At 41.0% G+C, this 57,671-nt stretch carries 58 protein-coding genes and 1 pseudogene (2 of these 59 cut by a window edge); 30 read left to right on the plus strand and 29 right to left on the minus strand.

Annotated features, from left to right (window positions below):
- From isdE to H7J92_RS13560, 6 genes are all read left to right on the plus strand, one after another.
- Window positions 1–555 carry the 3' portion of a heme ABC transporter substrate-binding protein IsdE gene (gene isdE / locus H7J92_RS13535; RefSeq protein ID WP_078818769.1) on the plus strand. 333 nt of this gene lie to the left of the window's left edge, so the window shows 555 of its 888 coding nt (coding positions 334–888); the start codon falls outside the window, past its left edge; its stop codon occupies window positions 553–555.
- 32 nt (window positions 556–587) lie between these two features.
- Window positions 588–1,553 carry a FecCD family ABC transporter permease gene (locus H7J92_RS13540; protein ID WP_009499296.1) on the plus strand — a complete coding sequence of 322 codons (966 nt, stop codon included), beginning with the start codon at window positions 588–590 and terminating at the stop codon, window positions 1,551–1,553.
- 6 nt (window positions 1,554–1,559) lie between these two features.
- The gene (locus tag H7J92_RS13545; protein WP_221837436.1) at window positions 1,560–2,330 is read left to right on the plus strand and encodes an ABC transporter ATP-binding protein; all 771 of its coding nucleotides are present in this window, start codon (window positions 1,560–1,562) and stop codon (window positions 2,328–2,330) included.
- A gap of 11 nt (window positions 2,331–2,341) precedes the next feature.
- Complete coding sequence (gene srtB, locus H7J92_RS13550; protein ID WP_009499294.1) at window positions 2,342–3,118, plus strand: class B sortase; 777 nt, start codon at window positions 2,342–2,344, stop codon at window positions 3,116–3,118.
- Between the two features lie 123 nt (window positions 3,119–3,241).
- Entirely contained in the window at window positions 3,242–3,859 is a 618-nt protein-coding gene (locus H7J92_RS13555; RefSeq protein ID WP_009499293.1) for an NUDIX hydrolase, read from the plus strand.
- 112 nt (window positions 3,860–3,971) lie between these two features.
- Window positions 3,972–4,697, plus strand: a complete 726-nt coding sequence (locus tag H7J92_RS13560) for a 3-ketoacyl-ACP reductase (RefSeq protein WP_221837438.1) — start codon at window positions 3,972–3,974, stop codon at window positions 4,695–4,697.
- A gap of 105 nt (window positions 4,698–4,802) precedes the next feature.
- Here the strand turns inward: H7J92_RS13560 and H7J92_RS13565 are convergent, their stop codons facing one another.
- Complete coding sequence (locus H7J92_RS13565; protein WP_009499291.1) at window positions 4,803–5,285, minus strand: DUF2798 domain-containing protein; 483 nt, start codon at window positions 5,283–5,285, stop codon at window positions 4,803–4,805.
- A 131-nt stretch (window positions 5,286–5,416) separates the two neighbouring features.
- Between H7J92_RS13565 and H7J92_RS13570 the strand changes: the two genes are divergently transcribed.
- From H7J92_RS13570 to H7J92_RS13600, 7 genes are all read left to right on the plus strand, one after another.
- Window positions 5,417–6,607, plus strand: a complete 1,191-nt coding sequence (locus tag H7J92_RS13570; protein WP_009499290.1) for a DUF4317 domain-containing protein — start codon at window positions 5,417–5,419, stop codon at window positions 6,605–6,607.
- A gap of 111 nt (window positions 6,608–6,718) precedes the next feature.
- Window positions 6,719–7,261: an RNA polymerase sigma factor gene (locus tag H7J92_RS13575; RefSeq protein ID WP_221837440.1), complete on the plus strand. Its 543-nt coding sequence runs from the start codon at window positions 6,719–6,721 to the stop codon at window positions 7,259–7,261.
- Window positions 7,254–8,516 (plus strand): DUF4179 domain-containing protein, encoded by a 1,263-nt coding sequence (locus tag H7J92_RS13580; RefSeq protein ID WP_221837443.1) that lies wholly within the window; start codon window positions 7,254–7,256, stop codon window positions 8,514–8,516. The genes H7J92_RS13575 and H7J92_RS13580 overlap by 8 nt, the downstream gene beginning before the upstream one ends.
- A gap of 258 nt (window positions 8,517–8,774) precedes the next feature.
- Complete coding sequence (locus tag H7J92_RS13585; protein WP_009499287.1) at window positions 8,775–10,274, plus strand: malate:quinone oxidoreductase; 1,500 nt, start codon at window positions 8,775–8,777, stop codon at window positions 10,272–10,274.
- A 207-nt stretch (window positions 10,275–10,481) separates the two neighbouring features.
- Window positions 10,482–11,507 carry a LytTR family transcriptional regulator DNA-binding domain-containing protein gene (locus tag H7J92_RS13590; protein WP_221837446.1) on the plus strand — a complete coding sequence of 342 codons (1,026 nt, stop codon included), beginning with the start codon at window positions 10,482–10,484 and terminating at the stop codon, window positions 11,505–11,507.
- A gap of 250 nt (window positions 11,508–11,757) precedes the next feature.
- A complete protein-coding gene (locus tag H7J92_RS13595; protein ID WP_221837449.1) occupies window positions 11,758–12,606 on the plus strand; it encodes an ABC transporter ATP-binding protein in 849 nt (282 codons plus the stop codon).
- The gene (locus tag H7J92_RS13600; protein ID WP_221837452.1) at window positions 12,603–13,310 is read left to right on the plus strand and encodes an ABC transporter permease; all 708 of its coding nucleotides are present in this window, start codon (window positions 12,603–12,605) and stop codon (window positions 13,308–13,310) included. Before H7J92_RS13595 ends, H7J92_RS13600 begins: the two co-directional genes overlap by 4 nt.
- Window positions 13,311–13,361: 51 nt before the next feature.
- On the opposite strand, the gene H7J92_RS13605 is transcribed toward H7J92_RS13600, so the two are convergent.
- Window positions 13,362–13,898, minus strand: a complete 537-nt coding sequence (locus H7J92_RS13605) for an ECF transporter S component (protein WP_078818735.1) — start codon at window positions 13,896–13,898, stop codon at window positions 13,362–13,364.
- 188 nt (window positions 13,899–14,086) lie between these two features.
- Here H7J92_RS13605 and H7J92_RS13610 point away from each other — a divergent pair, with 188 nt between their 5' ends.
- Window positions 14,087–14,806: a sulfite exporter TauE/SafE family protein gene (locus tag H7J92_RS13610; protein ID WP_221837455.1), complete on the plus strand. Its 720-nt coding sequence runs from the start codon at window positions 14,087–14,089 to the stop codon at window positions 14,804–14,806.
- Window positions 14,807–14,889: 83 nt separating this feature from the next.
- Here the strand turns inward: H7J92_RS13610 and H7J92_RS13615 are convergent, their stop codons facing one another.
- Window positions 14,890–15,252, minus strand: a complete 363-nt coding sequence (locus H7J92_RS13615; protein ID WP_009499280.1) for a DUF779 domain-containing protein — start codon at window positions 15,250–15,252, stop codon at window positions 14,890–14,892.
- 21 nt (window positions 15,253–15,273) lie between these two features.
- Window positions 15,274–16,794 carry an acetaldehyde dehydrogenase ExaC gene (exaC, locus tag H7J92_RS13620; RefSeq protein ID WP_009499279.1) on the minus strand — a complete coding sequence of 507 codons (1,521 nt, stop codon included), beginning with the start codon at window positions 16,792–16,794 and terminating at the stop codon, window positions 15,274–15,276.
- Window positions 16,795–17,523: 729 nt separating this feature from the next.
- Here exaC and H7J92_RS13625 point away from each other — a divergent pair.
- Entirely contained in the window at window positions 17,524–18,378 is an 855-nt protein-coding gene (locus H7J92_RS13625) for a YitT family protein (RefSeq protein ID WP_078818734.1), read from the plus strand.
- A 313-nt stretch (window positions 18,379–18,691) separates the two neighbouring features.
- Window positions 18,692–20,146 carry a protein adenylyltransferase SelO gene (locus tag H7J92_RS13630; RefSeq protein WP_425516863.1) on the plus strand — a complete coding sequence of 485 codons (1,455 nt, stop codon included), beginning with the start codon at window positions 18,692–18,694 and terminating at the stop codon, window positions 20,144–20,146.
- A gap of 151 nt (window positions 20,147–20,297) precedes the next feature.
- Here the strand turns inward: H7J92_RS13630 and H7J92_RS13635 are convergent, their stop codons facing one another.
- The 9 genes from H7J92_RS13635 to abc-f form a co-directional block, all read right to left on the minus strand.
- The gene (locus H7J92_RS13635) at window positions 20,298–21,596 is read right to left on the minus strand and encodes a hypothetical protein (protein WP_078818732.1); all 1,299 of its coding nucleotides are present in this window, start codon (window positions 21,594–21,596) and stop codon (window positions 20,298–20,300) included.
- 150 nt (window positions 21,597–21,746) lie between these two features.
- Window positions 21,747–23,285 (minus strand): AbgT family transporter, encoded by a 1,539-nt coding sequence (locus tag H7J92_RS13640; RefSeq protein ID WP_078818731.1) that lies wholly within the window; start codon window positions 23,283–23,285, stop codon window positions 21,747–21,749.
- Window positions 23,286–23,296: 11 nt separating this feature from the next.
- Window positions 23,297–24,481 (minus strand): M20 metallopeptidase family protein, encoded by a 1,185-nt coding sequence (locus H7J92_RS13645; RefSeq protein ID WP_221837457.1) that lies wholly within the window; start codon window positions 24,479–24,481, stop codon window positions 23,297–23,299.
- A gap of 222 nt (window positions 24,482–24,703) precedes the next feature.
- Window positions 24,704–25,642: an ABC transporter permease gene (locus H7J92_RS13650; protein ID WP_221837459.1), complete on the minus strand. Its 939-nt coding sequence runs from the start codon at window positions 25,640–25,642 to the stop codon at window positions 24,704–24,706.
- A complete protein-coding gene (locus H7J92_RS13655; RefSeq protein WP_078818728.1) occupies window positions 25,620–26,543 on the minus strand; it encodes an ABC transporter ATP-binding protein in 924 nt (307 codons plus the stop codon). The genes H7J92_RS13650 and H7J92_RS13655 overlap by 23 nt, the downstream gene beginning before the upstream one ends.
- Before the next feature lie 107 nt (window positions 26,544–26,650).
- Window positions 26,651–27,322, minus strand: a complete 672-nt coding sequence (locus tag H7J92_RS13660) for an ABC-2 transporter permease (protein WP_221837462.1) — start codon at window positions 27,320–27,322, stop codon at window positions 26,651–26,653.
- A complete protein-coding gene (locus H7J92_RS13665; protein WP_221837464.1) occupies window positions 27,319–28,179 on the minus strand; it encodes an ABC transporter ATP-binding protein in 861 nt (286 codons plus the stop codon). The genes H7J92_RS13660 and H7J92_RS13665 overlap by 4 nt, the downstream gene beginning before the upstream one ends.
- A gap of 5 nt (window positions 28,180–28,184) precedes the next feature.
- Complete coding sequence (locus tag H7J92_RS13670; protein ID WP_221837467.1) at window positions 28,185–28,556, minus strand: GntR family transcriptional regulator; 372 nt, start codon at window positions 28,554–28,556, stop codon at window positions 28,185–28,187.
- A 220-nt stretch (window positions 28,557–28,776) separates the two neighbouring features.
- Complete coding sequence (abc-f, locus tag H7J92_RS13675; RefSeq protein ID WP_221837470.1) at window positions 28,777–30,327, minus strand: ribosomal protection-like ABC-F family protein; 1,551 nt, start codon at window positions 30,325–30,327, stop codon at window positions 28,777–28,779.
- Between the two features lie 348 nt (window positions 30,328–30,675).
- Here abc-f and H7J92_RS13680 point away from each other — a divergent pair, with 348 nt between their 5' ends.
- A complete protein-coding gene (locus H7J92_RS13680) occupies window positions 30,676–30,903 on the plus strand; it encodes a hypothetical protein (RefSeq protein WP_009499264.1) in 228 nt (75 codons plus the stop codon).
- Between the two features lie 15 nt (window positions 30,904–30,918).
- On the opposite strand, the gene H7J92_RS13685 is transcribed toward H7J92_RS13680, so the two are convergent.
- Together H7J92_RS13685 and H7J92_RS13690 are read right to left on the minus strand one after the other, a co-directional pair.
- A complete protein-coding gene (locus tag H7J92_RS13685; RefSeq protein WP_171805953.1) occupies window positions 30,919–31,074 on the minus strand; it encodes a hypothetical protein in 156 nt (51 codons plus the stop codon).
- Between the two features lie 75 nt (window positions 31,075–31,149).
- A complete protein-coding gene (locus tag H7J92_RS13690; protein ID WP_221837473.1) occupies window positions 31,150–32,058 on the minus strand; it encodes a patatin-like phospholipase family protein in 909 nt (302 codons plus the stop codon).
- Between the two features lie 183 nt (window positions 32,059–32,241).
- On the opposite strand from H7J92_RS13690, the gene H7J92_RS13695 reads away from it, so the two are divergent.
- Together H7J92_RS13695 and H7J92_RS13700 are read left to right on the plus strand one after the other, a co-directional pair.
- Window positions 32,242–32,577: a DUF378 domain-containing protein gene (locus tag H7J92_RS13695; RefSeq protein ID WP_246602965.1), complete on the plus strand. Its 336-nt coding sequence runs from the start codon at window positions 32,242–32,244 to the stop codon at window positions 32,575–32,577.
- A 227-nt stretch (window positions 32,578–32,804) separates the two neighbouring features.
- Window positions 32,805–34,799 carry a methyl-accepting chemotaxis protein gene (locus H7J92_RS13700; RefSeq protein WP_009499260.1) on the plus strand — a complete coding sequence of 665 codons (1,995 nt, stop codon included), beginning with the start codon at window positions 32,805–32,807 and terminating at the stop codon, window positions 34,797–34,799.
- A 99-nt stretch (window positions 34,800–34,898) separates the two neighbouring features.
- Here the strand turns inward: H7J92_RS13700 and H7J92_RS13705 are convergent, their stop codons facing one another.
- From H7J92_RS13705 to H7J92_RS13725, 5 genes are read right to left on the minus strand one after another with little or no spacing between them, the layout of a single operon-like run.
- Complete coding sequence (locus H7J92_RS13705; protein ID WP_009499259.1) at window positions 34,899–35,660, minus strand: purine nucleoside phosphorylase YfiH/LACC1 family protein; 762 nt, start codon at window positions 35,658–35,660, stop codon at window positions 34,899–34,901.
- A 39-nt stretch (window positions 35,661–35,699) separates the two neighbouring features.
- Window positions 35,700–36,812, minus strand: a complete 1,113-nt coding sequence (menC, locus tag H7J92_RS13710; RefSeq protein ID WP_078818723.1) for an o-succinylbenzoate synthase — start codon at window positions 36,810–36,812, stop codon at window positions 35,700–35,702.
- Entirely contained in the window at window positions 36,802–37,620 is an 819-nt protein-coding gene (locus H7J92_RS13715; protein WP_009499257.1) for a GNAT family N-acetyltransferase, read from the minus strand. Before H7J92_RS13715 ends, menC begins: the two co-directional genes overlap by 11 nt.
- On the minus strand, window positions 37,617–38,765 hold the full coding sequence (locus H7J92_RS13720; RefSeq protein ID WP_040759995.1) for an amidohydrolase: 1,149 nt from the start codon (window positions 38,763–38,765) through the stop codon (window positions 37,617–37,619). The genes H7J92_RS13715 and H7J92_RS13720 overlap by 4 nt, the downstream gene beginning before the upstream one ends.
- A gap of 16 nt (window positions 38,766–38,781) precedes the next feature.
- Window positions 38,782–39,630 (minus strand): MurR/RpiR family transcriptional regulator, encoded by an 849-nt coding sequence (locus tag H7J92_RS13725; RefSeq protein ID WP_009499255.1) that lies wholly within the window; start codon window positions 39,628–39,630, stop codon window positions 38,782–38,784.
- A 166-nt stretch (window positions 39,631–39,796) separates the two neighbouring features.
- On the opposite strand from H7J92_RS13725, the gene H7J92_RS13730 reads away from it, so the two are divergent.
- From H7J92_RS13730 to H7J92_RS13745, 4 genes are all read left to right on the plus strand, one after another.
- Window positions 39,797–41,419, plus strand: coding sequence for an ABC transporter substrate-binding protein (locus tag H7J92_RS13730; protein ID WP_221837479.1), 1,623 nt, complete (start codon window positions 39,797–39,799; stop codon window positions 41,417–41,419).
- Between the two features lie 344 nt (window positions 41,420–41,763).
- A complete protein-coding gene (locus H7J92_RS13735; RefSeq protein WP_040759993.1) occupies window positions 41,764–43,245 on the plus strand; it encodes a BCCT family transporter in 1,482 nt (493 codons plus the stop codon).
- Between the two features lie 106 nt (window positions 43,246–43,351).
- Entirely contained in the window at window positions 43,352–43,816 is a 465-nt protein-coding gene (locus H7J92_RS13740; protein WP_040759991.1) for a RidA family protein, read from the plus strand.
- A gap of 168 nt (window positions 43,817–43,984) precedes the next feature.
- Window positions 43,985–45,541 carry an ABC-F family ATP-binding cassette domain-containing protein gene (locus H7J92_RS13745; RefSeq protein WP_221837481.1) on the plus strand — a complete coding sequence of 519 codons (1,557 nt, stop codon included), beginning with the start codon at window positions 43,985–43,987 and terminating at the stop codon, window positions 45,539–45,541.
- Window positions 45,542–45,735: 194 nt separating this feature from the next.
- Here the strand turns inward: H7J92_RS13745 and H7J92_RS13750 are convergent, their stop codons facing one another.
- The 4 genes from H7J92_RS13750 to H7J92_RS13765 form a co-directional block, all read right to left on the minus strand.
- Window positions 45,736–46,743, minus strand: coding sequence for a FecCD family ABC transporter permease (locus H7J92_RS13750; protein WP_221837484.1), 1,008 nt, complete (start codon window positions 46,741–46,743; stop codon window positions 45,736–45,738).
- Window positions 46,740–47,747, minus strand: a complete 1,008-nt coding sequence (locus H7J92_RS13755; RefSeq protein ID WP_078818768.1) for a FecCD family ABC transporter permease — start codon at window positions 47,745–47,747, stop codon at window positions 46,740–46,742. The genes H7J92_RS13750 and H7J92_RS13755 overlap by 4 nt, the downstream gene beginning before the upstream one ends.
- 74 nt (window positions 47,748–47,821) lie before the next feature.
- On the minus strand, window positions 47,822–48,754 hold the full coding sequence (locus H7J92_RS13760) for an iron-hydroxamate ABC transporter substrate-binding protein (RefSeq protein WP_221837486.1): 933 nt from the start codon (window positions 48,752–48,754) through the stop codon (window positions 47,822–47,824).
- Entirely contained in the window at window positions 48,751–49,551 is an 801-nt protein-coding gene (locus H7J92_RS13765; RefSeq protein WP_221837489.1) for an ABC transporter ATP-binding protein, read from the minus strand. Before H7J92_RS13765 ends, H7J92_RS13760 begins: the two co-directional genes overlap by 4 nt.
- A gap of 121 nt (window positions 49,552–49,672) precedes the next feature.
- Between H7J92_RS13765 and H7J92_RS13770 the strand changes: the two genes are divergently transcribed.
- On the plus strand, window positions 49,673–50,719 hold the full coding sequence (locus H7J92_RS13770) for an NAD(P)/FAD-dependent oxidoreductase (protein ID WP_009499246.1): 1,047 nt from the start codon (window positions 49,673–49,675) through the stop codon (window positions 50,717–50,719).
- Here H7J92_RS13770 and H7J92_RS13775 read toward each other — a convergent pair.
- The 4 genes from H7J92_RS13775 to H7J92_RS13790 all read right to left on the minus strand — a co-directional run bounded on the left by H7J92_RS13775 (window position 50,679) and on the right by H7J92_RS13790 (window position 53,164).
- The gene (locus H7J92_RS13775) at window positions 50,679–51,476 is read right to left on the minus strand and encodes an alpha/beta fold hydrolase (protein ID WP_221837492.1); all 798 of its coding nucleotides are present in this window, start codon (window positions 51,474–51,476) and stop codon (window positions 50,679–50,681) included. The two genes, H7J92_RS13770 and H7J92_RS13775, sit on opposite strands and share 41 nt — an antisense overlap.
- A 20-nt stretch (window positions 51,477–51,496) precedes the next feature.
- Entirely contained in the window at window positions 51,497–52,162 is a 666-nt protein-coding gene (locus H7J92_RS13780; RefSeq protein WP_221837496.1) for an MOSC domain-containing protein, read from the minus strand.
- Between the two features lie 137 nt (window positions 52,163–52,299).
- Window positions 52,300–52,761, minus strand: a complete 462-nt coding sequence (locus tag H7J92_RS13785; RefSeq protein WP_040759989.1) for a spore coat protein — start codon at window positions 52,759–52,761, stop codon at window positions 52,300–52,302.
- Between the two features lie 70 nt (window positions 52,762–52,831).
- Window positions 52,832–53,164, minus strand: coding sequence for a hypothetical protein (locus H7J92_RS13790; protein WP_040759988.1), 333 nt, complete (start codon window positions 53,162–53,164; stop codon window positions 52,832–52,834).
- Window positions 53,165–53,332: 168 nt separating this feature from the next.
- Here H7J92_RS13790 and H7J92_RS13795 point away from each other — a divergent pair.
- A pseudogene (locus H7J92_RS13795) lies at window positions 53,333–54,508 on the plus strand (lactate 2-monooxygenase).
- Window positions 54,509–54,664: 156 nt separating this feature from the next.
- Window positions 54,665–55,021: a hypothetical protein gene (locus H7J92_RS13800; protein WP_040759987.1), complete on the plus strand. Its 357-nt coding sequence runs from the start codon at window positions 54,665–54,667 to the stop codon at window positions 55,019–55,021.
- Between the two features lie 64 nt (window positions 55,022–55,085).
- On the opposite strand, the gene H7J92_RS13805 is transcribed toward H7J92_RS13800, so the two are convergent.
- Window positions 55,086–55,418, minus strand: a complete 333-nt coding sequence (locus H7J92_RS13805; protein ID WP_040759986.1) for a DUF5658 family protein — start codon at window positions 55,416–55,418, stop codon at window positions 55,086–55,088.
- Window positions 55,419–55,643: 225 nt separating this feature from the next.
- Here H7J92_RS13805 and H7J92_RS13810 point away from each other — a divergent pair, with 225 nt between their 5' ends.
- The 4 genes in view from H7J92_RS13810 to H7J92_RS13825 are tightly spaced (each overlapping or abutting the next) and all read left to right on the plus strand, a layout consistent with a single transcriptional unit that may run on beyond the window.
- The gene (locus H7J92_RS13810; protein ID WP_040760228.1) at window positions 55,644–56,006 is read left to right on the plus strand and encodes a GntR family transcriptional regulator; all 363 of its coding nucleotides are present in this window, start codon (window positions 55,644–55,646) and stop codon (window positions 56,004–56,006) included.
- Complete coding sequence (locus H7J92_RS13815) at window positions 56,006–56,914, plus strand: ATP-binding cassette domain-containing protein (RefSeq protein WP_040759985.1); 909 nt, start codon at window positions 56,006–56,008, stop codon at window positions 56,912–56,914. The genes H7J92_RS13810 and H7J92_RS13815 overlap by 1 nt, the downstream gene beginning before the upstream one ends.
- Window positions 56,886–57,632, plus strand: coding sequence for a hypothetical protein (locus tag H7J92_RS13820; protein WP_040759984.1), 747 nt, complete (start codon window positions 56,886–56,888; stop codon window positions 57,630–57,632). Before H7J92_RS13815 ends, H7J92_RS13820 begins: the two co-directional genes overlap by 29 nt.
- On the plus strand, window positions 57,629–57,671 hold the start of the coding sequence (locus tag H7J92_RS13825) for a hypothetical protein (protein ID WP_078818716.1). The gene runs 668 nt beyond the window's last position; 43 of the gene's 711 nt are visible here — the first part of the coding sequence; its start codon is at window positions 57,629–57,631; its stop codon lies beyond the right edge, outside the window. The genes H7J92_RS13820 and H7J92_RS13825 overlap by 4 nt, the downstream gene beginning before the upstream one ends.

The following is a 57,671-nucleotide window of genomic DNA, read 5'->3' on the forward strand; positions in this document are numbered from 1 at the left end:
GATGGTTTTGAGCAATTGAACATACCGGCACATTTTTTAAACTTCCAAAGTGTCGATTCTATGATACAGGAAATTCAGACACTCGGTGAACGCTATGAACGGACAGAAAAAGCCGATAAGCTGGTTGCCGATTTGCAGAAAAGTATTGATGCAGTAGAAACGGTTGCAGCGAATAGAAAAGGACCAAGTGTGCTAATTTTACTTGGGATTCCAGGAAGTTATTTAGTGGCTACTGAAAATTCTTATGCAGGGGACTTGGTAAAACGCGCGGGCGGCACCAACGTAATGGAAGGCCAAGATCCAGAATACTTATCATCTAATACAGAATATCTTCATAACAGCAATCCTGATATCATATTGCGCCTATCACATGGAATGCCAGAAGAAGTCGTGGAAATGTTCAATGAGGAATTTCAAACAAATGATGTTTGGAAACATTTTGATGCAGTGAAGAACGATAGAGTATACGATCTTGAAGAAGAGCTTTTTGGAACGACAGCCTCATTGAAAGCACCTGAGGCGTTAAAGGAATTAATGAAGATTTTCTATCGTTAATTGATGAATTCAAGTGAAAAGGGAAGACCACCATGACAAAAAGAATTGTAAGTTATGCGGTAGTAGCTGTGTTACTCATCGTGACCATTGTTTACTCAGCTACTACCGGCAGCATTAAGATGGGTTTTTTTGAATTTTTAGGAGCATTATTTGAACCGGGTAACAGTCAGATGGAAGCAATTCGAGATTTGCGTTTTCCACGAATGATTGTTGCGCTATTTGCAGGTGCGGCTCTTTCCGTTTCCGGTGTTTTATTACAATCCGTTATGCGCAATCCCTTGGCGGACGCAGGTATTATCGGGATATCTTCCGGCGCGGCGTTTGTTCAGCTATTCATTATTTCATTCTTCCCGGCGCTCTTTTTCATGACGCCTTTATTTGCGTTCATGGGAGGGGCATTCGCTTGTTTTCTCGTCTTTGCCTTGTCATGGAGATCAGGTTTGAGCCCGCTTAAGTTGATTCTGGTTGGAATTGCGATCAATGCTATGTTTACAGGGTTAACGGAAGCGTTCATTAGCTTTGGGGGGTCGCTAAATGTATCAGCCTCGAGTGTTATTGGCTCGAATCTAACAATGCGTACATGGAGTGATGTATCGACGATTGCAACGTACGGTACAATTGGATTGATTTTATCATTTGTGCTCTATAGTTGGTGCAACTTACTGGTGTTGCAAGATAAAACAGCGAAAAGCATTGGGTTTCATGTAACGCGTGCCCGACTGATCATTGCGGCGGTGGCAGTGTTACTAGCGGCAATTTCGGTTGTGGTAGCTGGTGTGATTTCGTTTGTAGGGTTACTCGTACCGCATATAGCACGTCGTTTGGTTGGCTACGATCATAAAGTATTGATTCCATTTACAGCCCTTTTAGGTGCACTTATTATATTATTGGCTGATACCATCGGCAGAACGATTGTATCACCACTAGAAATACCTGCTTCTACGATTATGGCGATTATCGGCGGACCGTTCTTAATATTCTTACTGCGAAAAGAGTGACCAGCTATGGAAATGAAGAGTATCATCGTATCGCATGATAATAAAACAAATCATTTGGATGGTGTGACGACAACGATTCCAAAAGGTGAAATTACAACAATCATTGGGCCGAATGGTTGTGGAAAATCAACGTTATTAAGCGTCTTATCCAGAAATAACATGCCGAAATCCGGTTCCGCTTCATTAGAAAATCGCGATTTGGTCATGTATAAGCCAAAAGAATTTGCAAAGAAACTTGCAATTGTTTACCAGCAAAACGATGTGCCGAAAGACTTGACAATTGAAAAACTTGTTAGCTTTGGTCGGCTGCCTCACAAGACAATGCTACAGCGTAATCAGGAAGAGGATCATCAAGCAATTGATTGGGCATTATCTGTTACGAATCTAGTCGAAAAACGACATAATGACTTAGAGGCGTTGTCAGGAGGAGAGCGTCAACGAGTGTGGATTGCGATGGCATTAGCACAGCAATCTGAAATCCTTTGCTTGGATGAACCGACCACCTATTTAGATATTTATTATCAAATCGAATTATTGGAACTCGTGAAATCGTTAAATGAAGAGTATGGGTTGACGATCGTGATGGTATTACATGATATTAACCAGGCAATCCGCTATAGTGATCAGATTATCATGATGAAGGATGGACAAATTATTGCAGAAGGCCCTCCGAGGGAAGTAATCACTAAGGATGTCATAAAAAAAGTGTATGGTGTCAATGCAATTTTTAAGGAAGATGACGAGATTGGCCTCTATATGATGTCACTTGGTATTTAGGGGGTCTCCGAATGAGAAAACGTATTTCTAAATTGATGCCGTTCGTCTATTTGGCCGTGTTCCTTTACTCAGGTTACTTACTAGCGCAGTATCTTTATACATACGTTGAAGCCTCTAGTTCTTTGAAGGAAACGCAATTGATCTATGAGACGGCGTTGGAAAATAGTGTAGAAGCTGTGGAGACGGAGAGTTCATCTAAAGAGGATATTTTATCTCGCTATACAATGCGTCCGCAATTTGAAGAGTTACATGCGGTGAACGAACAGATTGTCGGATGGCTTTCAGTAGAAGGAACAAAACTGAACAATCCTATATTGCAGTCGGAAGATAATGACTTTTATCTGAATCGCAATTTTAAAGGCGAATATAGCCGTGCTGGCAGTGTGTTTATGGACTATCGTAACGATGTGACAGATATGAGCCGCAATACAGTGATTTACGGACATGCGATGAGAAATGATACGATGTTTGGTAGTTTGAAGAAGTTTGGTAAGCAAAGTTATGCAGATGACCATCCCGTGATTTATATGGATACACTTTATGATGGTTATGATATCGAAGTGTTCGCTGCGTATGAAACGACAATTGACTTTTATTACATTGAGACAAATTTTAAAACGGATGAAGACTTCATGCATTATTTAGAGGAAGTAGAATCGCGTTCATTAATTGAAATGCCTGTTGAAGTTAATCGAGATGATCAAATTGTCACACTGTCTACATGCAATAATTCAGTTAACAGTAAAGACAAACGTTACGTTGTACAAGGAAAACTCGTGAAAAGATGAGAGATCATATACTTATTAAATTAGGAAGTCACCTTGCTTAAATTGGGTGGCTTTTTTGAAATTCTTTAAATGGGAACTCTCTAATGATACGATAGATGTAAAATGTCGGGGTGAGAAAACTTCATGAATCTTGATCACTTAAAGCAACAGTTAAATGAAAATAAGTCTTTATTCATTGGAGAGGAGACCGCTTTTCGTGCCGCAGTGCTAATTCCGTTAGTTGAATTAGATGGAGAATGGCATGTTCTGTTTGAAGTGCGTTCACTCACGATGAGAAAACAACCAGGGGATATAAGTTTCCCTGGCGGTCGCATAGATGCCACAGACGCATCACCTATGGCTGCTGCTTTACGTGAAACAAATGAAGAGTTAGGTGTTGATCCAAAAATGATCACTATGATAGGGCAATTAAGTCCTTATGTGGCCTCTCCTTCATTTGTCGTCTACCCATTTGTTGCGACCATTGATTATGATCAGACTATTCATAGCTATAACAAAGATGAAGTGGAAGAGGTCTTCACGATTCCTGTAAAATGGCTCTTGAACTATGAGCCGTATATGCATTTAGTTTCCGTTCAGCCAGCTCCATCGTCCACCTTTCCTTTTGAAAAGATTATGAACGGTGATCAATATCAATGGCGAGCCCATTCAATGGAAGAATGGTTTTTTGAATATGGAAAATACACAGTTTGGGGACTAACCGCTAGGATTTTAAAACACTTCATTGAGATCATCAAATGAGTATAGATTGTATGGTGATAGTTCATGAACTTCACATGAATTCAAATCCATGCTATACCCCATGGCAAGCAGTATAATGGGACTGATATCAGTATGAAAAGGAGACGATCACATGACACAATCTTTAAAAGGAAAAGTAGCATTTATTACAGGTGCAGCTAGAGGGATTGGAAAGGCGACTGCGATTGCGTTAGCAAAAGAAGGGGTAACGGTTGGTTTACTTGCAAGAACTGAATCAACTTTACAAGAAGTGGCTACTGAAATTGAAACATTTGGTGTGAAAGCAGCGTATGCTACGGCTGACGTTTCATCTAAAGAGCAAGTGGAAGCGGCGATTGCCTCATTAACTGCTGATTTAGGTGCTGCAGATATTTTAATAAATAATGCGGGTATTGCGACTTTTGGTTCGGTACTGGATATGGAACCAGAGGAATGGAAAAAAATCATTGATGTGAATTTAATGGGTACTTATTATGTGTCACATGCCGTCTTACCTCAATTGATTGAAAAAAATGGCGGCGACATCATTACGATCTCATCGACCAATGGGTTGAATGGAGCTGCTACATCCAGTGCATACAGTGCATCTAAATTCGGAGTAATTGGATTCACTGAATCATTGGCACAGGAAGTCCGTCGAAATAATATTCGTGTTTCTGCATTAACTCCAAGTACGGTGGCAACTGACTTGGCTATGGAGTTAAGTTTAATTAAGGAAAATGATGATTCAAAACTAATACAAGCTGAAGATATTGCTGAAGTGATCGTGAATCAATTAAAGCTGAATCCTCGGATTTACGTAAAAGCGGCAAGCTTCATCGCGACCAATCCTTATTGACTTGGAATCGTAAAAGAACAAGCTAACTATCCATATATGGGGTAGTTAGCTTTTTAACGGCTAATTGCAAAATATGCCGCATATTTTGCTGCGAAAGATATTCATTTAAATATTTAGTTCTGGTTTTGGTATTGCTGGTTTAATATATTTGATCAGTAGCCTGCGTGAGCACGGCCCCACGATCAGTAATTGCGCCGGGAGTGCGACTATAAAGTTTAGCCCAACTATTTTAAGATAGGCTAAGAAAATAGAGCCTTCAATACCTGTCATGAACGCTGTCAAAATTAACCCATAGACGGACATAATCAGAACCATTGCAGGGACCATACAAATAGCAATTGCTAAAATAAAATTGTTTTCTTTGGATTTATCATATGGCAGAGCAAATGCAAGTTTGCGCGCTTTTGGTTCAACCAACGACTCCGCGATAAATGCGACAATAAATGTTATGATAAATTGGATCGCGACACCACCTACTGTAAATGATGAAAATCCATGTAACGCCATGTTGTAAACGGACATAATTAAAACCATACCGAAACACATAAACAACCCAAAAATAATACCTTCTTTTTTATTACTAGGCAAATAATAACTTCCTTTCTTTTAGTGAGTAGTGTAATTATATATGGTCAATTTTTTTTACATAAGTGACGTTTTTGTGTCTTTTATTTCAGTCGGTAATTAATGGTTGGATTAACGAGGGAGTTGGAAAGTAGATGAATAAAAAAGATATTGCGGACATTAGGAAAAGATTTAAGCTGGATTCAGATCTTTTGACGATCACGGATATTTATAATATCTATATTAGGCAAGAGAGCAGTGAGATCTATCATGAGGAAAGCCAGGCATTTCCTTTGCTGGATCGCGAGCAACAGGAATTGTTTCTAACAAACTTCAAAAAAGTATTAGGTGGAAAGCTGGGTATGAAATTGTTTGAAGTGAAATTCGAACGTCAAACAGAAGAACAACCCGACCACGCACAGCAACTTTTGTATGACGGTCTTCAGGCGGAAGAAGCAGATGAATGGAAAGACGAAATGCAGCAACTCGCATTGAAGATGGTGAAGGACGTTCAATATGAAAAAGATCTTGTTGTTACGTTTATTCGGGGGAAGTATTTCAAAAAGACGAAGCGTGCTAGTGAAGAATCAGAAGTCGATGCACGAGACGAAGTGTTCACGACTCCTTTTATTCTTTGCAGCATGAATCAGACGGACTTACCGAAACGCTCGCTTGTATTTGATTTCATTGGAAGGGAATTTAAGTCGAGTGAGATGGTTGATCCAATCATAAATCTTGCCTCTCCTATTGGCGGATTTTTATTTCCTTGCTTCACAGACAATGCAGCAGACGTCAATCATATTTTGTATGCAGCAGGTAAGGCGAACAAGCCGGATTACCGCTTCATTGAGGAAGTATTAAATGGAGAAGAGATCATGACGGCGGCAGATGATAAAGCCGTATTTGAAGAGATCGTTAAACAAGTGGTGGGGGAGGAAGTGGATTCGCAAACTCTCGCCAACGTGTACGAAGCAGTACATCGCTTGACGGAAGTGGATGAAGAAGAGGAAGAACCAGAAGAACCACCTGCTTTGGACAAGCATCAGATGGAGCGCGTACTGAAGATGAGCGGTGTAGATTATGTAGACGCTGAACAAGTGAAGACAGCTTTTGAAACTGTAGTTGATGATGAATTGTATGAAATGAAAGCAACCCATATTGTTCCGAGCTACACATCCAAGTCGATCAAGATTGAAACAAAAGTAGCCAATATCTCGATCAGTCCGCAAGATTTGAAGTACGTCAAACAAGTGAATTATGATGGAAAACGCTGTATTTTAATCGAGGTAGAGGAAGATACGATCATTGAAGGATTTAAATTGATTTCGGAAGAGTTGTTGAAGTAGAAGTAATCTTTATATATAAACAAACCGTTCGCCTACCTTGGCAGAACGGTTTTTCTAATTAAAATGAACTTTTTGCTGCTATGATGACTCTTATAAGCGAGAGGTGAGAACATGAGGGTCGTTCGGTTAGTGAAAAAAGCGAAAAAAGGCAGTAAAGAAGCTTTGTTGCAATTAATTACTGAGCAACAAGATGAGTATTATCGACTGGCTCTCAAATATATGGGTAATTCACATGATGCCATGGACGCTATGGAAGAAATGATTGTTAGTTTGTATCGGAACATACAGCAACTTGAGAAAAACGACGCCTTCTATAGCTGGAGTAAGACAATTTTAGTGAATCAATGCAAACAAATGCTTCGCAAAGTAAATAAGGTTACGCTGATTGACAATTGGGAAGCAATTGAATCTCACTCTGATTCATCTGCTGTCCAAAATCCTTTCGAGCAAACAGAACAACGCATGGATATACAGGATCTGTTGCTGCGAGTGAATGCACAGCAAAGGGAAGCAATCGAGTTAAAATACTTTCACGATTTAGATTACGAAACAATCGCAATGATGACACAAACCTCTATAGGAACAGTGAAGTCGAGAGTCTTTAATGGATTGAAAAAAATGCGTGAACAAGCAAGGGGTGGATTCGATGAGTGAACTGGAGCGGCAATTGGCGGAAGAGAAAAGACGTTTAGAAAAGACGACAGCCCCAAAAGAATTGGAAGAAAGGCTACGTACGGCATTGGAGAAAATACCGAAACGACAAAGAAAACGTATACCAAAGTGGGTTTCCGTGGTGGCTGCATTGCTCATTCTCTTTGTGGTTGGCTATCAATATGATGCGTTTGCTTATTACGGAAAAAAACTGCTTGGTTTTGAAGAAATCATGCCTGCTACGCTCGCCCAATTAAATGAGTCGGACAAAGGACAGTCTATTGATCGAAAAATAATGCTGACTGATGGAACTGAATTGAGGCTGGAAGGTCTCATGACAGATGAAAACCAATTGGTACTTTATTATACACTCAGCAATCCTGAAGGCTTAGGGGAAGATATTTCGTTAATGAAATTGACTGGTCTATTTACAAACTCTTCTTCGCGCTTCGGTACATCCTCTATGAATGAGGAAGGAACGGAGCTAAAAGGAATGCAGACGTTCGAGCCGGTGAGTCCATTCGCGAAAAAGCTGACATTAGAATTTCATGACTCTAACATACAGGACTGGTTTGAGATCACATTTCCATATGATCCAAAAGCTGCGATGCAAACAGAACTGAAGAAAGCTATAAAAAAGAACGTCCAAGTGGATCAAGGAAGTATTCGCTTTGATTCTATTACGGCAACGCCCAGTCAAACGACAATCAAAGGTAAATTAAAAGTTGATAATTTTGATCGGATTCCCTTAGGATTTGACGGAGTGAAGTTGTTGGTCAATGGGGTGCCGATGGATCAGATAAGTGGCAGTGTTTCATCGGCATTCAACGGCGATAAATTTACAATTGATTTTGATGCTTTGCCGGAAGGTCTTAATTCTCTTGCACTTGCAGTAGACAGGTTTGTTGGATATAAGCATGTGGATGAAACAATAATTCTAACTTCTAGAGAAGAAATGTCTGCTGATCTTGAAGGTGAGGAAGTAAATATCCGGAAAGTAGAAGTGACATCGGAGGGCTTAGAAATTATAGTAGCAACAGATGGAAATATCCTGTTGGATAACGTTGCTGTGCAAATTGATGACCATAAAGTTTCTTTGCAAACGACATTGAGACAGAATTATATAACGGATGAAAAAGGTAAGGAGTACAAAGAACGAATCCTATTATTCGATACAAATCAACTGCCAGATGCCTTCTTGGTTGAAGGCCTTCATTATGAAAAAGAGTACAATAAAATAATTAAGATTCCACTGTGAAAATAACAGATACAAATAAGGAAAATGTCACGAATTTTATTAAACGCACCGAAATTCCGACATTTTTCTATCTAATTCCTTACAATTAAACAAGTCTCTTTAATCCTAGTTGCATTTAAGGTATAATAGAAAAGATAGTAGTAGATGTATGGTCAAACTAAGACAGAAAAAATGCTCCTAGGACGCGCCATGTTTGCTGTGACGCCTTATTTAGGAACATTTACATTTCTGTAAATTTCACATATAAGGAAGGTCAAAATGAGTAATAGACAAACAAAATCAGATGTTATCTTAATAGGTGCCGGAATTATGAGTGCAACGCTGGGGACAATGCTTAAGGAGCTAGCGCCAGATTGGAAGATCACATTGTTTGAAAAGCTGGATAAAGCAGGAGAAGAAAGTTCTCATGAGCTAAACAATGCGGGAACAGGACACGCAGCTTTGTGTGAACTGAACTACACTTCCGAAAAAGCGGATGGTTCGATCGATATTACAAAAGCTGTGAAAGTAAATGAGCAGTTCCAATTATCGATGCAATTTTGGTCTCATTTAGTTGATAAAAAGCTAATTAAAAATCCAGAACAGTTTATTATGCCATTACCTCATATGAGTTTAGTTCAAGGCGAAGATAATGTAACATATCTAAAAAAACGAGTCGAAGCGATGACTGCGAATCCATTGTTTGAAGGAATGGAATTTTCTGAGGATCCGGAAAAACTAAAAGAATGGATTCCGCTTATTATGAAGAATCGTCAAGTGAATGAATCAATTGCAGCAACTAAAATTGACTCAGGAACAGACGTAAACTTTGGAGCATTGACACGGATGCTGATTGAACACATGAATAAAGTAGACGTTGAAATTAACTATGGTCATCAAGTAGAAGATATTAAACGTACTAGTGATGGCGAATGGGAATTAAAAATAAAAAATAATCGAGACGGCAAACTTGAGTACCATAAAGCAAAATTTGTTTTCATCGGCGGTGGCGGCGGAAGTCTTCCATTGCTGCAAAAGACAGGAATCCCGGAAAGCAAGCATATTGGCGGCTTCCCAATTAGCGGTATTTTCATGGTCTGTAAAAATCCAGAAGTGATTGCTCAGCATCATGCCAAAGTATACGGTAAAGCAAAAGTCGGTGCGCCTCCAATGTCGGTTCCGCATTTAGACACACGCTATATCGACAATGAAAAGTCCTTACTATTTGGACCGTTTGCAGGCTTCTCACCGAAGTTCTTGAAAACGGGTTCAATGCTAGACTTGATCGGTTCTGTAAAACCGAATAACGTGACGACAATGCTTGCTTGTGGTGCGAAAAACATGTCCTTGACTAAATATTTAATCGAACAAGTCATGCAAACAAAAGAACAGCGTATGAATGAATTACGTGATTTTATTCCAGATGCAAAAAGTGAAGATTGGGATTTGTGGACTGCAGGCCAGCGTGTTCAAGTTATTAAGGATACAGAGAACGGTAAAGGAACCCTTCAGTTTGGTACAGAATTAGTAACAGATGCGGACGGTTCAGTTGCTGCGTTACTTGGAGCTTCTCCAGGAGCATCCACTGCAGTAGCAGTAATGTTGGATCTTATGCAAAAATGTTTCCCTGAGCAGATAGACGAATGGGAACCAAGATTGAAAGAAATGATTCCTTCTTACGGCAAGTCATTGGTTGAGAATCCTGAGCTTCTGAAGGAGATTCATGCTTCTACAGCTAAAACATTAGGCCTGACTGAAAAAGAAGTCGTTCATAATTAAATAAGAAACAAACTAGAGCTCTGTGACGATATCTATCGCACAGGGCTTTTTTAATTGTTGCCAGTCGACACCGCTTTCACTGCAAGGTAGATTGGGTTTAGTTATAAAATAGTTAACGACAGAACTGTTCACACAATGAAGTGGGATTTTACTCAATGATAATATAGAATGAATATGATAGATAATTCATGAAATGAGGGTTTATTCATGTCACTTCACTTTATTAACGCGGAAAAACGGATTCACGATTCTGTTATCTTTCCTTCATTTGACTTATCAGTCGATCCGGGGGATATAGTGGCTGTCTATTCGAGCGTAAATGTTCGAGAACAGCTGATAGAATTACTTTTAGAGAAAACGAGGCTTTCAAATGGAGAAATTAGAGTAGACGATAGTAAGATCTCCAATAATAGGCAGAAGGTCGGGATTCTTTTTCTTCAGGATGGTCTATATGAGCGATTGTCCATTGAGGAAATGATTAGTTTTATAAAAGATCTTTATACATCAAACGTACTCAAAGACGATGTAATACAAGCCGTACAATTAGATTCAAAGCGAAAGGTAAAGATAAAGCAATTATCCTACTCGGAAAGAAAACGTGTCCAGCTGGCCTGCTTACTTATTAGGGATCCGGATATTTACATATTTGAAGAAGCAGATCAGAACCTTGATTTGGAATCGAAACGGATTTTTGTATCAATACTTCAAAGATTGAAACAGCAGAATCGCAGTGTCTTAATTCTAACGGGTAATATGGAAAGTGCCGTTACTACATCTGATAGAGTCCTCAGATTGGATGAAAATGGGCTACATTCAATTCATACACAGGAAGCCATTGAAGATCAAGCCACTCTGATTGAGGAAAAGCCATTGGTTGCAGATTCGGTACTGCCTGTTCGTTTCGAAAAAATTCCAACGAAAATCAATGAAAAAATTGTCTTGTTTGATCCACCTGAAATTGACTATATTGAAAGCAATGAAGGACTCTCTCTTTTGCATATAAAAGGAGAGTCCTTCCCATCCGTTTCTACACTGACTGAATTGGAAGCACGGTTACTGCCATTTGGTTTTTTCCGCTGCCATAGATCGTACATTGTAAATTTACAGAAAGTACGCGAAGTGATTACATGGACTAGGAATAGTTACAGTCTCGTGTTGGATGATACTCAAAAATCGACAATTCCATTATCGAAGTCTAAGATGGTAGAACTAAAAGAGATGCTAGGGCTCTAATGTTGTCGAAATAATTGTTATTTCCCGGGGAATAACATGAAAATAGTATTTGGACTAACAGAATAGGAGCTTATTTCAGAGAGTCAGCTGTAACTATACAAAATTGACGATTCATTCAACTTTGATATTGTCCCATTCACCCTTTACTAGCCTCTTTTCATTTGAAATATGATGCAGTCCACTTTTCTTTTACGTATTCTAAAGGTGTGAAGAGCAGATACTTGCAAAGTTATATACGAGGAGGAAGGAAATGGATAACATTATTGAGGTGAAGGGGCTAGCAAAAGTATTTGGAAATCAAACAGCAATTGAGGGGTTGAATTTTCATGTTAAGAAGGGAGAAATTTTTGGTTTTCTAGGTCCCAGTGGATCGGGTAAAACAACAACTATTAAAATACTAACTGGGCAAGTAACACCAACGAACGGAACAGCAGTTGTTTTCAATCAGTCCGTTTCACAGCTGAAGAAACCAGAATTTCGCAGCCGTTTCGGTGTGCTTACCGATAACAGCGGACTGTATGAGAGATTATCTATTCATGATAATTTGAAATTATACTGTGAGTTATATAACATACCGTACTCAAAAATTGATGAAGTATTGGACACTGTCAATTTAAAGAAGGAAAAAAACAAAAGAGTCTCCACTTTATCTAAAGGGATGGCACAGCGAGTGACGCTTGCGAGAGCGTTGATTCACGAACCGGAGTTGCTTTTCCTGGACGAACCGACGTCTGCACTTGATCCGACAAATTCTCTTCATATCCATGAAGGGTTGCGTGCGCTCAATGCAAAGGGTACGACCATTTTCCTGACAACGCATGACATGCAGGAAGCTGAACTCTTATGTGATCGCGTAGCCTTTTTAAATAAAGGTTCTATCCAATTACTGGATACACCGGATAAGCTAAAAAAGCGCTATTCCGATTCTACAATCACAGTAGAGCTGATGACAGAAGAGAAAGTAGTTTTGCCTGCGGGAACCGAAGGAGCAGATCGCTTGTTTGAATATATGAATACAAATCAGGTAGTAACAATCCATTCAAATGAACCAACTTTAGGGGAAATTTTTGTGCAAGTGACAGGGAGGAAATTGGCATGATGATTTCATTGAGACGAATGAATGCGATATTGCAGAAAGACTTTAAAGACTTTTCACGGAACTTGGCAGTTTCTACAGTTCTCATTATGCCTATTGGATTAGGGGCATTCTATGGACGTGGGGGAGTGAATTCAATTGAGGCACATTATATGCTCATTAACTTGGCATTTGTGATGATTGCGACATTCGTACAGTGTTGTTTAATCGCAGAAGAAAAAGAGAAAAACACATTGCGTGGTCTTATGCTTTCACCTGCAAGCACAACTGAAATCCTTGGCGGGAAAAGCTTACTCACATTTATCTTGACGATGATTACTGTCTCTATAACAGCCTACTTAGCTGATTATAGACCTGCAAATATTGGTGTTATTGTGCTGGCATTCATTTTATCTTCTTTCTTTTACATTGCAGTCGGTACATTACTCGGTCTCTTTTCAAAATCTGTTATGGAAGCATCTGTTATTGTAATGCCTGTAGTTGCGGTTTTCTCAATGGGAACGTTTCTTCCAACATTTGTGGATCAGTATCCGTTCTTAAAAATGGGGATGTACTTGCCAAATATTCAGCTGATAGAATTGGCTGTAAAAGTCGAAGCAGGCGGTGGTTTCGGGGATGTCCTGATAGAGTTACTCATCATACTTGCATGGACTATTATCCTATGCATGCTGACGGCTGCTATTTATCGAAAGCGGATGGTGGATTGATAGAAAAAGAGTTCTTGCGCTTGAGACTTTACAGCGCAGGAACTCTTTTTGTTATTTAAAAAACTGTACTTTTTTCAGCATCGCACAAACCGGAATTGCAATCGCAATTCCCACAATACATTGGACGATATCACCAGGAATCGATGCCAATGGGATGATCCAACTGTTATATAAAATTCGTTCGCCAATATAATAACCAGCAATCGTTATGGGAACAGACACGGTCATAGCTAGCAAGTTAAACTTGAGGCTGGTTCCTTTACGACCGTTCGACCAAGCAATTTTTCCCACGATATAACCTTGTAAACCGCGTGTCAAAAAAGTGATAGGTGCCCATAACGTCCAGCCGCTAATCAAATCAAACAGGCCCATTCCAATAGCTCCTGCGAGCGCACCTTTTTTAGGTCCGAATAAGATAGAAGCTATGAACAGCATAGCGGTACCGAGATGAATCAATCCGCCATTTCCAATTGGCAACTTAATATTGAGTAAGAGAGTCGCAACAAATACGAGTGAAGCAAGCATGGAAGTTAGTATCAGATCGAACGTCTTCGCTCGGGAAGCTGCATATCCTTGTGTTTTTTGCATTGTCTAGACCTTCCTAACGTTGTGAGACTTATTGGTTTAGGATATAGGAAATCTGGTGTTTTTAAAAGCATCACTTTCTAATAAAGTTTAGGGGTCAGCAAATAAACGTACATACAAATGTGGAAATGGTAGAATATACATCAACATAAGAAAGCTGTAGCATAGTAAAAAAAGATTGTAGGTGTTGTATGGAGACTTTTATATTTATTCTTATAGTTTTAGTCGCATCGATTCTTCAAACTAGTACAGGATTTGGATTCTCCATTTTGGCGACTCCATTTCTTCTCTTCTTGTTCGAACCGCTTGAAGCGATCCAGTTGAACTTACTATTATCATTAGTCATTTCTAGCGTCTTGATCCTAAAAATCAGGCAAGATATTGACTTGGGAATACTAAAGAGATTTGTAATCGGAAGTACTGTTGCTTTACCCGTGGGCATTCTAATTTTCGCGTTATTGGATATGAGACAATTAAAGTTAGGGATAGGTCTATTTCTTCTCGCAGTTACGATTCTATTGCTATTCAATTTTAGAATAGCTCTAACTAAAAGCAAGGACTTAGTAGTAGGCGGCATTTCAGGGGCACTGACAGCCAGTATCGGCATGCCGGGACCTCCGATTTTGGTTTATTTTTCAGGAGCTGATACATTAAAAGAAAAAGTGAGGGCTACTACATTAGCTTTTTACTTATTTATCTATTCCACTAGCTTGATCATCCAAGTGCTTTTCGTAGGGACTGCTAAGAGTATTTGGGTAGCGGGTGGGTATGGATTGCCTATCGTGGTGGTTGGTTTGTTTTTGGGGCAACGGTTGTTCAATCGGATTAACCAAACGGCCTTCCGTTTCATTATGTATGCAATTTTACTAATTACAGGAGTATATCTGCTTGTTGAAAATTGGCCTTATTAACGACTTGATTGGTATCTGTTAAGAAAAATAGAGGCTGTCCTGTAGACGCATTGTAGCGACTAGCAGAACAGCCTCTTATGTTGTTAAAACAGACTTTTCAACTCTTCATACTCTTCTTCAGTGAACACGCGAGATTGAGTAATAAAGTGTGTTTCTTCAATACTATCTAGCGAAAACTCGGCACCTCTTCCAGGTACAGCATCGATTATGAGCTGGGTATGCTTCCAATATTCATATTGACTTTTATGCATATAAAATGGTGTGTCGGCCATCATGCCGAGTAATACATCTGCATCACCGAGTTGGAAATCACCTTCTTTATAGCACATCGGCGCAGAACCATCACAGCAGCCGCCTGATTGATAAAGTAAAACGGAGCCATGGATATTCTTAATAGTATTCAGAAATAAAACAGCCGCTTCTGTAGCTATTACCCGTTCAATCATGGAACAACAGATCCTTTCGATTTAGAAGAATCCTTGAGAGCTTTTATCGTAGCTGACTAATAAACATTTAGTTTGTTGATAGTGATCAAGCATCATTGCATGGTTTTCGCGTCCGATTCCCGATAATTTGTAGCCGCCAAATGCAGCGCCCGCAGGATATTGATGATACGTATTTGTCCATACACGTCCTGCTTGAATGCCACGTCCTGCACGGTATGCAATATCGCCTGTACGTGACCAGACACCTGCACCTAATCCGTAAAGTGTGTCGTTTGCGATTTCCATTGCTTCATCGAAATCTTTGAATGTCGTAACTGCAAGAACAGGTCCGAAAATTTCTTCTTGGAAGATGCGCATTTTGTTGTGACCTTTGAATACAGTTGGCTTAATATAGTTACCATTCTCAAGATCGCCACCCAAATGGTTCTCTTCTCCACCGATTAAGCATTCAGCGCCTTCTTCAGTACCCAATTTAATGTATGAAAGGATTTTTTCTTTTTGTTCATTAGAAGCTTGCGCACCCATCATTACTTCTGTGTCCAGTGGGTTGCCGATTTTAATAGCTTTTACTCGTTCAAGTGCACGTTCCATGAATTCATCGTAAATGGACTCTTGGATCAAAGCACGAGAAGGACATGTACAAATCTCACCTGAGTTTAAGGCGAACATTACGAAGCCTTCAATTGCTTTATTCAAATATTCATCATCATGAGCCATTACGTCTTCAAAGAACACGTTTGGTGATTTTCCACCCAGTTCGAGCGTTACTGGAATAATATTTTCTGTAGCATATTGCATAATTTGACGACCAACCGCTGTAGATCCTGTGAATGCAATTTTCGCAATTCGTGGATTTGTCGCTAGCGGTTTCCCTACTTCTACACCAAAACCATTGACGATGTTTAGGACACCTGCTGGAAGTAAGTCTTCGATTAACTCCATGAGTACCATGATGGAAGCAGGTGTTTGTTCAGCTGGCTTTAAGACGATACAGTTCCCGGCAGCTAAAGCTGGTGCGATTTTCCACACAGCCATTAGAATTGGGAAGTTCCAAGGTATAATTTGTCCGACAACGCCAAGTGGTTCTTGGAAATGGTAAGCGACTGTGTCGTTATCTAACTGCGATGTACGCCCTTCTTGTGCACGAATAGCGCTAGCGAAGTAACGGAAGTGGTCAATAGCTAGTGGAATATCGGCATTTAATGTTTCACGTACTGCTTTCCCGTTATCCCAAGTTTCAGCGACTGCTATCATTTCAAGATTCTCTTCCATACGATCCGCAATTTTATTCAAAATCATTGCACGTTCCGCAGCAGAGGTTTTACCCCATGCATCTTTTGCAGCATGAGCGGCATCTAATGCTAGTTCAATATCTTCTGCCGACGAACGAGCAGCCTTCGTAAAGACTTCTCCAGTGACAGGGGATTTATTATCAAAGTATTGACCGTTTACAGGTGCGACCCATTTCCCGCCAATAAAGTTATCATATTTTTCCTTGAATTGAACGACTGCGCCTTCTGTATTAGGATTTGAGTAAATCATAGATGTAAGTCTCCTTTAAGAGTAGTTTAAAACCACACCCAAACGACGGATTAAAATTATACGGTAAAAGTATTATTCAGGTGTTGTTCTATTAATATAATGTTCCTAATCGTTTTAAAATGCAAGTAACATAAACTTTCTTGTGTTAATTCTACTCTTTGAAGGTATATCAGTATATCTATTGTATAACAGTAGAATAAGGGGAACTCTGACGCATAACGGTTTCCTTCGCAAGAAAGAATCTTAGAATTAATTTGGACGTTCTACAAATCCTACTCAATATGTTATTTTCTATGGTTGGAAAGACTGTTAAATTCAACATGTTAAGTTTTTGTAGTATAGTAAGATGGGTAGTGTATGATAACAAGTTTGACCGTACACAAACTTTTGACGCAAAGGAAGGAAGGCAAATACCTCTTCTTTTGCGCTTTTTTCTTGTTCTTACAAATTAATTTGAAAATATCTAATCCGATTTAATTGTCTTAACACCATCAGTCAAACCTTCTAACAATTGTAGAATCCGTTCTTCCATAAGTTCATCCTCCTTTTCAATGTTATATTGCGTTCATTATATAACGCTTAAAGAGAATTATCTGCTGAAAACAGAACGAATGTTTCTGTGTTTTAATTGGAAATAAAATTAGATAAACGTGCCTAGATGCCAAGCCATTCAATTTGAGGTAAAATGGCAAGGGTAGATCAGTCTGCTGGGAAAGGAATGATTGAACTTTGAAGACCTCTACAGCAAAAAGAAAGTTACTTACAGAGTACATTTGGATTATGATTGGCTCGGTTTTTGTCGGCTTGGCCTATAATATATTTTTCCTTCCTGCAAGGCTTGCAGCAGGTGGAGTATCAGGGATCAGTACGATTGTGTATGAACTGTATGGATTCGAGCCTGCGTTCGTGCAATGGCTGATCAATATTCCGCTATTTTTCCTCGGCCTAGCGCTTCTTGGAAAGGATTTTAGTCTAAAAACTTTAGTTGGCACTTTTTTTGTGCCATTTACGATTTGGTTGAGTGCAGACCTTCCGTTCACAATCGATAACCCTTTATTATCGGCAATCTACGGAGGCATTCTGTTAGGTGTGGGACTGGGTATCGTTTATCGAGGGAATGGATCGACTGGAGGGCTTGCAACGGTTGCGCAAATCGTGAAAAAGTATACGGGCTTGTCCAGCGGCTATGCCCAACTCATAGTAGATGGGGTAGTTGTAATTTGCTCAGCATTTGTATTTAATTTCGAGTTGGCTCTATTTGCGATGATGGCGATTTTTGTGACGAGTAAAGTAATTGATTTTGTACAGTTGCAAACATCTCATTCGAAACTTGTGTTAATTATTACAGAGCAAGAAGAGCGAATTCAGACGATTATTAAGGAAGAGATCGATCGGGGATTGACGAAAGTACGGTCTGTCGGTGGTTTCGCCAACCAAGAAAAAACTATGATTTTATGTGTAGTGGAGCAACAAGAAGCGATTTATTTAAAGAAAATTCTACAGGAAGAAGAACCGCATTCATTTGTCGTGTTCTTGAATGCATCTGAAATTCTAGGAAGAGGATTTTCTTTGGCGAAAAGCTAACAGACATGAGTTGTCTAAAGCGTCTACATGGCGTTCTAGACAACTCTTTTTGTTTAGTGAACATTTGCAAAAAACTAAAAGAAGATACAATGTTCTTACAAAATACGAGCTTAGTAAATACTATCGAGTATCCATCCGATTAGAATATAATTTGGTTTATATTTGAGTAATTAATTTAAAGAAGTGCAAAATACAATATACTTCATCTCTTGAATGAACAATTTGGCGGAATCGCGGAAGTGGACAATTTGTTTTGTATAAAGGACGATAGGGATAGTTATACCGTTTGTCACGCGGAATGAAAGGAGAGATTATGGTGAATAATTATTTGTCTGGTTGGAACTTAGAACTCAGCTTCTGTGATTTGCCCGATACATTTTACGCATTAGTGGAACCGAACATTGTCAGTTCACCCCAACTCGTCATCGTGAATGATGCGCTCGCTTCTTCACTTGGTCTGGATGTGGAGCAGTTGAAGACATCGGAAACAATAGACGTTTTTGCAGGAAACAAAAAGCTTGAAGGAATTGAACCGATCGCACAAGCGTATGCAGGACATCAGTTTGGCAATTTTACGATGCTCGGTGATGGACGCGCAATGCTTCTTGGGGAACAGATCACACCTCAAGGAAACCGTATGGATATCCAGTTGAAAGGTTCGGGTCGCACGCCATTTTCTCGCGGCGGTGATGGACGTGCAGCGCTTGGTCCGATGCTTCGTGAATATCTAATTAGCGAAGCTATGCATGGACTCAGTATTCCGACGACACGCAGTCTTGCCGTTACGGTAACAGGTGAGCCGGTGCTGCGTGAGACTGCATTGACAGGTGCTGTATTGACAAGAGTCGCATCAAGTCATTTGCGTGTAGGGACGTTTCAATATGCAGCTGCACGACAAGAAGTCGAAGATTTACGTGCTTTGGCGGACTATGCCATAAATCGTCACTATCCAAGCATAGCCAAAAAAGATAATCCTTATTTATCCTTACTAGAAGAAGTAATTGCACGCCAAGCTTCCTTAGTTGCGAAATGGCAGCTAGTTGGTTTCATCCATGGTGTGATGAATACTGATAATATGACGATTAGTGGAGAAACGATCGACTATGGTCCATGTGCATTTATGGATACCTACGAGCCGACAACAGTTTTCAGCTCGATTGACGTGCAAGGACGCTATTCTTATCGCAACCAGCCTGGTATTGCAGAGTGGAATCTGACACGATTAGCGGAAACTCTTTTGCCGCTATTGCATGACGATCAGGAGAAAGCAGTGGAGCTTGCAGAGAATAAACTGTCCGAATTTGCAAAGTTGTATGTGACGAATTGGATGGGTGGAATGAGAGCGAAACTTGGATTATTCAATGAAGAAGAGCAAGATGAAATACTTGTGAAAGATTTATTGGCATTAATGCAAGAGCATCAGGCAGACTATACGAACACATTCCGTTCATTAACGTTAGGGCGGTTGGAGAAGATGTTCGAAGAGTCGGGATTCGTGGAATGGAAAGAGCGGTGGACAGCTAGATTGCAACGTCAATCGAATAATGAACAAGCTGTCCAGCAGTTAATGAAGAAGCATAATCCTTCTGTTATTCCGAGAAATCATCGAGTGGAAGAAGCATTACAGGCCGCGGAAGAGGGGGATATAAAACCTTTCTTAAAGCTCTTGCATGTGCTGGAACATCCATATGCTTATACAGCTGAGCAAGAAGATTATACAGTACCATCTGATAACGGAAACTCCTATCAGACATATTGCGGAACATAAGGACGGCCTATTCGACGGAGACTCTTGTCGAATAGGCCGTTTTTATCTTTATTCTGGCTCCCATCTCTAAAGGCGGGTGAGATGAATAAAGTCTGCGGCACGGAGTTCTCAGCACCATTTAAAATCTGGACGCAATTACGACAAGGTGTAATTAAGTATACTGCTCCTTAAATGCATATAACTTACTTGGTCTTCCTTTTGAAACGGCTTTCTCCTCACCGACTTGCTTTATAATTCCTGCAGTGCTTAACGCAAGAAGCGCACGTTGTGTATTGCGGTCACTCATTTTTAATTCAAACGCAAGCTCTTTTGCGGTAAAAGCAGACCATCTCTTACGTCTTATGACTTCGCGTATTCTATCAAATAATTGAATATTAATATTTTCGGCTTTCAAAAGCTCAAGCAGATAATTCTCATGGTGGACTGAAGATTCATCATATTGATCTTTTGGTAAATCGAGGACTTTTCCTTCATGATCAACCATAATGATCGTATCAGACTCTCGTTGCGTAAGTTGCAATGCTTTCCTTGCATGCATCTCAGCTTTTAGTGCAGAGTCGCCAAATCCTATACCACTTGTGATTTTCCTATTCCACGCACGCTCTAGTCGCCCAATTGTCTCTCGTAATACAGAAAATGTGTCAATGATTTCTCCGCGCGAGCTGAAAATCATGTACTGTCCTTCTCGATAGCTGATAAAGGAGCCGTTCATTTCTCGACTTAATAGTAGTAGTTCCTCATTCAATTTTAGTGTGGTGAACTGGATATCATATGACAGGTTGGTGGGATGCTCGTACAACAGATTATCAATATGTACCATACACACTCCGATTTGTGAACGTTTTAAAAATGAAATTTCTGCATGGTTATCGATGATTTCCAACGCATGCCGCGTCGCTAGTTTTGTTGTACTGATCCAATCGGCAGGGATACCTTTTTTGTGTAATGCATTCATGATATCGGGATAACATGTCAAGACGGCATCTACCTTTCCAGACTCCCATAAGCGGACATGATGTTCGTACAAAGACCAATAATCGACAGCCGCGTCAAATGCCTCCACAAAGACTTCTTTGACCGGGAGATTCAGTTGGCTAAGAGAGGCATCGACTACATTCGAGGTATTAATAATATCGATACTTAATCGCTCAATTGGTTTTCTTACTTGATTCGTTATATTAAGCAGTGCTTTGTAAAGTCCAGTTTCCAACAGAACGATGGAAAAGAATTTAGCAGAATCCAAGCCTGTCCGTGTAGCCAGTTCATAAGGAATGGGGCCAGAGAATAAAAAATAGTCAAATGCATCATATTGTGCCTTGACGATATCGATAGTTTCGATTGCTGTTTCATAAGTGAAAGAGGTAAATGCCAGTCGTGAAGGAAAATCTTCAATTACACTCTGAATCCGTTCGACAGAAACTAGCGGACCGATAATTGCCACTTTAAACATTCTATACCTCCCATAAAACCACTGTATTTATGTCAGTATATCAAAGAAACAACATGTAACGTCAAATTTCTTTAGGCAGAGTAGCCCCTCATTCTTTTAGACAAAAAAGTGTCTCTTGGCCGTAAACATCGCTAAGAGACACTCTGCATATTACTTATTCAAAAAAATAGGTGCATCCGGTCCCACTGGAATTCCTAGTAAATACCAAACGACTAACAGAATAATCCAGAAGATGCCATAGAACACCGAGTAAGGGAACAGTCCTGCAATTAATGTGCCAAGCCCAGCTTTCTTATCAAACTTCTGAGCGAATGCTAATATGAGTACTAAATATGGAAACATCGGTGTTATAGGATTCGTAATGGAGTCACCGATTCGGTACATCATTTGTGTGAATGCCGGATGATAATCCAAGTACATAAACATTGGCACAAAGATTGGAGCTAATATAGCCCATTTTGCAGAGGCACTCCCAATTAATAAATTAACCAAGGCCACAAACAAAATGAAAGAAACGAATAGTGGAATGCCTTTAAATCCAATAGAATCTAAAAAGTTTGCCCCTTTAATTGAAATAATTGCTCCCAGATTACTAGCGTTGAAATATGCAAGCATTTGGGCAGAGACGAAAACAAGAACAATGTAAGGTCCCATCGAGCTCATCGCACGACCAATTTGTTGTGCAAAATCCTTGGAGCTCTTAATCGTTTGTGCCCCAATTCCGTAGAAAATGCCTGGTACTAAGAACAAAATCATTACTAGCGGAACAACTGAAGCCATAAGTGGAGAGTCCTGAATAATAGAACCCGTTTCTGCATTTCGTAACCATCCATTGACTGGGATGACGCCGATCAATAGGATTGCAACTACAGCCACTACAGAAATATTTGCCCAGCGCAAACCTTTATTTTCAAGTGGAGTAATTGCCTCATTCTCCAACATATCTCCCTCGAATGCGCCATAACGAGGAATCGTAAATTTATAAGTGACCCATGTCCCAACAGCCAGTAGGAAGAAAGTTGATACGGCAATAAAGTAATAGTTCATTGCTGGATTCGCAACGAAAGAAGGATCTACAGTTTGTGCGCCGATTTCCGTAAATCCGGCAGCTAACGTATCGGTCATACCAATAAGTATATTTGCGGAAAACGCACCAAGCGTTGATGCGTATGCGGCAATTAATCCCACAAAAGGGTGATAGCCAAAAGACATCAGAATCGTTGCAGCAAGTGGTGGCAATACAACTTGTGTTGCATCTCCTGCGACGTTACCAATAATACCAATTAAGACGATCATCGGAATGATAATCTTTTTCGGCGTAGAAAGTACCGCTCTTCTCATTAATGTCTTAAAGTATCCACTTTCATCTGCGAGCCCGACACCAAGCATGATGACCAAAACTGCACCAAGTGGCGGGAAGTCACTAAAGTTTTTGACCATTCCTGTCAGTTGCTCTAAGATTCCATCTCTTGAGAGGAGATTCTTTGCTATAATCTCCTCTCCATCTACAGGACTAATTGCCGAAACGTTAAAGAAAGAGGATAAGGCTGAAATGACAAGAATAGCTAAAGCCATTATGGCAAATAAAACGATAGGATCTGGCAACCTGTTACCGACGACTTCAATGCGGTTTAGCATCCGATCAAAAAATGAGTTTTTAGTTTTTACCTTATCTTGTTTTTTCGACATGTCAGCACCCCTTAGTATTGGCTAGTTAAAAATAGGGCAGTTGAAACAAAATATGAGATGCCTATTTTAAGAGCCTTTTCGTTTATTTCAAAGCGAGGATGATGATGAGGATAAAAGACATCGTCTTTCTTTTTCATGGCACCTACTCCGATATAGCAACCCGGTACGACATTACTAAATGCAGAAAAGTCTTCTCCGCCCATCATCGGGGGAATCTCCTCTACCTTTGCATCCGTAAAAAATTCGGTTAGATGTTGCATCACTTTGGTCGATAAATCAATATCATTGAAGACCGGATCATAACCATATTGATAAGATAACTCAGCTGTGGCGCCATGGGCTTCTGCTATATTTGTGCTGATTTTTTCTAAATTATCTTTAATTTTCTCTCTGACGTCATTGGATAGAGTACGAACGGAACCACCAATTAACGCTTGATCGGGAATCACGTTATAAGCGTCTCCACTATGGAAACGAGTACAAGAGACCACTCCGCTTTCGAGGGGACTCAAAACTCGGGAAACGATTTGCTGAAGGTTTGAAACGATTTGAGAACCGATGGCTAGCGCATCTATTGCCCCTTCTGGCTGCGAAGCATGTCCTGACTTCCCTTTAACGGTAATATCAAAAATGTCCGATGCAGCAGACATTGGACCTTTTGTTACTTGAATTTCTCCGACAGGTACAGTGGACCATAAATGCATACCTAAGATACAATCCACACCTTCAAGCACTCCCGCCGCGACCATTTCCTGAGCTCCGCCAGGGGGTAATTCCTCTGCGTGTTGAAATATAAAAACAAATTCCCCGGTAAGCGTTTTCTTTATTTCGGAAAGAACTTTTGCTGTACCTAGCAACATAGAAGTATGCCCGTCATGACCGCAAGCGTGCATCTTCCCGTCCACTTTTGATTCAAAAGAGATACCCGTCTCCTCATGAATTGGCAACGCATCAATGTCTGCCCGCATAGCAATCGTTTTGCCATCGCCTGCTAATCCTTTTAATCTTCCCATCACACTGGTTTTAGTGGGTCTTGATACTTCTATTCCATCAAATGTATTCAGTTGTTCTTCAATAAATTTAGATGTCTCATACTCTTCAAATGATAGTTCAGGATGCTGGTGTAAATGGCGTCTCCATTCTACTACCTGCGGAAATACTTCTTCTACCATGGTTGTAATCGTTTTCTTTTGCATGTCATTGACCTCTCTAACTTAACGCAAATTTAACGACAAGGTCGTTATTTGGATATTATAGTATCTGAGAGGGGGAAATATCAATAGCTAAATTTTCTTATCTTTCAAAGAAGGGGGAATTTTCTACTTGTCAATAGATAAAAGAAAAGGCAGAAAGATTGCTATAGCAATCTTTCTGCCCGTTTCTAATAATCCAAATAAACTAGTAATATTTTTTATCGGTTACGCGGTAATATCCCGTTTCGTAAACACAGAATAGCTGATAACTAGGAAAACCACGAGATAAACGACCAAGACGGTAAGAGAAAAAGGCATGGTCATTCCTTCTACGAAAGGCTGACCCATTTCATAAACAGTCAGATCCATATGTGTGAATACAAGATACTTTACGATTTCATAATTTGAGAGCAACAATACAATCGTGTTGCCGGTGAAAAAAATGAACAGGGAAAGGCCGATTGCCATTCCGTTCGAACGAAATACACTGCCGATCATGAAAGCGAAGGTAGCGGTAATGATCACATTGGCAAAGGACAGAATAAGCAAATATAGTCCATGTCCCCACACAGGAACAGAAACGATTGCATTGCCGTCCATCTTGAGTTCTTGACCACCGCCAGAAGGGAACAGAATGTACGCACAGGCTATGGTTACAACAAAACCAATAAGCATCAGCAACATCCCAAACAGCAGAACCGTGATATATTTTGACGTCATGACTTTCCAGCGTTTTACTGGCCGTGTCAGTAACATTTTAATCGTTCCTTGTGAGAATTCAGAAGCAACGATCCCTGCCGCAACAATGACTGTCAGTAACACAACTAGACTGCCAATTCCTACAGGATTAATAATCATAGACTCCCTACTGTCTTGCGCTAAAGGCGGGACATTCTGGTCTAAGCGATATTCCAAAATTTTAGCGGTTTCTTCCGTTTGTTTTCGTTCGCTTTTCGGTAAGTCCATTTGAAGTGTTTCGTTCGTAATTTTTAATTGCTCCTGAACATTGGTTTTCCAATCAGTCGGTTCAGTCGTATTCTGACTGTTTATCCACTTCGTCAGCCCCATTAGGCCAATGACGATAGCGATAAGTAACAAAGTCATGATCCAAGTACCTTTTTTAGCCCAAAGTTTCATCCATTCATTTTGTATGAGCTTCAGCAATCTGCCCACCTCCCGTCATTTCCAAGAATTGATCTTCTAACGTTTTTCGATGTGGCTGTACGGCAAATACTTGGATTCCATTTGCGGTTAGAAGTTGAACGATTGCTGGAATTTGGCTTTTCTCTGCCTGTAACAACAGACCAACAGGCATTGTTTCGACAATGAACCCTTTGGACAAAAGTAATTCCTGTGCATCTTCAGCGGGGGACGCTTCCAGATAATAATGAGATTGCACAGGCTCTGTCATGTCTTGTATATCAACAAGCTTACCGTTTTGGATGACGGCAATCCGGTCGCACATCAATTCGATTTCAGAAAGCATATGACTGGAAACGAAAACAGAGACATTCTCAGTGGCAGCGATTTCTCGCAAATATTGTCGAAACTCTCGAATACCGGCAGGGTCGAGCCCGTTTGTCGGTTCATCTAGAATAAGAAATTCAGGTCGATGCAATAAAGCTTGTGCTAAACCGAGTCGCTGGCGCATTCCAAGAGAGTAGGTGGAGACTTTTTCGTGGATACGTTGTTCCAACCCTACTTGGCTAATGACTTCATCGATTCGTTCTTTGCTTATATCGCTTTGCATGCGCGCAAAATGCAGCAGATTTTTATAGCCAGTCATAAATTTGTACATCTCAGGATTTTCTACGATCACCCCGATTTTTGACAATCCCTCTTCAAAGTCTTCAGACAGTGGTTTTCCATCAATGAGAATTTCGCCGCTCGTTCGTTTCATCAGCCCAACCATCATACGGATGGTTGTAGTTTTTCCAGCTCCATTAGGTCCTAGAAATCCGGTGATTTGCCCGGGATATAACGATAAATTGAGGTCATCAATAATCTTCTTGTTTCCAATGACTTTGGTCAGATTCTTTAATTCTACTATTGGTTTAATAATCATCGAACCTCCTTTTTTTCTACAAGGTGTGTATGGGTACATACCGCCTTGAATAGTGAGTCGTTGTTATATATACGGCTATCAAGAGAAAAAGTTCTGTTTAATAGCAATTAAGCATGATCAAAATCTGAATTGCCATAAATTCGTATCGACAATTGGATGGATAGCCACGTTACCAATGCACTGGCCAAGAGAAACAAGAACGCAAAGGTCCATTGATTTGTAGTCAATAGCTGAGCGATATGCATCATCCACTCGTGAGTTGAAGTCATTCTTGGATTTTCCAAAATATTTTTTATTATAGTAAGTGACATCATGGCCAACACGGGAATCATGACAGTCAAAGTGGAGGCCAACACATAGCCAGCTTTAAATTGCAGTGGATAGTAAATAGAAATCAGTAGAAAAAAGCTGCCCAGTGCTATAAGCAATTCAGTTATACTCATCATGCGTGCAGGAAACGGAGCGAACGTTTCAAACAGGAAGATATATATAAGCACTGCCACAGCGGATAGAACAAACCAAATGAGCCCTGCAGCATACTTAGCTAGCACGACTTGTTTCCTCGTGACCGGCAGACTATTTATTAGGACAGACTCCTTTTCAAACGACTTGGTATTGGAAGAAATAGCTATAAAGTAAGCAACAACGGCAAGTAGGATGACATGACGGATCGGTTGACCATCTGTAAAAAAGTTTGTAAATATAATAAACCACAAAATAGTAAGGAAGTAAGTACTCACTCTTTGCGTATATAAATCTTTGCGTATCAAAAGATTCATTGGGATCCACTCCTTACTGTGTAATACATAATATCTTCGAGTGTCGGTTTTTCCATAAGCAATGCATGAAAGTGACTTAAAGAGGTTTTTACAGAATCCACCAGACATTCAAAGCCTACATCTGTTTCCCTCAACCCGATCACAGGCAATCCATTGAGCAGGCTGCGCTGGTCAGCTGTGCCTTTTACAAGCACATAGCGCTCGGTGAATTCATCCATCTCGCCTTGAAAGATGATTCGTCCATCGTGAATGAAAATAATAAAATCAGCAATCCTCTCTAAATCAGTCGTAATATGTGTTGAAAAGAAGATGGCTTTCTCTTCATCTTGAATAAGTTCTTGCATCAGATCCAGCAATTCTCGACGAACAATAGGATCTAATCCGGCTGTCGGCTCATCCATAATAATGAATTCGGGATGGTGGGCAAGTGCCATCGCGAGTGAAAACTTCATTCGCATTCCTTTTGATAAATGTTTTACGAGTTTTGTAGCAGGGAGGTGAAATTTTTTTAGATAGTAGTAAAATAATTCATCATCCCAATTTTTATAGAAAGGGGATAGAATCCGTTTGTTTTTTTCAATTGAGCTATCCTCATAATAGTAATTTTCATCGTAAACAAACCCAATTCGCTGTTTGATCTTCGCCGTATGTTCGCTATGAGACCTATCAAAAATACGGATATCGCCTTGATCTTGACGGATTAAGTCCATAATGCAGCGAATGGTAGTACTTTTTCCTGCCCCATTCGGTCCAATAAAACCAGTAATGAAACCTTTCTTAATATCAAAGTTCAGATCATTCAGCACAAAGCCATTCAACTGTTTCGTCAAGCGGCGGACTTCTACAACATTTTCCACTTTTCTCACTCCTCATATAACAATGTCAGCATATCAACCAATTCTTCTAATCCCACATCAAAAGCTCGGCTATCTTCAATGACCATTGCCAGTTGATCCTCAATTTTCTTCAAATGCTCTTCCTTCAGCAATTCATGATTTTGTGCTGCGACAAACGAACCTTTTCCCGGGAAAGTTTCAATCAGTCCATCTCTTTCCAGCTCTTCATACGCTTTTTTTGTCGTGATGACACTGACCTGCAAGTCTTTCGCGAGTTTTCGAATGGAAGGCAGTGCTTCCTTCTCCTGTAATTCTTTAAGTAGGATCTGCTCTTTAAGCTGGTTCTTAATCTGTACATAAATTGGTTGGTTCACTGTATTGGAGATGACAATATTCAATACATCACCTCATTTCTTTTCATATACTGTATATGCACAGTATATACAGATAGCTAAGTAGAGTCAAGTGTAGTTAAATAAAAAAACCTTCAAATGAGATTTTATTTGAAGGGAAGGTGCAACTATGCAAAAGCTTTCGAAGAATGATACCGTTTCGGCGTGATTGGTGACGATAGGATTAATAGTACTTAGCCTTAATTATTCGCAAGCTTATAATTAATCACGATTTAGCCTTTTTAATTAACTTCAATAGTTCAGTGAAGCGAGCATCTAGCACGGCGTATTGTGGATCCTTAGGAGTCAAATATGACAATTGTCCAAGCACGGCCTGTTTTTCAGTCTCGAGTGCAAGTAATACTTCATTCATTGTTTGTTTAGCTTGTGGTAAGTGCAGTGTGCCATTTTCAACTGTTACACTGCGAGTAGCTAGTTTTTCCCGAAAGTAGCGGTCGTGGGAAACGAAAATAAGCGTGCCTTCATAAGCCAGTAGCGCATCTTCCAATTGCTCGCGAGACGCAATGTCGAGATGATTTGTTGGTTCGTCTAATAATAAAACATTGCGTCGCTCCATGATAAACTTAGCAATTTTTAATTTAATCCGTTCGCCCATGCTTAACTCATGAATGGCTGTATGCCAGTGTGCATTAGTGAAGCCTAAAAGAATGAGTTGTGTACGGATTGTGCCTTCTTCCTCGAAGTTATCGTACGTAAAGAATTCGGCAACCGTTTGTTCAAGAGGAAGATCGAAAACTGACTGCGATAAATAGCCAATGTTTGCTGCCTCTGTTAGCCAAAGTTCTCCGCTTGTTATCGCAGATGTATATATTGCGTGTAGTAAAGTAGATTTACCGGCTCCATTTGCACCAAGTATTGCAACTTTTTCGCCACGGGTCACAACTAGGTTTACATCTTGTAAAATAGGAGAAACTGCTACGTTTTTTAATTCAATAATGCGTTTGCCTATCGTACGCTCGACGGCAAGCGAGAAATGAATGGTATGTTCCTTGCTGACTTTATCAATGTGATGTTCCTGCAATTGTTGTTCGAGTTTTTTACGTTTCGATTTCACTTGCTTATCTGCACGTTTAGCTTTGGTTCGGTAATATTCCTTCGCGCCCATTGCTTTCGGGTGGTGGGCAGCTGTGGATTCTTTATGCATAGTAGCCGACCATGTCTGGAGCTCATTTAATTGCTGCTCGATACGTGCAATGTGCTTTTGTTGTACAGTGTACGCATGCGCCTGGCTATCACGCTTCGCTTTGCGCCATGTTTCATAATGACTATAATCGCCAGTGACCACATCAATCGCGCCATCATCAATCGCCCAGATAGTCGTGGCGACTTGGTCTAAAAAGAATCGGTCATGTGATACGATTATCCATGTTTTGGAACTTGTTTGGACCAGTTCTGTAAGCTTTGCTAAGCTGTCATCGTCTAGATGATTAGTCGGCTCATCGAGTAAAAGAATCGGTGCGCGCGAAGTTAACGCCTTCGCGAGGCGGAGCTTCAATTGCTCACCTCCGCTTAACTTTTCGTAGGGAAGGGCTGGGACCTGCCAATCACTGAGGAATGCAAGTTCCTCGGATGTAAACTCCAGTTTTTCGCTTTGCGCCTCTTGTGTCATAAGCGCACTTGTTTTTATAGTGTCGTGTAGTTGGTGTAGAAGCGTAGATTTGCCGCAGCCATTAGGCCCGACAATCCCAATGGTTTCACCACGCTCGATCGTCAAGGTAGTTTCTTTGAATAAACGGTGTGTCACAGTAACTTGCATGTAGCATCTCTCCTTAATGTTTAGAAAGAAAAAATCCTTCTAAACAAGTAGTTTAGAAGGATTAGCCATGTTTAAAAATCGCACTATTATTGTGCGAGCGGCAAAATGTACAGACTAATCCTATGGTTCTTGAAAGCGAAAAAATATTCGTTTCCTTAATCTTCCATAGATTAGTTATCCATTGTCCACTCGTCACCCCGTTCATATAATTAACCTCAGTATAGTAGGTGCTTGTTGTGTTGTCAAATGGATAAACTAAGGCTTGCAGCACACACATCTAAGCAGCAAGCCTTGGTTTTCAGTTTATTGAAAATTGTGATAGAGTGTTGAGTAAAGGAGTGAACGCAAATGAGCAGGTGTACAATCGACCATTCTCAAAATGATGTCTTGCAAAAGCTGAAAGAACAACACATGTTTTTGCCGAAAGATTTATTCAAGCGTAGTGAGATTTTTTTAAGCAAGCCATTGGATCAAGGGACGTTGAATGAGGTATTTCATCTACTGAAAAAATATGATTTGGCAACAGGAGAAGAAAGAATGGAGCGTAATAAAAACTTGGAAAAACTGTATAGCTAAGTGGATGTTTCTATATTAACTTGCATCGCCTTGCAAAAGAGAGATCGCTGTTTTGAGCAGCTGAATATCTTTTAGGATAAAAGATTTTACATCGGCGGGTGCAGTTTGGTATTCATCGGTCAAAAGTTGCAGCTCTCTGTTGAAGATAAAACTTTCTTGACAATTAGTCATCATTGCAACCCTCCTTATAAGTCATTTTACCCGCCAAATCTATGAGTTAAACAGAGATAAGAGCAAATATTTCATTTAGATGACATTTTGTTTTCTGACGACCTGTAAACGTGTTGGAGACCAAGTGCGTAAAAATTGCTTGGTTCGGTTTCGTCCAATATTGAGCAATTCCTCCATTTGTTCTTCGGTCAGATCAAATTGCGTTGCACTGTAATCATCCACGGGAATAAAGACGATGTTTTTTTCGTGTTCTCGAGAAATATATTTTTCATCATGCGCATTTTTCATCGTGGAAAACAATGCTTCGAATAATTGCAATGCATTGTGAATGGGACGACCGGATGTTTCCTCTTGGCGGCGGCTTAATTTCAATCCAATCAATGGATGGCGTGTATCGTCATCAAAAATCCACATTGGAAAATTACTCAGCACGCCACCGTCTACAACTACTGCTCCCTTTGGTGCATCCAGACGGACGGGTTCAAAGAAATAGGGAATTCCGCAACTCATACGCAATGCTTTCGCAATAGAAAATTTATCGGGATCATAGCCATATTGCTCTAAGTCATCAGGCAACAGCATCATTTTTCCGTTCGTTAAATCAGATGCCACCAGTTTCAACGAGCCTTTCGGCAGATCGCCAAATGCATAGCAACCTTTTCTTGCGAGCTTGTCAAAAAACCAATCCTCTAGTGCTTTTCCTTGATAAAGACCCATTCTCCAATAAAGCGAAACCCATTTCATGAAAGGAAATGGCAGCAAGGTTTTTCGTGGATCAAGCAATGATTGAAAATCTTCTTCCGCTAACATTTTCTCTATCTCATTTGCTGTATATCCTGCAGCCAAAAAGCTTGCTAAAATTGCCCCAGCACTCGTTCCCGCCAAGTTTCTAAAACGATAGCCTTGTTTCTCCAATTCTTGAACGGCACCTACTAATGCAAATCCTTTCAATCCGCCTCCTGAAAAAACTCCATCAATTCGCATGTCGTCCCTACTTTCATTTGTAGTCTTCTTCTACTGTAGAGTCCAGACAACAGAAATAGAACCTGTTAACGGTCTATGTGTATAAAAATATGCATGAAAAATCTCTTTTAGTGAACTATAAGAAGGAATCTTTACAGTTCTGTATTGAATTCGATTATGGATTTACTGAAGGAGGTGTTAGGTATGAGTATGGTTATGCGGGTTGCATTGGCATTGGTCATTATCGGAGCTCTTAACTGGGGATTAATAGGGTTTTTCGGTTTTGATTTAGTGGCAACTATATTTGGGGGGCAAAACACAATACTTGCAAAGATTATCTATGCAATTGTAGGGCTTAGTGGATTGGCAGCGATCGCTCTTTTATTCAAGCCGGATGAAGAGATAGAAGGTGAATACAGTGAAAACCGTGAAGCATTTAGAAATGTGAACTATAACGCTGAATTCGGTGATGAACCAGACTTTACGGCAATGAGAAGAGACAATGAAAGAGACATAACAATTGAGGATGAGGATAAATAGTGAATGATTGATGGAAGACCGGTAAGAAATCGAGCAAATAAATATTAAAGAATTCGAATAGAATAACACAAGATGTCAGAAATCCTCTCTACTTAATGTGGAGGGGATTATTTTTATTCGATACTAGGTTTAAAATTATTAAAAATGTTTTAAAGAAACTAAACTTACGGATACTTTAGACGATAAACTAGTGGGGAAGTACTATATACAGACAGGGAGAATGGATTATGAAAAGGTCGATAAAGACGAAAATCATCAGCAGTTCAATTGTTTTGTTTTTCTTAGGGGCTGCAATTATGACAGCGTTCAGCAGTAATGCAGTACAAAAAAATTCTTTTGAGAACAATGTCGAGGCAAGCGAAGCAATTGTTCATGAACTAAGTCGTTCGACAGGAAAGTACATAGAGCAATTTGAAAAGGGCCTAAGCCAATTAGCAAGTTCTTCGGATTTTAGAGATTATAAAAGTGCGACAGGCGAATCGGAAGTGGATGTGCAGCAACCACTCAATCAAATTCTACTAGACTTTTTAGAAGTTCATGACAAAACCACATTCATTTATTATGCGACACCTGACAAGAATATGCTTCACGTTCCGTTCGTTGAAATGGAAGAGGGCTTTGATCCCACTAGCAGGGGCTGGTATAAAGGGGCAGCAGAAAATCCTGATTCAGTATTTTGGACAGATCCATACATAGACGCGGGAACGAATGAATTGGCCATCACTGGAGCAAAAGCAGTCGAGTTAGATGGTCAAATTGCGGGAGTAATCGGTATAACATTGGATCTGTCTACCTTTACTTCAGAGTTAGAGGAAACAGAGCTGGGCTTTCATGGCTATCCTATTATGCTAGACAAAACCGGTACAGCCATTTCACATCCCACTCTTCAAGGTGAAAGTCTTATGGAGCATCCATATATTGCTGAAATGTATGCAAAAAATAAAGAGTCGGACGTTATCCACTACGAGGTGGAAGGTAACGATCATGTGATGGTCTATTCCACACTCCCTGATTTAGGCTGGAAAATCAGTGCAGTCTATGATAAGAAGGAAATTAACCTGATGGCCAATAAGCTAAGAACATCCATGATTAGTATCACACTTATCACATTGGTCATTTTAGCCGCTTTCCTATATGCCTTAATGTCAAAAACCTTAAAGCCGGTAGATACACTGAAAGATCTCATGGCATCTGTCGCGCAAGGTGATTTAACTGTCCGTTCCAACAATCAATCGAAGGATGAATTTGGTGAACTAGGGAATTCATTCAACACAATGATAGGGCATATGGATACGATCATTACAGTTGTCAATCAATCCGCGGCAGACGTACGAATGAATTCAGAGAGTATGAGCGCGGTAGCAGAAGAAACGAGTGCTTCCAGTTCAGAAGTGGCACATGCAGTTAATGAAATTGCAAAAGGGGCGGCAAAGTCTGCAGAGGATTCGGAAGACGTTACGGTACAGGCAGACTCACTTGGCGAACAAATCAATGAAATTGCAAGCCGTTCTCGCCGAATGACGGAAATGGCGCAGCAAGCAGGTGTGATGAACACAAATGGGTCTGAACAGATGAAACAGATGCAAGGTTCATTTGCCGATTGGGAAAATGATTTAAAATCCATGTTCAGTGTGATTGGGAACTTAGGGAATAAGGTGAAAGCGATCGGCAGTGTTATGGAGACGATTACCGATATTTCTTCTCAGACCAATCTGTTGGCGTTAAATGCGAGTATTGAAGCTGCCCGTGCAGGGGAGCATGGAAAAGGTTTCGCTGTTGTGGCTGAAGAGGTGCGCAAATTAGCAGAGCAATCTGCACGCTCTACGGACGAAGTGAAAGTCACAGTTTTAGAACTACAAGAAGAGTCGCGAATGGTCACGACTCAAATGCAAGAAACTATGGATAATTTTCATCGTCAAAGCAGTGTTGTGGAAGAGACCGAAACAACATTTAAAGATATTTCACACTTGATGAGCGATATGCAAGAGTCCATTGATGATATTTATAGCCAAGTACAAAGCGTGACAACGTATAAAGAGCAAGTGGCTCAGACCATCCAAATGATGGCGGCGACTTCACAGGAAACGGCAGCAGCGTGCGAAGAAGTGAGTGCATCGACAGAAGAGCAGCTACGGGCTACTCAATCCGTCACGGACTCCGCGGTAAAATTAACAGAACTCAGTGAAGAGCTCAGTAAAGTAGTACAACAATTTAAGATCTAATCTTTTAGTAATTTATAAAAATACAACATGTTAAAAATAGTAGAAAACTAAATTAGTGGCTATCCCAAAAAGATGAAACAACTTTTTGGGATAGCCTTTTTATTTTGTTCTCCGGATAAAGCTCAAATGTCGGCCCGCTTGTTTATCTTCACGATAAGAAAAGCCGTCCGTACTTTGAAACGTACACATGCGGTCAATCGAAATATTGCCAGGAGGAATACCGGCCAATTCGCATTGCTTTTTCACCGTTAGCTGGTTGTCGATATGAAATTTATTTGTCACTTCATTGTATTCAATCCATTCGTCTGCATAGCCAAGATCGTGGAATTTTGTATAGACGTCTTCATCGACTTCAAACTTCCTCTGACTAAGCGCCGCGCCCATTTGTACATGCACATGATTGAGGTTGCACTGTTCCGTTTGCTGCAAGTGCTGGAATAGTTTCAGCGTGATTTCCTTCACGGTCCCTTGCCAACCCGAATGAATGACACCGATCAGTGGATTGTCTTCGCTATAAAAAATCACAGGAACACAATCTGCGGTCAAGCTGCATAATACAATGTTCGGTTCAAATGTATACAGCGCATCTGTGTCCGCTATGGCGGTATCTTGACGTAGCGCACCTTTACCCCGATCGTTTTCAGTCACATGATGAAAGTTTGCGCTGTGTGTTTGATTGGCAAAAACGAAATTTGCAGGACTGGACTGTAGAAAGCTGGCTAATCGCTCTCGGTTGTAGAGCACACTTTTAGCAGATTTGCATGCATGAAGTGCCATGTTGTTGCTTTCCGGACTTTCGAAATCTTTCATTGTCATGCCTGCTTGGTGTTTTTCATTCTGGATATATATTTTTGATTTCATGAAGATCCCTCCAGCCTTACTATATGCCAATTTCGTTCCTTAACCCCTGTGAAATACCCGGCTATGCACCATGCACTCTTCTACCTTGTCCCAGTTTAAATCAAATCCAATTCCTGGAGTTGTAGGCACATCAATGAGTCCGTCATTCATGGTGACTTCCGGTAAGATAATATCTTCATCCCAATAATGAGCGGAAGGAGCGGTGTCACCCGGCAGTGTGAAGCCTGGTAAGCTTGTGATCGCGATATTGTGAGCGCGTCCGACACCTGCTTCGAGCATACCACCGCACCAAAGCGGAATATTATGCTGTACACATAAGTCATGGATTTTCTTCGATTCCGTTAATCCACCCACACGTCCAATTTTTAAGTTGATGATCTTCGTACTACCGAGTTCAATCGATTTTCGTACGTCTTCCGCGGAATGAATGCTTTCATCCAGACAGATCGGTGTTTCGATATTGGCCTGCAATTGTGCATGGTCCACAATGTCGCCGTGTGCAAGGGGCTGTTCGATCATTGTCAGACCAAACTCATCAAATTTTCGCAAATGCTCAATATCCGCCAACGTATATGCACAGTTTGCGTCCGCCATTAGCTGGATATCAGGAAATTCTCCGCGAATCGCCTGCAGAATATCCAAGTCTCTTTCCGGCATCACTTTGACTTTGATACGTTTGAAGCCTCTCTCCAAATAGCCTTCTACTTTCTTCAACAATTTTGCTTCCGTTTCTTGGATTCCTACACTGACACCTACTTCGATTTGCTTTTTCGTGCCACCTAAAGCGGTAGCTAGCGACATATTCTGTTTTTTTGCATATAAGTCCCAAACAGCACCTTCAATTGCCGCCTTCGCGTTATAGTTCCCTCTGAAGTGATCAAACATCTTCGTAACATCGTCAGGATGCTGAATATCTGACTTCAAAAGTAACGGAATCAAATAATCACTCAGCATATGCCAATTCGTTTGGACCGTTTCTTCATGAAACAGCGGGGAAATCGAAGCAACTGATTCACCGAAGCCGGATTGCCCATCTGCTGATTTCACTTCCACCAAAATAAAGTCTTTGTCCTGCTCCACTCCGACACTCGTCTTGAATGGGTGAAGCAATTTCATTTTCATATACCGCAAAACAACTGTTTTAATTTCCATCATAATTTCCTCTTTTCTCTAAAATATAGACGTAGCCTTCATTGTTTTCGGGATGTTTAAGCAGATCGGTCACGATCCAGCCATTGCTCAAGCAACCTTTAAAGATTTCTCTCGTTTTTTCTCGCCAGATAATTGCTGCTGTCAAATCATGTTGTTTGAGTTCTTGGAAGTTTGCAGGCACTGGAACGATTAATTTCTGATGGTCGGTTTGCCAATTCATATGCTCTGCATGCAAGAAACCATTATCCACACTCGTTTCAACTAGTGAATGTACTTTGTCTAAATCGATAGGCGCAGAATCGGTGGGCTGTTCCCGAATATTCCACTCCACTGTAAAACGATCGGTCGGTATTCCATTGTTCATTCCATCTTCCATTTCTCCGTACGCATTTTCTGTATAATCCACTACTACGGCACGCAGTTTATGTAGATTCAGATTGGCATTGACTGTTTCAAGTGGATCGTATGTCCAAACGATACGATCATACCCTTTTTCGAGTGCCACTTTCTTTTGAGCCACTTTCAATTGTTCACCAATACCCAGTCTGCGGTAATCGGGATGAATGCCTAGACTGTGTGAATAAAGATAGATACTTTTGCCATCGAAACCGGGGAAGCTATATTGAAAACCAATTAGTCGGTCTTCATCAAATGCTCCCAAAATCAGCCCGCCGTTCTTTACGGTAGCGATCGTATGGCTGGTTGGCACGGTGTCTTCCACACTCCAAACGATGGATTCAAGAGCATGAACTTTTTGTAGATCTTCAAGCGAATCGATTGTTCGAATCGTCAGGGTTGGATTTTTCACAGGATATTCTCCTCCAATTCTTGGTCTGCCTTCATAACCAGCTCAATCAGTATTTTCGTTCCATAAACCAAAGCGTCCGTGTTAAATGTCATTTGCGGATGATGTAGTCCTGGCTTTAAATCGCAGCCTAATCCAATCATCGTAGCTGGAATATGAGGTGTTTTCCATGTGTAAAAATGAAAGTCTTCAGCTCCTTGTGAAATACAAGGGCCGGCAACGTTCTCGCGACCCAATACGGAACCAATTGCATGTTGTGCCATTCGAACGGCAACTGAGTTTTCGGTAGCTGCCGGGGAGTAGCCTATTTGTTCGCAAGCAATGTTCGTCTCTGTCAGCTTTGCGGTGCTCTCGATAATATATTGTGCCTTTGCCAGCAAAGCAACCATCGTTTCATTCGCTTCTGCACGTACATCAAGCGTGAAGCGAGCACTTTCTGGGATGGAGTTACTCGTCTCTCCGCCATGCAGTTCCGTCATTTTAATAGAGTACTTTTTATTGCCTTGCAGACGAATTTGTTTTAATGCTTGAATCAATAAACTCGCCGCTTCAATTGGGTTATTACCTTCCTCTGGCCGTGCTGCATGAGCGGGTGTCCCCGTGATGACGCCAGTCAATGTTGCAGATGAACCGTGCAAGATGACAGGGGCCGATTTGCCATAAGGTACTTCCGTGTGTGGTCTTACATGGACACCGCCTAAAAACAAGACATTTTCTAAGACACCCTCCTTCATCATCTGCAATGCTCCTTCAGCTTTTTCTTCAGCAGGCTGGAAGATGAATCGAATAGTATGTTGTAAAGTGGCTTTGCTATTCTGCAGCGCAAGCGCAGCATATAATGCCATTGTGCTATGTCCATCATGGCCGCAAGAATGATTGGCTTTTACAACGCCGTCCACTTCTTGAACCAACGCATCCATATCGGCACGAAGCGCGATAACGCTCTCTTTTTCACCGGGTATTTCTGCAATAAATCCATAGTGATCTGGATAAGTTTTGATTTGCAAGCCGGCAGCTGAAAGTTTGTCCTGTAGATAGCGAGAAGTTTTCTTCTCTTCCCAGCTAGGCTCTGCCAGTGCATGCAACTCTTGATAGGTTTGTAGAAGTTGTTCTTTATGATCTGAAATGAATTGAATTGGGTTGTTCATTGAGTTATCCTCCATTCTATTCTGAAAATAATTGTTGTTCAGCATATAAATGCTCTAGCTGTTGTTGGCGTTTGGCAATGTGTTCGCAGTCACGTATTCGCATACCTGCAAGAAGCATATCCAATAGACTGATGATCGAGGCAATGGAATGAGCATCTGTCACCTCATTTTCCGAACTCGTAAATGTCATATCCGCTAGTTGACCGATAGGGGATAGTGTTCGGTCTGTAATGCCGATTATCTTTGCTCCTTGCTCTTTCGCAATCGTTGCGGCTTGCACGGTATCTTGACGGTAGCGGGGAAATGAGAAAATTACAGCCGCTGAATTTGTAGTCAAGTCACAAATGTCTTCCGTCATAAATCCAGTAGGACTGGATATTACAACATTGCCTCGCATTTGTTTCAGTGCGTAATATAACCAGTAGGCTGCAGCATATGAACTGCCGAAACCGCCAATATATATTCGATCTGAATGAATAAGCGTCTCTGCCATTGCCCAAACGTCATCCACTTTTATCTGCTCGGCCAGGTTCTGTAAAATGGCTTGCTCTCTTAGAATTACTTGACGAATGAGTTGATTGTCGTTTGTTTGTCCATCTTTTGAAGGCAATACTTCGGAAATGTCTTGTTTAGGTAAAAGCCAATCTTTTCGAAGGGCTTGTTGTAATTCAGAATAACCGCTAAATCCTAATGCATAAGCCAAGCGAATAACTGTCGTTTCACTGACGCCCACTTGCTTTCCGATCTGGAAAGCAGTTAACAATGCAGCTTCTTGGGGTCGCTCTATATAGAAGGCAGCTACTTTCTGTTGACCGGGTGATAAAGAAGAGTAATGTACTTTTATTGTTTCCTGCAATGTTCTCATAAGTCACCTACAATCGCATGAAGTTTATCCTTCCTCTATTAAAACACATTGCATGTAAAACTTCAAAAGTCTGTGAATAAAGTTTCTAAGTACATTGACTTTTCAAACCAATTAACTGAGAATAGAAAAAGAACATCTAAGACAGTTACCTGAAGGGGGAATTTTTATGAAGCGATTTTTGTATGCAATGAGCGTAATCTTAGGGTTATTTATTTTAAGCGCTTGTTCGAGTGATAATGAAAAAGAGGCGGATGCTTCAAAAGGGAATGGGAGCTCAAAAGAAGGCGGTACGGTGGTCTATGCAAGAGGTGCCGACTCTGTAGGATTAGATCCGATCAATATTACAGACGGAGAATCCATTCGAGTGACTCACGCTATTTTTGAAACTTTATTTGAGTATGATAAAGACTTGCAATTACAGCCTAAATTGGCTGAATCCTATAAAACGAGTGAAGATGGCTTAACATGGACACTTGCACTTAAAAAGGGTGTAACTTTCCATGACGGCACTGATTTTAACGCCGATGCTGTCGTGTTTAATTTTGAACGTTGGATGGATACCGAAAACGAATATCATATCGGAGATTTCCCGTACTATCCATTCTTGTATGGTGGATTTAAAGGAGACGAAGAACATAAAATCGACTATGTGAAGGCTGTGGATGAACATACGGTAGAAATCAAGTTGAAGGAAAAGGTCGCTCCATTTATCAGCTATTTGGCAATCCCGATGTTTGGTATTGCAAGCCCGACAGCTATAGAACAGTACAACGAACGATTTTATGAAAATCCGGTAGGTACGGGACCATTCCAGTTTGATAGCTGGACACGCAATGACAAAATTGTCGTCAAAGCGAATGAGAATTATTATGTGGAAAATCAGCCGCTGCTGGATCAGATTATCTTTACAGTTGTTCCGGACAACTCGGCCCGTTTGAATGTTTTGCTGAGCGGAGAAGCAGATTTCATTGATGGGATGAATCCGGAAGACGCAAAAACCGTGGAAAAAGACGGAAAATTAAAACTCGTCAAACGACCAAGTTTCAATGAAGGCTTTATAGTGATGAATACGCAGAAAGCACCATTTGACGATGTCAAAGTGAGACAAGCGATCAATATGGCGATTGACAAGAAGGCACTTGTTGATGGGTTCTACAGTGGATTTGCAGATGTTGCAAAAAGTCCGGTGCCACCTGCTTTATGGGGGTATAACGATGAAATAGAGGATTATAAATTTGACGTAAAGGCAGCGAAAGCATTGCTTGCAGAAGCTGGCTATCCTGAAGGGTTCGAGACAGAAATCTGGGCGATGAGCAACCCTCGTCCATACCTCCCACAACCAATGAAAACAGCTGAAGCAATCCAAGCCAATTTGGAGGAAATTGGTATCAAAGCAAAAATTGTCACTTATGAGTGGGCAACATATTTGGAAAAGACGGGTGACGGACAGCATCCAATGGCTTTATATGGATGGACTGGTGTTATGGCAGACCCAGACAACTTCCTCTACCCAAATCTGAGCAATACGAATATGGAAACCCCTGCGAACAATTTAGCGTTCTATGATAATGAAGAGTTCCAAGAATTAATTGAACAGGCACGTGTCACATTCGACCAAGATGAACGGATCGAATTGTATAAGAAAGCACAGGAACGATTCCACTTAGACGCTCCTTGGGTTCCATTGGCGCATACTACACCGCCGATCGCATTTGCTGATTATGTTAAAGGATTTGAGCCGCATCCAATGGAAAACGATAATTATGCTGTAATGTATTTAGACAAATAAGAAGAAGTCGGCAAGAGATGACAGTCCAATCTCTTGCCGGCTTTTTTATTGAATAACACTTCGTACTATAAATAAAGACAACTAGAAAAGACTTCCAAGTATCAAAGACCTAAGGCTAACCAATTGGTCAATATTTGGGGAATAACCGGGAAATTCCTTTTAAACTACTATGTAAGAAGTTTTCATTTTAAATTTCAGAAAAACACAATATAGACCGCCATGCAAGGGTTTAGGGCTCCTCACGTACTAATAAAATAAAAAACTTCAACATATTCATTTGATTTCTTAATTAATTGAGAGTATAGTGTACAACTGCTATGCAAACTATGTTAATTGGGGGAACCATGAAGAAAATTTCAAATGTCTTTTACATTACAATAGGGTTGATCATCTTGGCTGTTGGCTATGGTGTAATTGATCCAGAACATTTTGAGCAGATCACAAACTCCGGCAAAGCATTTGTAGCATCATCGTTTGGTTGGTATTACATGTTGCTCATGACTGCACTCTTGTTACTCAGTATTTTTATGATATTCAGCCCTTATGGAAAGATTCGTTTAGGAAAAGATTCGGATCGACCGCAATTCTCTACAATTACATGGATTGCAATGCTTTTCTCTGCAGGCATGGGAATTGGTTTGGTTTTCTACGGTGCTGCAGAACCTATATCCCACTACGCTGTTCCGGCTACTGAAGATCCTTTCACAGCTGCCGCATTTAAAGAATCGATGCGAAAAACATTTTTACATTATGGTCTTCACATCTGGGCATTGTATGGAATGGTAGCATTGGCTTTAGCATATTCTCAGTTTCGAAAAGGTGAACCTGGTTTAATTTCAGCAACACTGAAGCCGATTTTTGGAGCGAAGATGAAAGGTCCTTGGGGGACAGTAATTGATGTTCTTGCTGTTTTTGCAACAGCTTTTGGCGTAGCAACCTCCCTCGGCTTTGGCGCAGTTCAAATTAATGCAGGTTTGAATTATTTATTCGGATTCTCGATCGGTATACAGTCTCAATTTATCATTGTAACTGTCGTGACGTTTTTGTTTATCGGCTCCGCGTGGTCAGGGTTAAATAAAGGAATACGATATCTATCCAACACGAATTTGATATTAGCTGTCGCGCTTTTAGGGTTTATTTTAATCTTAGGACCGACATTGTTGATCTTGAATATGTTCACAGATTCAGTTGGGGGCTATTTTACTCATCTCATCGAAATGAGTATGGGAACAGCTCCGTTGAATGGAGAAAATCGAGGGTGGCTTGACGGTTGGACAATTTTCTACTGGGCTTGGTGGATTTCTTGGTCTCCATTCGTCAGTATGTTCATTGCGCGTGTCTCAAAAGGACGCACAATCCGTGAGTTTATGGCGGGTGTGCTACTCGTTCCATCATTCTTCGGTTTTATCTGGTTTGCTGCGTTCGGTTCGACAGCTGTAGATATACAGAATTCAGGCGCAGTGGACTTGGCATCTTTAGATATTGAGATAGTTGTGTTTGAAATGTTTAACGAGCTACCATTGTCGTTCTTGATCTCGTTATTCGCCATTCTTCTTGTGACATCTTTCTTCATCACATCAGCAGATTCTGCTACATATGTGCTCGGAATGCAGTCAACGTATGGCTCATTGACGCCGCCGAATTCTGTGAAGGTCATTTGGGGAATCATTCAATCTGCAATTGCATTGATCTTACTTTCAGTAGGTGGTCTCGCTGCTTTGCAAAATACAATCATTATAGCGGCCTTGCCGTTCTCGTTCATCGTCGTGCTGATGATTTACTCCTTATTCAAATCCTTGAATCAGGAATTGTACAAAATGAAATAATGGAAGGAACATGTGGATGGTCACATGTTCCTTTTTGAATTGATTTTGACGGTTCCTAGGCTACATGATACGATCAATTCAATATTTTAGGATCGGAGGACAAGAGATGAACATCGAAGGAAAACTCAAAGAACTAGGAATTGAATTACCACCAGCTTCACGGCCTATGGCGAACTATCAGATGACTGCCCGTCTGGGAAGTGCACTTTACACATCAGGTGCCGGTTATATGCGTGAAGGAAAAGCAATGATTACAGGAAAACTGGGCGATGATGTTTCAATGGAGCAAGGCTATCAGGCAGCCCGAGAAACGGCTCTTCAGTTAATGAGCAATCTGCGGGCCGAGCTTGGTTCATTGGATAAAATCAAAAGCTTTGTGAAGATCTTAGGCTTTGTTAATTCGACTGATGATTTTATTCGGCAGCCGGAAGTGATCAACGGAGCATCAGATGTTATTGTCGAAGTGTTTGGCGACAAAGGAGAGCATGCTCGCTCAGCGATCGGCGTCAATACGCTTCCGTTTGATATTCCTGTCGAAATTGAGCTTATTGTGGAAGTGGAAGAAGAATAATCGAGCCAGCCTATAATGAGGCTGGTTTTTTGTTTTTAAAGCAATTGGAAGTCGAGGATGGTAAAATAATAGAAACAGCTATGATCAACGCATTACTGTCCAAGTGTTCTTGTTGTACAGTAATTGTTTTTTAGAATATCAATGAATAAAAAGGAATAGGTGTACATCATGAGTTTATTAACAGTGAAAAATATTAGTCATGGATTTGGAGATCGGGCGATTTTCGATGACGTGTCGTTTCGTTTGTTGGCAGGGGAACATATCGGATTGATAGGTGCGAACGGAGAAGGGAAATCTACGTTCATGAATATCATCACGCACAAGCTGGAGCCAGATGCAGGGACAGTGAATTGGTCGAAACGTGTACGGATTGGATATTTGGATCAACATGCCGTTTTGAAACAAGGAATGTCGATTCGCGATGTATTGCGTACGGCATTTCAGTATTTATACGATATGGAAACTGAAATGAATGAACTGTTTGCTAAGATGGGTGAAGTAGAGCCGGATGAATTGGAAAGCCTTTTGGAAGAGACGGGACAGATTCAGGACACATTGGAGCAAAGTGGATTTTATATGATCGATGCGAAAGTGGAAGAAGTGGCGAACGGTCTTGGTTTGAATGAATTCGGTCTGGATCGGGACGTACACGACTTAAGTGGTGGACAACGGACCAAAGTATTGCTAGCGAAGCTTTTGCTTGAGAAGCCGGATATTTTGCTGTTGGATGAGCCAACGAACTACTTGGACGTAGAACATATCGAGTGGCTACGTACCTACTTACAGGAATACCCTGGTGCATTTATTTTGATTTCGCACGATATTCCATTTTTGAACAGTGTCATCAATTTAATTTATCATATGCAAAATCAGAAAATTAATCGCTACCCAGGCGATTATAACGAGTTTTTGCGCGTGCATGAGATGAAACAACAGCAAGTGGAAGCTGCGTATAAGAAGCAACAGAAAGAAATCGCCAATTTGAAAGATTTCGTTGCACGTAATAAAGCAAATGCTGCGACAAGCCGAATGGCGATGTCCCGTCAGAAGAAGCTGGATAAAATGGATGTAATTGAACTGGACTCTGAAAAGCCGAAGCCGCATTTTGATTTCAAAACGGCACGGACGCCAGGTAAGTATTTATTCGAAACGACTGGACTCGTAATTGGTTATGACGAGCCCCTTTCAAAACCACTCGACCTGACGATGGAACGAGGACAAAAAATTGCATTGGCAGGAGCGAACGGTATTGGGAAAACAACACTTTTGAAAAGTATTCTCGGTGAAATTCCGGCTTTGCAAGGAAAAGTAGAGCAGGGAGAACATTTATCCATTGGTTATTTTGAACAGGAAATGAAAGCTGAGACAGATAATACATGTCTGGAAGAAATTTGGAGTGAGTTTCCGCACTTTGCACAATATGAAGTACGTGCTGCTTTAGCACGTGTCGGATTGACGACGAAGCATATCGAGAGCAAAGTGAAAGTGTTAAGTGGAGGGGAACGTGCGAAAGTACGACTATGTAAGCTGGTAAATCAGGAGACAAATTTATTGGTACTGGATGAGCCGACCAATCACTTGGATGCTGATGCAAAAGAAGAGTTGAAGCGTGCATTGAAAGAATATAAGGGCAGTATCTTACTCATCTCACATGAACCCGATTTTTATGAAGATGTTGTTTCAACCGTGTGGAATGGCGAAACATGGACGACAAAATTTTTTTAATTGACAAAATCCTACAATGTTCCACGTGAAACGTTAAAAAATCCAGCCGTTTACTTGGTTGGGTTTTTTACTTACTATTTACTTACTCAATTTTAAACAAGAGTTATTTAGTTAGATAAGAATGAGACAGATGAGGATTTAAAAGCCAGAACGATATATCCTTTAAAGGATGTGTCGTTCTGGCGTTTTTTAATTCATTTTTTCAATAGCAAGTAACAAAAGTACGGGGCTCCTATCAATGAGACGATGATGCCTGCGGGAATTCCATCTGGTTCTAAAATATTCCGTCCCAACGTATCCGCTAGCAACAATAGAAAGCTACCGATCAGAATGGCAATAGGTAAATTCAATCGATGGCGCGGGCCAACTAAGGACTTTGCAATATGTGGCGCCATTAAACCAATAAATGCAATTCCGCCTGTAACAGATACAGCAGAAGCAGCTAATGCAACTGCTATAAGTAACAAAATCAACCGTTCTCGTTCAACTGAAACACCAACCCCTGTAGATATAGATTCATTCAGACCTAATAAATCCAATCGATATGTTTTATAGAGAGCGAAAGGTATCAATATCAGCAGCCAAGGCAGAAGAGCCCAAATATACGGCCAATCAGTGCCCCAAATATTACCTGCAATCCACCTGGAAATGAAATCAACCTTTTCCCGTTTAGCAGAGGAGGTGATCACAACCATGATTCCAGAAAGTGCCATGGAAAACCCAATTCCGACAAGTACAAGCCGCATAGGCTGCAGTCCGGATTTACGGCTGTATGCAAATAGATAAATGAGAACGGACGTCACAATAGCACCTGCAAATCCTGCCAGCGGTAAGAAAAATGAGAATGATCCTGCTTCGATCGGGAAAAATAGGAAGAATATTGCAATCGCCACGCCAGCGCCTGAATTAATTCCGATAATTCCAGGATCGGCTAAATCATTTCGTGTAATTCCTTGTAAAATAGCACCGGACAGGGCGAGTGCGGCACCGGCTAGAAGGGTGATGATGATTCGCGGAAGACGGATCGAAAACAGTACGAATTCTTCTTTGAATGTTCCTTGACCAAGTAAAGTAGGGATTATTCGATTCCATTCGATAGATGCATAGCCAAGTCCCATCGCAACTGTGGTCAGCAGCAATATTAAAACAGTTAAGCAGCCGGCTAAGAGACGCTGCTTTTTTCTTGTAGCGGGAAGAATCATGAGAATGCACGGCCTCCTTTACGGACAATCACTAAAAAGAACGGTAGACCAATTATAGCAATCAAAGCGGCTACAGGTGTTTCAAAAGGTGCCTGCAAGGTTCTGCCGAGTATATCAGCGAGCAACATAAAGCTTCCGCCTATTACTACGGATACAGGGATGATGAATCGATAATCCGTTCCGACGATTGCACGTACAATATGCGGAATCATGAGTCCTACAAACGCCAGATTGCCGACTAATGCCACTGCGGCTCCGGCCAATAGAATAATGATTAGGAATAGAATGACTTTCACTTTGAAGGTATTTTGTCCAAGTCCAATTGCAACCTCTTCATTTAAGCTCAATAAAGTCAGCTGGCGGGACAGCAAAATTGCGATGAAAATCCCAGCGAGAATGACAGGCACGATCACCTGCAGCTGTCCCCATGCAGTGCCGATCAATCCGCCTGCAGTCCACATGGAAACATCTTTGGAAATCTTAAAATACAGACCAACCCCTTCTGCAATTGCAAATAAGAAGGTGGACACTGCAGCTCCGGCCAGAACCAATCGAATAGGCGCGAATCCTCCACGTTTGGCAGAGGCGATACCGAAAACGAGAAGAGCGCCGACAGCAGATCCTATGAAGCAAGCAATCATAATTCCAAAATAATTAACGGCAGGCACCAATGCAAGAGTAATAGCCAGAGCGGCATTGGCCCCGGCAGTCAGTCCGAGTAGTCCAGGATCTGCCAGCGGATTTCTTGTCATGCCTTGCATGATGGCCCCTGAGACCGCTAACGCGGCGCCGACAGCCAGTGCACCGATTTCGCGAGGCATACGGATTTCCTTTAGGATCAGAGCGCTTTGTTGTTTGCTGCCTGTGAATGACAGCCAGACATCCCTCCAGGAAGTGTGGGCTGCTCCAAGCTTCATAGCCAGCAGAAATACAATCAATAAAAGCAGTATACTCGCCAGCAACTTGATTCTAAAAGGAGTAGTTTTTCTTTTCTGTTCTTTCATTTGGACCGTTCCTGCCTTTCCGTTCATTAAAAAAGGAGCCCGCTTCTGTGGTAGAGGGGCTCTCTGTTCGATTATTAGTTAGTGCCCAAAAAATGCTTTGTAAAGAATTCTAGTTGATATTCCAATGTCAGCGGATCGTTGAAATAAAATTCCTCTCCATTGGCTTCAAACACTTGATTGTTCTTCACTGCCGGGATATTTTTATAGGTATCTGTTTCCATGAAGGAATTATCCGCTGCATCAAAGGAACTTAAGATCATGTAGTCTCCTGCAAATTCAGGCAACACTTCAGTGGAAAGTGCGTAATAGCCTGGTTCCATTGCCATTTCTTTTACTTTCTCGGGCATAGCAAGTTTCATTTCTTGATAAAGGATTTCTGTACCGCGCCCCCAACTGTCGCCATAAACATATAATTGTTTGTCAAAGTTTTCGATAACAGAAACGGTAGAATCTTCACCGATTTTTTCTTTAATCTTTTTACCTGTATCTTGTGCACGCTGTTTAAAGTCTTCCACCCACTTTGTCGCTTCTTCCTCTTTGTTGAGAAGTTTTCCAATTTCAATATGTTGTGTCAGATAATCTACTTTGCCGTATGTATAGGTCACAGTAGGAGCAATTTCCTTCAATTTATCAATATTTTTAGTGGTAGAAAATCCAATAATTAAATCGGGTTCAAGTTCAATGATTTTCTCGATGTTTTCTTCGGATACTTCTTCTACGTCACGTAACGCGGAATCAAAACGGGGATTCGACTTTGACCATGAATCGACGCCGATCAAATTTACGTCAAGTGCCATAACATTACCAGCAAAGCTGGCCAGCACCACGACTTTTTGTGGATCTGCCGGGACTTCCACTGGACCATCTTCGGATTCATATGTGATCGTATCGCTTTTTCCTTCGTCTTCTGTCATTGTGTTTTTATTCGATGATTCATCCTGCTTGTTTCCACAAGCCCCTAACGCAAGTGCGAGAAGCAAAATGGCGGGTAATATAAATTTCTTCATTTTCTATTATCTCCTTTATGTAGATCGTATGTAATGCACAGCGGTTTTCCAGTCCTTGGATCTATGCCGATTTCGGCATCAATTCGAAACACTTGGCGCAATATATCTGGCTGGATGACTTCCTCGCATATCCCGGCACGAATAATCTCTCCATCTTTCATTGCGACAATGAAATCAGCAAAGCGTGCGGCTTGATTCAAGTCGTGAAGCACCATCACAATTGTGCGCTGCTGTTCAATGTTTAACTTCTGAAGCAGTTCTAGCACTTCAAGCTGATGCGCCATATCCAAATAGGTTGTCGGTTCGTCGAGGAAAATGATGTCTGTCTCCTGGGCAAGAGCCATTGCTATCCAAACACGTTGACGCTGACCACCTGATAAGGCATCCACTTGACGATATTTGTATTCACTTGTATTGGTCACTTCTAAAGCCCAATCAATCACTTCTGTATCATGCGTTGTAAGTCGGCCCATCGCATTTTGATAAGGGAATCTTCCATATGAAACCAATTCACCGACCGTTAAACCGCTGGCGGCTTCCTGTGTTTGAGGGAGGATCGCCATTTTCTGTGCTAACTTTTTCGTATTTTGTTTGGCGATATTTCCACCATCCAACACAACTTTTCCTGCTTGATGGGGGATCAATCGGGTAACAGCTTTCAGAAAGGTAGATTTTCCACATCCGTTGGCACCGATAATGGCCGTCACTTTTTGATCTGGTATTTGCACGGATAGTCCTTTAACAATCAGACGATCATCGTATGAAATTTGCAAATCCTCTGTATATAAACGAACCATTTATAATATTCTCACCTTTCTTACATGAAATTAGTTGATAATGATTATCATTTTCAGTACAATAAAAACTATAAGTTGAAACGCTGTCTTTGTCAATAATTTTTTTAAGGGAGTAGATATCGTGGAAAGAAAAGATATATTGGATGTAACAATCATTGGTGGGGGACCTGCTGGGTTATATGCGGCTTTCTATAGTGGTCTACGTGAAATGAAGACAAAAATTATTGAGTATCAGCCACAGCTCGGCGGAAAAATTCATGTCTATCCAGAAAAAATGATTTGGGATATAGGGGGAATCACACCAGCGCCGGGAGCGCATGTAATTGAGAAATTGGTAACTCAAGGCCTGACATTTAATCCTGAAGTTGTGCTGAATGAAAAGATTGTGCAAATTGAAAAGTCAGTGGAAGGTCATTTTGTTTTACGAGCTGCTTCTGGGACAATTCATTATAGTAAAACAGTGATCTTAGCTACGGGAACAGGGATTTTAAATCCTCAAAAGATTGAGGTTGAAGGTGCAGAACGGTATGAAGTGACGAACTTGAATTACACAGTAAAGTCTCTGGGGCGTTTCAAAGGAAAAGACGTTCTCATCTCAGGCGGCGGCAATGCGGCTATTGACTGGGCGAACGAATTGCAACCGATTGCGAAGAACGTATTCTTGACCTATCGAAAGGACAATTTGAATGGGCATGAAGCGCAAGTGCGGCAATTGTTAGAGGGAGGAGTGACTTGCTATTTCAATACAAATATCTCGCGTTTTATTGCATCTGATGATCATAGCTCGATTGAGTCAGTGGAGCTGCAGCACAATGAAGACCAAACCATTATTACAGTACCTGTAGATGAAGTAATCATCAATCATGGATATGAGCGAGATACCTCATTGATTGGTGACCAGCAACTCGGGATTCAATTGACGGAACATAAGCAAGTCGCTGGAACTTGCATGAGTGCCACGTCTGTAGACGGAGTCTTTGCAGCAGGCGATGTGCTGAGTCACGATGGGAAGTTGCATTTAATTGCCGGAGCATTCCAAGATGCTGCAAATGCAGTGAACTGTGCAAAGATATATATAGATCCAGAAGCGACTGAACACGGTATGGTTTCTTCTCATAATGAGTTATTTAAGGAGCGGAACCGTGAGTTGGTGAAGCAACTGATCTGACGCGGCTCAGCGAGTGGGTAGTAAGCCAATGCGTCAAAAGACGATTGAAGGCTTCAGGTTGTGCAATTGGAAACCCATGTCCGACATCTGAAATGAGAAGCGACTGGCAGTTGTTGAACTGAGCGAGCCGTGAAACGGATTTTATCACACTGCGCGACTCCTTAGTTCCAGCTGTTGCCAAAATGCGTGTTGTGCTGCTTTCCAAATCTTCGGAAAGCGAAAACGACAGGTTTTCTTGTATCATTTCAATCAACGTGCCAGAACTCATCTGCAAGCTTGTAGTGTAATAGCGTTCAAAAAACTCCCGATCCAAATAGAGTTGTTTCGCCTGTTGCCTGGCAAATTGACGGTTTTGGATGAGTGGATAAGTGAGCTTAATCATTGGCTTGACGAAAGGGACGGCAAATTTCATTGGCGTAAGCAACGCGCTATTGATCATTGCGGAGTGAATAAAGTTCGGTGCAAGACGAATCATTTCCAGTCCAATTTGCGCACCAATGGAAAATCCGACAATGTGTATACGTTTGCTGCCTTGCTTTTCTTCAAGCAGTTCCAACAGTTCTACTGCATTTTGATGTATGGAGAAAGAGGTTTTATCGCTTCTTTCACCATGTCCTTGAAGCGTGGGAACGAGAATATGGTAGTTACTGAATTTCGGAATTTGTTGATCCCACATCCAACCGTCCACGCCGCCTCCGTGGATAAACAGTAGAAGTTCACCATTTGAATCATCAGCCTCTTTATAGTGAAGAGCCATTTTGCCGTCACCCTTTCAATTTACGTAGTTTGAAGTTTCTCTATCCGTTTCACAAGCTTTTCTTTCCAAACATCCGCCAAGGCATCCACTGCTACTATCCGTTTCATTCCATCCAGATCATTCGGTCGATGAAAATAAATTTCATTCGCATAGAGTATAGAGACACCATTTGGGTCGCGTTCCAATAAAGTAATGGATGAGTCATCGCGCACCATTCCATCCTCCAGTACGCGACATAAATAACCTGTGAATCCAGTGTCCACGATCTTCTTCATGAGAGTAGGCAAGCCGGTTCGTTTATTGATCGTACTGCAAGGAACCCGGCCTTGTGTTACTTGTAGCACGGCTTCTCCTACCCGAAAAGTATCTCCAATATACACTTCATTTTCGAGCATGCCTGAGATAGTCAAATTTTCCCCAAAAGTAGAAGAGGGTAGAGTACAGTTGTATTCATTTTCCCAATGCGGATAATGCTCAGCAGGATAGATACAAACTGCACGATCCGGTCCTCCGTGATGTTTGGTATCTGCAATGCCATCCCCCCGAAAACCATCTATAGAAAGAAATGCCTCTCTAGAAGGCTGTTTGCAAATTGCACTGATGTAATCTTGTCCTTTAGAAGTCTGTAATTTTTTCGGGAGGCCGATGGATAAAGTAATCAGTTTCCGTGTACTCGGTTCAATCATGATATCACTCTTTTCTCTTATGTATAACTTATATCCTACCATACAAATAGTAGGGCATTTATATTATTCAGATATTTAATTATGATATTAAATTTCAATAATAAAAAATGGGCTATCGGTTAGATAGCCCACCAGTCTTATAGAATATCCAGTTGTACGATTAACGCTAAGAGAATTTGTAGCAATAGCTGCAAAGAAATCGCTACGTCAGTGTCTACTGTTGTGACTTCAATATTACGGCTATTTTCAATGATGAGTTTTTGGCGGTTCGTCTGTCGAATCTGAGCTCTCTCCAATAATTCTGCTGTCACTTTCTCTGCACGTGTACCGTCTGCAATTGAGATATTTACAACAAATGCAATGGCTACTTGTAGTGCAGCTTGTAAGGATACTGCGACCTGTGTGTCCGTCGTACTAACCATGACATCGCAAGAATCTCGAATGACGATGACCTCGTTGGAAAACTGGTCAATGTCAGAAATTACATCTGCGTCGGCTCCTGTATTGTTTGAGTCATTGGAACAAGGGGCGCAAGGGTGTTTTGAAGACGTGTCTAATGCAGACCATCTTTCTTCTTCGTGTTCGTAGTGGTGGCTCATGGGTTCATCCCTCCTCTCTCTCTCTATTACATGCGTTGGAAATCTCTTGAGCTGAACGAAACGTCTATTTTTATTGTCCCTGACCATCCTCATTATTTTCATTTTCACTCTCTTTCTTTGTTGTTTTTTTCAAAAGAGCTTCTCTGAGTGGATTTGATTTCAAGTCCGTTGCATTTTCTGTTTCGGTAATTATTTTTTGTGAATTTTTTTCTTCTAAAAATTCCTCTACCTGTGTCTTTAATTGCTCTACAGTTTGCTTAAGTTTTTCTTTTTGGACCTCTGTAAGGCGTTGCTTTGTTTCCTCTGTACTAACTTTATTCTTGGTAAATAAGTCTGAAACAAAAAGTTCCATTAACTGATTTGACAGCCCATAGAGTTGGTCGCGATTATTCTTCTTCTCCAATTCATTCACCTCCTATTGCATTTACTAATATGTATACTCTACTTTGGAGGAAACGGCAGGGCGTCTGCTGGCAACTGTATTAGAATGAAAGGGTTTCTTTTTAAAATGAATATCTGCTATACTAGTAAAATATTGTTGGAATATTCTGAATAAATAAGAGGAGTGAGCATGCGTAATATTGGAAATCAAATTCAATATCAGATTTACATGACAATGCAAAATCCTGATCCAAACAGATTGCCAGTCACATATGAGGAATGGGAGAAACTCGCAAGAGAAAAGTTGCAAGATGGTCCTTTTTATTATATTGCTGGTGGCGCTGGCGGAGAACAGACAATGCAATCCAATTTGAAAGCATTTACACATTGGCAACTCTTGCCTCGAATGTTGAACAATGTGGATGATCGTGATTTATCTATTGAACTATTTGGTAAGACATATCCTTATCCTGTATTTCATGCCCCAATTGGTGTCCAATCAATTATTCATCCAGACGGTGAAATTGCCTCCGCAAAAGCATGTGCAGAGTTAGGTATCCCATATATCGCAAGTTCAGCAACTTCTGTCTCTATGGAGAAGATTGCTGAAGTGATGGGTGATGCCCCTAAATGGTTTCAATTATATTGGAGCAGAGATCCAGACATAGCGGCCAGTTTTTTTAAGCGTGCAGAAGCCTCAGGCTATTCGGCGATCGTCGTGACACTCGATACGCCGATGATGGCATGTCGAGAGTATGATTTGAAAAATATATATTTGCCGTTTTTGGCGGGGGAAGGAGTGGGAAACTATTTCTCAGATCCAGTATTTTGTGCAAAACTGGAAAAATTTCCAATTGAAGTTCCGCAAGCCGTCATCCTACATTGGACAAAGATTTTTGGAAACACGAGCTTAACATGGAAGGATATTAATTTCTTAAAAAGGAACATACGAGTTTGCCAATTATTTTGAAAGGCATTCTTCACCCTGCGGATGCACAGCAAGCAATGGAGTTTGGAGTAGATGGCATCATAGTTTCCAACCATGGCGACAGACAAGTAGATGGAGCAATCGGAGCATTGGAAGCGTTGCCTGCAATTTGTGAAGTTGTTCAAGACCGAATCCCTGTACTGATGGATAGTGGAATTCGTCGAGGATCAGATGTGATCAAAGCGATAGCACTCGGGGCGAAGGCAGTTTTGGTCGGGAGGCCGCATATGTATGGACTCGCTGTTGCGGGACAGCAAGGCGCGAAAGAAGTACTTCAAAATATAGTTGCCGACCCTAGATATCACTCTAGGACTTGCAAGATCTAATTCAGTCAGAGAGTTGGATGTGGACATATTAAGAGAAGCGAGAACCGATTAAGATAAAAAACCTTCAAAAACATAAGGCTTTTGAAGGTTTTTCTGGATACTTACGACAAATAGGGTGGATGCTAGCCAGTATCCACCCTATACTGATTAGATAATTCATCCAATCAGTATGCTGAAATATATACCAATGAAAGGAAGGTGAGAGGGTTTGGGGTTTACAGGACTATTATTTTTATTCATGAGTATGCTTATGGTAGCTGTGCTCTTACTTGCAGTACACCTACATAAGAATCATGGTGCAGGACCAAGACCATACATATTTTCAGTTCTCAGTCTTAGCCTGCTTTTACTCAATGTGCTGCTCTTTATCATCATGTTATTTACGGTGGTTCCTGATATAGTTGATCGATTGTTTTTCCCCTATGGGAGCATCGTATGTGGGATGGGAATTATAGCCACATTTTTTGAAGTAAGGAATAACAAAATCTTCGCATTAGCTACAGCGACCGTTACGTTAAACAGTTTATTAGTCCTGCTGCTTGTTTTAGCCATTTCGGGCATGTAAATGACTCGTAATGCTGTATAAAGGAAAAAGGGTATCACAAAAGATAGCCCTTTTTTATAGAATTTTAAATTGCGACTACGACCAGCCAAAAAATATGGATACACATAACGGCTATATACAGGAACAAGGCGGTCGTCAAAGAAATACGCAATACTATGCCTGACTTACTGATCGTGATTATATATAAAAGTAGTAAAGGCAGCCCTAGTTTGACAATGTAGAACATTGGAATGCTTTGCTCATACAGCAACGCAACGAGTACATTTGCTTCTTGGATATGACCGGAACGAATGCCATAGTCGGTGAATACAGCATCTAATAAACATAAACAAACTAATAGAAAGCCGGCATTCAGTAACCGGTTCTGTTGGATGGGCAAGTCTTTTACGGTATTCATTTGATTCGCTCCTAACATACATTGTAAATAAGTAGGATGTGTCAAAAGCGGGCGATTTATTCACACGAATTGATGCCGTTAAATAAATAGGATGGATTGAAAAGATGCCTGGTAGTTATCCTGCATCTTTTTTGTGTTTATTTGCTTTTCTTAAATATAAAATGTATAGTACATGACAACAGTAATGTACTGGGTAACCAGAAGGTGGTGAAGCTCTTGCTGGAGATGGATGGGGAAAAACCAATTTATGTACAGATAGCAGAATGGCTGGAGAGAGAGATTATTGACGAAACACTGAAAACAGATGCCAAAGTATATTCACAATACCAGTTGGCGGAGCTTTTTAATATTAATCCCGCGACTGCCGGGAAGGGGCTGACGATTTTGCTGGATGCGGAACTCATTTATAAAAAGCGCGGCCTTGGTACATTTGTGTCGGCAGATGCACGAAAGAAGTTGTTGGCGAAAAGAAAAGATCGGACATTACGCCGTCTAGTACATGAGCTGCTCGACGAAGCAAAATTATTAGGCATAGAAGAAGAGCAGCTTTTCCAATTAATTCGGGCAGAGCGAAAGGAGAGACTATGATGCAAACTGTTACACTACGAGACGTGACGAAAAAATATCGATCCCTCACCATATTGGATAAAGTCAATCTGGACATTCGGGAAAGCGTCATTACTGGCGTGGTAGGACGAAACGGTGCGGGGAAGACGACGCTGCTGAAGATGATTGCAGGCTTTATGAAAGAGTCTAGTGGCGAGTTGAGGGTGTTTGGTGAGCGTCCTTTTAACAGTCTCTCCGTCTCTGCAAATATGATTTTTATTGATGATCTGATGGGATTTCCAGACTCTTTGACGTTGGGTGATATTTTAGTAGAGTGCGAACGTTTTTATGCGAATTGGGATGGAGAACTAGCTAAACGATTATTGGAGTACTTTTCCTTACCGCTAATTTTGAATCATCGGGTGCTATCTAAAGGGAAGCGCAGTACATTTAATGCAGTTGTCGGGATTGCAGCACGTTGTCCGTTGACGATGTTCGATGAGCCAATTACAGGAATGGATTCGGCTGCGCGCCGAGATTTCTATCGGGCATTGTTGAAAGATTATATTGCACATCCGAGGACAATTTTATTATCAAGCCACCATGTGGAAGAGATGGAAGACATTTTGGAAGATATTTTACTGATCGATGGGAAAGGTATCGGGTTTCATGGTCCCATCACTGAGTTGCAAGAAAAGTTCTTATTACTGCAAGGGAAACTAGAGGTATTGGAGAAGTATGCCAATAAATATGCAGTCATTCACCGTTCTTCAGCTGGTCCAATTTCTGAATGGATTGTTGATAGTGAACACACAGAAGCGGAACTAAAAGAATTGAAGCAAGCAGGCATCCGTATTTCAGCAGTGTCGGCGAGTAATGCATATTTAGCGATGACAGGTCAGACGAGAGGAGGGGTGGATGATGTTTTCAACGCAATGGAGCGTGCATGAGCTGGCGAAGCGCCAGTTTTTATTCAAATTTAACGCCAATGGACCGATTTTCACGATGTTGATCGTGTTGCAGATCATTTCTACAGTGTTCTTAAGCGGTGCATCTACTTCTACCTCTTCGTACGAGGACGGGGACACACTACTATCGTTTAACTATGCGAATGTATCTAATGATGGTCAGGTAGGGTTGACGTTGTTTTGGGCATTTATCGTAGGCTTTTTGCTAACTTCCGCTGCCCAGCGAAATGAATCCTTTGCCTTTGTGACGAATCGTTTGACCTTTCAGCTGGCCAACTTCTATTTCTTCTGTATGGCAGCGCTATTTGGCGGTGTGACGACAGTTTTGCTAGGATCGGTTATGAAAATTGTTGCGATTTTCAATGACAATGCCATCATTGAAACGAGTGGCTTATTTTCGGCTCCTTTAGACTTCTTTTCGCAAATTATTGCGATGACGGCCTATACGTTGCTGCTCATGCTTGTCGGCTATACACTTGGCACATTCATTCAGTTCAGCAAGCTATTCATTGCGCTGTTTGCTTTGATCTGGATTGCCTTTACGCAAATCTCATTCGGCAGTGACAGCAACGGTTTATTAAATTTCTTTTATGGAGAGACTTCTATTCTACTATTCATATTGAAAGTTTTGATTGCCATAGCGCTATTATTCGGTGTAAGTTTTTGGGTGACGAATCGGTTGGAGGTGAGAAATCCATGATGATGTTTGCAATCGTGATGCCCATCCTTTTGATAATAG

Origin of the sequence: Sporosarcina aquimarina (assembly GCF_019748715.1) — a bacterium.
GTDB lineage: Bacteria > Bacillota > Bacilli > Bacillales_A > Planococcaceae > Sporosarcina > Sporosarcina newyorkensis.

What these genes read in the sequence shown, in the direction of transcription:
- H7J92_RS13540 (WP_009499296.1), top strand. Translation starts at nt 588, where the DNA reads ATGACAAAAAGAATTGTAAGTTATGCGGTAGTAGCTGTGTTACTCATC.
- H7J92_RS13545 (WP_221837436.1), top strand. Translation starts at nt 1,560, where the DNA reads ATGGAAATGAAGAGTATCATCGTATCGCATGATAATAAAACAAATCAT.
- srtB (WP_009499294.1), top strand. Translation starts at nt 2,342, where the DNA reads ATGAGAAAACGTATTTCTAAATTGATGCCGTTCGTCTATTTGGCCGTG.
- H7J92_RS13555 (WP_009499293.1), top strand. Translation starts at nt 3,242, where the DNA reads ATGAATCTTGATCACTTAAAGCAACAGTTAAATGAAAATAAGTCTTTA.
- H7J92_RS13560 (WP_221837438.1), top strand. Translation starts at nt 3,972, where the DNA reads ATGACACAATCTTTAAAAGGAAAAGTAGCATTTATTACAGGTGCAGCT.
- H7J92_RS13570 (WP_009499290.1), top strand. Translation starts at nt 5,417, where the DNA reads ATGAATAAAAAAGATATTGCGGACATTAGGAAAAGATTTAAGCTGGAT.
- H7J92_RS13575 (WP_221837440.1), top strand. Translation starts at nt 6,719, where the DNA reads ATGAGGGTCGTTCGGTTAGTGAAAAAAGCGAAAAAAGGCAGTAAAGAA.
- H7J92_RS13580 (WP_221837443.1), top strand. Translation starts at nt 7,254, where the DNA reads ATGAGTGAACTGGAGCGGCAATTGGCGGAAGAGAAAAGACGTTTAGAA.
- H7J92_RS13585 (WP_009499287.1), top strand. Translation starts at nt 8,775, where the DNA reads ATGAGTAATAGACAAACAAAATCAGATGTTATCTTAATAGGTGCCGGA.
- H7J92_RS13590 (WP_221837446.1), top strand. Translation starts at nt 10,482, where the DNA reads ATGTCACTTCACTTTATTAACGCGGAAAAACGGATTCACGATTCTGTT.
- H7J92_RS13595 (WP_221837449.1), top strand. Translation starts at nt 11,758, where the DNA reads ATGGATAACATTATTGAGGTGAAGGGGCTAGCAAAAGTATTTGGAAAT.
- H7J92_RS13600 (WP_221837452.1), top strand. Translation starts at nt 12,603, where the DNA reads ATGATGATTTCATTGAGACGAATGAATGCGATATTGCAGAAAGACTTT.
- H7J92_RS13605 (WP_078818735.1), bottom strand. Translation starts at nt 13,898, where the DNA reads ATGCAAAAAACACAAGGATATGCAGCTTCCCGAGCGAAGACGTTCGAT.
- H7J92_RS13610 (WP_221837455.1), top strand. Translation starts at nt 14,087, where the DNA reads ATGGAGACTTTTATATTTATTCTTATAGTTTTAGTCGCATCGATTCTT.
- H7J92_RS13615 (WP_009499280.1), bottom strand. Translation starts at nt 15,252, where the DNA reads ATGATTGAACGGGTAATAGCTACAGAAGCGGCTGTTTTATTTCTGAAT.
- exaC (WP_009499279.1), bottom strand. Translation starts at nt 16,794, where the DNA reads ATGATTTACTCAAATCCTAATACAGAAGGCGCAGTCGTTCAATTCAAG.
- H7J92_RS13630 (WP_425516863.1), top strand. Translation starts at nt 18,692, where the DNA reads ATGGTGAATAATTATTTGTCTGGTTGGAACTTAGAACTCAGCTTCTGT.
- H7J92_RS13635 (WP_078818732.1), bottom strand. Translation starts at nt 21,596, where the DNA reads ATGTTTAAAGTGGCAATTATCGGTCCGCTAGTTTCTGTCGAACGGATT.
- H7J92_RS13640 (WP_078818731.1), bottom strand. Translation starts at nt 23,285, where the DNA reads ATGTCGAAAAAACAAGATAAGGTAAAAACTAAAAACTCATTTTTTGAT.
- H7J92_RS13645 (WP_221837457.1), bottom strand. Translation starts at nt 24,481, where the DNA reads ATGCAAAAGAAAACGATTACAACCATGGTAGAAGAAGTATTTCCGCAG.
- H7J92_RS13655 (WP_078818728.1), bottom strand. Translation starts at nt 26,543, where the DNA reads ATGATTATTAAACCAATAGTAGAATTAAAGAATCTGACCAAAGTCATT.
- H7J92_RS13660 (WP_221837462.1), bottom strand. Translation starts at nt 27,322, where the DNA reads ATGAATCTTTTGATACGCAAAGATTTATATACGCAAAGAGTGAGTACT.
- abc-f (WP_221837470.1), bottom strand. Translation starts at nt 30,327, where the DNA reads ATGCAAGTTACTGTGACACACCGTTTATTCAAAGAAACTACCTTGACG.
- H7J92_RS13680 (WP_009499264.1), top strand. Translation starts at nt 30,676, where the DNA reads ATGAGCAGGTGTACAATCGACCATTCTCAAAATGATGTCTTGCAAAAG.
- H7J92_RS13685 (WP_171805953.1), bottom strand. Translation starts at nt 31,074, where the DNA reads ATGACTAATTGTCAAGAAAGTTTTATCTTCAACAGAGAGCTGCAACTT.
- H7J92_RS13690 (WP_221837473.1), bottom strand. Translation starts at nt 32,058, where the DNA reads ATGCGAATTGATGGAGTTTTTTCAGGAGGCGGATTGAAAGGATTTGCA.
- H7J92_RS13695 (WP_246602965.1), top strand. Translation starts at nt 32,242, where the DNA reads ATGAGTATGGTTATGCGGGTTGCATTGGCATTGGTCATTATCGGAGCT.
- H7J92_RS13700 (WP_009499260.1), top strand. Translation starts at nt 32,805, where the DNA reads ATGAAAAGGTCGATAAAGACGAAAATCATCAGCAGTTCAATTGTTTTG.
- H7J92_RS13705 (WP_009499259.1), bottom strand. Translation starts at nt 35,660, where the DNA reads ATGAAATCAAAAATATATATCCAGAATGAAAAACACCAAGCAGGCATG.
- menC (WP_078818723.1), bottom strand. Translation starts at nt 36,812, where the DNA reads ATGGAAATTAAAACAGTTGTTTTGCGGTATATGAAAATGAAATTGCTT.
- H7J92_RS13720 (WP_040759995.1), bottom strand. Translation starts at nt 38,765, where the DNA reads ATGAACAACCCAATTCAATTCATTTCAGATCATAAAGAACAACTTCTA.
- H7J92_RS13725 (WP_009499255.1), bottom strand. Translation starts at nt 39,630, where the DNA reads ATGAGAACATTGCAGGAAACAATAAAAGTACATTACTCTTCTTTATCA.
- H7J92_RS13730 (WP_221837479.1), top strand. Translation starts at nt 39,797, where the DNA reads ATGAAGCGATTTTTGTATGCAATGAGCGTAATCTTAGGGTTATTTATT.
- H7J92_RS13735 (WP_040759993.1), top strand. Translation starts at nt 41,764, where the DNA reads ATGAAGAAAATTTCAAATGTCTTTTACATTACAATAGGGTTGATCATC.
- H7J92_RS13740 (WP_040759991.1), top strand. Translation starts at nt 43,352, where the DNA reads ATGAACATCGAAGGAAAACTCAAAGAACTAGGAATTGAATTACCACCA.
- H7J92_RS13745 (WP_221837481.1), top strand. Translation starts at nt 43,985, where the DNA reads ATGAGTTTATTAACAGTGAAAAATATTAGTCATGGATTTGGAGATCGG.
- H7J92_RS13750 (WP_221837484.1), bottom strand. Translation starts at nt 46,743, where the DNA reads ATGATTCTTCCCGCTACAAGAAAAAAGCAGCGTCTCTTAGCCGGCTGC.
- H7J92_RS13755 (WP_078818768.1), bottom strand. Translation starts at nt 47,747, where the DNA reads ATGAAAGAACAGAAAAGAAAAACTACTCCTTTTAGAATCAAGTTGCTG.
- H7J92_RS13760 (WP_221837486.1), bottom strand. Translation starts at nt 48,754, where the DNA reads ATGAAGAAATTTATATTACCCGCCATTTTGCTTCTCGCACTTGCGTTA.
- H7J92_RS13765 (WP_221837489.1), bottom strand. Translation starts at nt 49,551, where the DNA reads ATGGTTCGTTTATATACAGAGGATTTGCAAATTTCATACGATGATCGT.
- H7J92_RS13775 (WP_221837492.1), bottom strand. Translation starts at nt 51,476, where the DNA reads ATGGCTCTTCACTATAAAGAGGCTGATGATTCAAATGGTGAACTTCTA.
- H7J92_RS13780 (WP_221837496.1), bottom strand. Translation starts at nt 52,162, where the DNA reads ATGATTGAACCGAGTACACGGAAACTGATTACTTTATCCATCGGCCTC.
- H7J92_RS13785 (WP_040759989.1), bottom strand. Translation starts at nt 52,761, where the DNA reads ATGAGCCACCACTACGAACACGAAGAAGAAAGATGGTCTGCATTAGAC.
- H7J92_RS13805 (WP_040759986.1), bottom strand. Translation starts at nt 55,418, where the DNA reads ATGAATACCGTAAAAGACTTGCCCATCCAACAGAACCGGTTACTGAAT.
- H7J92_RS13810 (WP_040760228.1), top strand. Translation starts at nt 55,644, where the DNA reads ATGGATGGGGAAAAACCAATTTATGTACAGATAGCAGAATGGCTGGAG.
- H7J92_RS13815 (WP_040759985.1), top strand. Translation starts at nt 56,006, where the DNA reads ATGCAAACTGTTACACTACGAGACGTGACGAAAAAATATCGATCCCTC.
- H7J92_RS13820 (WP_040759984.1), top strand. Translation starts at nt 56,886, where the DNA reads ATGTTTTCAACGCAATGGAGCGTGCATGAGCTGGCGAAGCGCCAGTTT.